The sequence below is a fragment of the Pontibacter mucosus genome (assembly GCF_003054055.1).
In the GTDB taxonomy this organism is placed as follows: Bacteria; Bacteroidota; Bacteroidia; order Cytophagales; family Hymenobacteraceae; genus Pontibacter; species Pontibacter mucosus.
The window spans coordinates 171,256-218,472 of the sequence record NZ_QBKI01000009.1 but is presented as its reverse complement, the minus strand read 5'-3'; the positions used below and the strand labels follow the sequence as shown (position 1 = coordinate 218,472).

The 47,217-nt window shown below is 54.0% G+C and carries 49 protein-coding genes (1 of these 49 only partly in view); 30 read left to right on the top strand and 19 right to left on the bottom strand.

Going from position 1 to position 47,217, the window contains the following annotated elements:
* From C8N40_RS17530 to C8N40_RS17515, 4 genes are all read left to right on the top strand, one after another.
* Window positions 1-192: GMC oxidoreductase (locus C8N40_RS17530; RefSeq protein WP_146173591.1), on the top strand; the 192-nt coding region annotated here is incomplete at its 5' end.
* A 98-nt stretch (window positions 193-290) separates the two neighbouring features.
* The gene (locus C8N40_RS17525; RefSeq protein WP_108213116.1) at window positions 291-2,417 is read left to right on the top strand and encodes a bifunctional aldolase/short-chain dehydrogenase; all 2,127 of its coding nucleotides are present in this window, start codon (window positions 291-293) and stop codon (window positions 2,415-2,417) included.
* A gap of 150 nt (window positions 2,418-2,567) precedes the next feature.
* Window positions 2,568-3,842 carry a sugar isomerase gene (locus C8N40_RS17520; RefSeq protein WP_108213105.1) on the top strand — a complete coding sequence of 425 codons (1,275 nt, stop codon included), beginning with the start codon at window positions 2,568-2,570 and terminating at the stop codon, window positions 3,840-3,842.
* A gap of 2 nt (window positions 3,843-3,844) precedes the next feature.
* Window positions 3,845-5,233, top strand: a complete 1,389-nt coding sequence (locus C8N40_RS17515; RefSeq protein ID WP_108213104.1) for an FGGY-family carbohydrate kinase — start codon at window positions 3,845-3,847, stop codon at window positions 5,231-5,233.
* 616 nt (window positions 5,234-5,849) lie between these two features.
* Here C8N40_RS17515 and C8N40_RS17505 read toward each other — a convergent pair.
* From C8N40_RS17505 to C8N40_RS17430, 16 genes are all read right to left on the bottom strand, one after another.
* Window positions 5,850-6,629, bottom strand: coding sequence for a hypothetical protein (locus C8N40_RS17505; RefSeq protein WP_108213102.1), 780 nt, complete (start codon window positions 6,627-6,629; stop codon window positions 5,850-5,852).
* Between the two features lie 45 nt (window positions 6,630-6,674).
* Entirely contained in the window at window positions 6,675-7,499 is an 825-nt protein-coding gene (gene traN / locus C8N40_RS17500; protein WP_108213101.1) for a conjugative transposon protein TraN, read from the bottom strand.
* 37 nt (window positions 7,500-7,536) lie between these two features.
* The gene (gene traM / locus C8N40_RS17495) at window positions 7,537-8,790 is read right to left on the bottom strand and encodes a conjugative transposon protein TraM (protein WP_108213100.1); all 1,254 of its coding nucleotides are present in this window, start codon (window positions 8,788-8,790) and stop codon (window positions 7,537-7,539) included.
* A 55-nt stretch (window positions 8,791-8,845) separates the two neighbouring features.
* The gene (traK, locus tag C8N40_RS17490; protein WP_108213099.1) at window positions 8,846-9,463 is read right to left on the bottom strand and encodes a conjugative transposon protein TraK; all 618 of its coding nucleotides are present in this window, start codon (window positions 9,461-9,463) and stop codon (window positions 8,846-8,848) included.
* An 11-nt stretch (window positions 9,464-9,474) separates the two neighbouring features.
* Window positions 9,475-10,701: a conjugative transposon protein TraJ gene (traJ, locus tag C8N40_RS17485; RefSeq protein ID WP_108213098.1), complete on the bottom strand. Its 1,227-nt coding sequence runs from the start codon at window positions 10,699-10,701 to the stop codon at window positions 9,475-9,477.
* Window positions 10,702-10,716: 15 nt separating this feature from the next.
* Window positions 10,717-11,361, bottom strand: coding sequence for a TerB family tellurite resistance protein (locus C8N40_RS17480; protein WP_211318135.1), 645 nt, complete (start codon window positions 11,359-11,361; stop codon window positions 10,717-10,719).
* A gap of 8 nt (window positions 11,362-11,369) precedes the next feature.
* Window positions 11,370-11,999 (bottom strand): hypothetical protein, encoded by a 630-nt coding sequence (locus C8N40_RS17475; protein ID WP_108213097.1) that lies wholly within the window; start codon window positions 11,997-11,999, stop codon window positions 11,370-11,372.
* Between the two features lies 1 nt (window position 12,000).
* Entirely contained in the window at window positions 12,001-12,690 is a 690-nt protein-coding gene (locus C8N40_RS17470) for a conjugal transfer protein TraI (protein WP_108213096.1), read from the bottom strand.
* A gap of 12 nt (window positions 12,691-12,702) precedes the next feature.
* Entirely contained in the window at window positions 12,703-15,180 is a 2,478-nt protein-coding gene (locus C8N40_RS17465) for a TraG family conjugative transposon ATPase (protein WP_108213095.1), read from the bottom strand.
* Window positions 15,164-15,511: a DUF4133 domain-containing protein gene (locus C8N40_RS17460; RefSeq protein ID WP_108213094.1), complete on the bottom strand. Its 348-nt coding sequence runs from the start codon at window positions 15,509-15,511 to the stop codon at window positions 15,164-15,166. Before C8N40_RS17460 ends, C8N40_RS17465 begins: the two co-directional genes overlap by 17 nt.
* Before the next feature lie 10 nt (window positions 15,512-15,521).
* On the bottom strand, window positions 15,522-15,866 hold the full coding sequence (locus C8N40_RS17455) for a DUF4134 domain-containing protein (RefSeq protein WP_108213093.1): 345 nt from the start codon (window positions 15,864-15,866) through the stop codon (window positions 15,522-15,524).
* 51 nt (window positions 15,867-15,917) lie between these two features.
* Window positions 15,918-16,412 carry a hypothetical protein gene (locus C8N40_RS17450; protein WP_108213092.1) on the bottom strand — a complete coding sequence of 165 codons (495 nt, stop codon included), beginning with the start codon at window positions 16,410-16,412 and terminating at the stop codon, window positions 15,918-15,920.
* Window positions 16,413-16,631: 219 nt separating this feature from the next.
* Window positions 16,632-17,480 (bottom strand): RteC domain-containing protein, encoded by an 849-nt coding sequence (locus C8N40_RS17445; RefSeq protein ID WP_108213091.1) that lies wholly within the window; start codon window positions 17,478-17,480, stop codon window positions 16,632-16,634.
* A gap of 231 nt (window positions 17,481-17,711) precedes the next feature.
* Window positions 17,712-19,646, bottom strand: a complete 1,935-nt coding sequence (gene mobC / locus C8N40_RS17440) for a conjugal transfer protein MobC (protein WP_108213090.1) — start codon at window positions 19,644-19,646, stop codon at window positions 17,712-17,714.
* A 9-nt stretch (window positions 19,647-19,655) separates the two neighbouring features.
* The gene (locus C8N40_RS17435) at window positions 19,656-20,924 is read right to left on the bottom strand and encodes a relaxase/mobilization nuclease domain-containing protein (protein ID WP_108213089.1); all 1,269 of its coding nucleotides are present in this window, start codon (window positions 20,922-20,924) and stop codon (window positions 19,656-19,658) included.
* The gene (locus C8N40_RS17430) at window positions 20,918-21,316 is read right to left on the bottom strand and encodes a plasmid mobilization protein (RefSeq protein WP_108213088.1); all 399 of its coding nucleotides are present in this window, start codon (window positions 21,314-21,316) and stop codon (window positions 20,918-20,920) included. Before C8N40_RS17430 ends, C8N40_RS17435 begins: the two co-directional genes overlap by 7 nt.
* Window positions 21,317-21,681: 365 nt before the next feature.
* On the opposite strand from C8N40_RS17430, the gene C8N40_RS17425 reads away from it, so the two are divergent.
* The 20 genes from C8N40_RS17425 (at window position 21,682) to C8N40_RS22765 (ending at window position 34,443) form a co-directional block, all read left to right on the top strand.
* Window positions 21,682-21,954, top strand: a complete 273-nt coding sequence (locus C8N40_RS17425) for a helix-turn-helix domain-containing protein (protein ID WP_108213087.1) — start codon at window positions 21,682-21,684, stop codon at window positions 21,952-21,954.
* On the top strand, window positions 21,951-22,727 hold the full coding sequence (locus tag C8N40_RS17420; RefSeq protein ID WP_108213086.1) for a transcriptional regulator: 777 nt from the start codon (window positions 21,951-21,953) through the stop codon (window positions 22,725-22,727). Before C8N40_RS17425 ends, C8N40_RS17420 begins: the two co-directional genes overlap by 4 nt.
* The gene (locus C8N40_RS17415) at window positions 22,711-23,346 is read left to right on the top strand and encodes a P-loop NTPase family protein (RefSeq protein ID WP_108213085.1); all 636 of its coding nucleotides are present in this window, start codon (window positions 22,711-22,713) and stop codon (window positions 23,344-23,346) included. Before C8N40_RS17420 ends, C8N40_RS17415 begins: the two co-directional genes overlap by 17 nt.
* Window positions 23,347-23,669: 323 nt before the next feature.
* Window positions 23,670-24,521 (top strand): methylated-DNA--[protein]-cysteine S-methyltransferase, encoded by an 852-nt coding sequence (locus C8N40_RS17410; RefSeq protein ID WP_108213084.1) that lies wholly within the window; start codon window positions 23,670-23,672, stop codon window positions 24,519-24,521.
* Window positions 24,522-24,585: 64 nt separating this feature from the next.
* Window positions 24,586-25,308 (top strand): alpha/beta fold hydrolase, encoded by a 723-nt coding sequence (locus C8N40_RS17405; RefSeq protein WP_108213083.1) that lies wholly within the window; start codon window positions 24,586-24,588, stop codon window positions 25,306-25,308.
* Window position 25,309: 1 nt separating this feature from the next.
* Entirely contained in the window at window positions 25,310-26,011 is a 702-nt protein-coding gene (locus C8N40_RS17400) for a 2OG-Fe(II) oxygenase (RefSeq protein ID WP_108213082.1), read from the top strand.
* Between the two features lie 3 nt (window positions 26,012-26,014).
* Window positions 26,015-26,260, top strand: a complete 246-nt coding sequence (locus C8N40_RS23340; RefSeq protein ID WP_108213081.1) for an Ada metal-binding domain-containing protein — start codon at window positions 26,015-26,017, stop codon at window positions 26,258-26,260.
* 4 nt (window positions 26,261-26,264) lie between these two features.
* Entirely contained in the window at window positions 26,265-26,855 is a 591-nt protein-coding gene (locus C8N40_RS17390) for an alpha-ketoglutarate-dependent dioxygenase AlkB family protein (protein ID WP_342749991.1), read from the top strand.
* 293 nt (window positions 26,856-27,148) lie between these two features.
* On the top strand, window positions 27,149-27,544 hold the full coding sequence (locus C8N40_RS23165) for a DUF6597 domain-containing transcriptional factor (RefSeq protein WP_245905168.1): 396 nt from the start codon (window positions 27,149-27,151) through the stop codon (window positions 27,542-27,544).
* Window positions 27,545-27,555: 11 nt separating this feature from the next.
* A complete protein-coding gene (locus C8N40_RS23160) occupies window positions 27,556-27,882 on the top strand; it encodes a helix-turn-helix transcriptional regulator (protein ID WP_245905167.1) in 327 nt (108 codons plus the stop codon).
* A gap of 73 nt (window positions 27,883-27,955) precedes the next feature.
* Window positions 27,956-28,489: a dihydrofolate reductase family protein gene (locus C8N40_RS17380; RefSeq protein WP_108213079.1), complete on the top strand. Its 534-nt coding sequence runs from the start codon at window positions 27,956-27,958 to the stop codon at window positions 28,487-28,489.
* A 451-nt stretch (window positions 28,490-28,940) separates the two neighbouring features.
* Entirely contained in the window at window positions 28,941-29,570 is a 630-nt protein-coding gene (gene catB / locus C8N40_RS17375) for a type B chloramphenicol O-acetyltransferase (RefSeq protein WP_108213078.1), read from the top strand.
* A 574-nt stretch (window positions 29,571-30,144) separates the two neighbouring features.
* On the top strand, window positions 30,145-30,288 hold the full coding sequence (locus C8N40_RS22770) for a hypothetical protein (protein WP_170114141.1): 144 nt from the start codon (window positions 30,145-30,147) through the stop codon (window positions 30,286-30,288).
* 10 nt (window positions 30,289-30,298) lie between these two features.
* Complete coding sequence (locus C8N40_RS17370) at window positions 30,299-30,811, top strand: GNAT family N-acetyltransferase (RefSeq protein ID WP_108213077.1); 513 nt, start codon at window positions 30,299-30,301, stop codon at window positions 30,809-30,811.
* Window positions 30,808-31,215, top strand: coding sequence for a hypothetical protein (locus tag C8N40_RS17365; protein WP_108213076.1), 408 nt, complete (start codon window positions 30,808-30,810; stop codon window positions 31,213-31,215). The genes C8N40_RS17370 and C8N40_RS17365 overlap by 4 nt, the downstream gene beginning before the upstream one ends.
* A gap of 82 nt (window positions 31,216-31,297) precedes the next feature.
* Window positions 31,298-31,462, top strand: a complete 165-nt coding sequence (locus C8N40_RS23390; RefSeq protein ID WP_342749990.1) for an HTH domain-containing protein — start codon at window positions 31,298-31,300, stop codon at window positions 31,460-31,462.
* Between the two features lie 53 nt (window positions 31,463-31,515).
* Complete coding sequence (locus C8N40_RS17360; RefSeq protein ID WP_342749989.1) at window positions 31,516-31,986, top strand: helix-turn-helix transcriptional regulator; 471 nt, start codon at window positions 31,516-31,518, stop codon at window positions 31,984-31,986.
* A gap of 79 nt (window positions 31,987-32,065) precedes the next feature.
* Window positions 32,066-32,941, top strand: a complete 876-nt coding sequence (locus C8N40_RS17355) for an NmrA family NAD(P)-binding protein (RefSeq protein ID WP_108213075.1) — start codon at window positions 32,066-32,068, stop codon at window positions 32,939-32,941.
* A gap of 422 nt (window positions 32,942-33,363) precedes the next feature.
* Window positions 33,364-34,023, top strand: a complete 660-nt coding sequence (locus C8N40_RS17345) for a cyclase family protein (RefSeq protein WP_245905166.1) — start codon at window positions 33,364-33,366, stop codon at window positions 34,021-34,023.
* 252 nt (window positions 34,024-34,275) lie between these two features.
* Window positions 34,276-34,443, top strand: coding sequence for a hypothetical protein (locus tag C8N40_RS22765; protein WP_170114140.1), 168 nt, complete (start codon window positions 34,276-34,278; stop codon window positions 34,441-34,443).
* Between the two features lie 291 nt (window positions 34,444-34,734).
* On the opposite strand, the gene C8N40_RS17340 is transcribed toward C8N40_RS22765, so the two are convergent.
* Both C8N40_RS17340 and C8N40_RS17335 read right to left on the bottom strand, forming a co-directional pair.
* The gene (locus C8N40_RS17340) at window positions 34,735-35,682 is read right to left on the bottom strand and encodes an ArdC family protein (protein ID WP_108213073.1); all 948 of its coding nucleotides are present in this window, start codon (window positions 35,680-35,682) and stop codon (window positions 34,735-34,737) included.
* Window positions 35,683-35,753: 71 nt separating this feature from the next.
* Entirely contained in the window at window positions 35,754-36,224 is a 471-nt protein-coding gene (locus C8N40_RS17335) for a JAB domain-containing protein (protein WP_108213114.1), read from the bottom strand.
* Between the two features lie 448 nt (window positions 36,225-36,672).
* On the opposite strand from C8N40_RS17335, the gene C8N40_RS17330 reads away from it, so the two are divergent.
* The 6 genes from C8N40_RS17330 to C8N40_RS17305 all read left to right on the top strand — a co-directional run bounded on the left by C8N40_RS17330 (window position 36,673) and on the right by C8N40_RS17305 (window position 46,069).
* The gene (locus tag C8N40_RS17330) at window positions 36,673-37,260 is read left to right on the top strand and encodes an RNA polymerase sigma-70 factor (RefSeq protein ID WP_211318134.1); all 588 of its coding nucleotides are present in this window, start codon (window positions 36,673-36,675) and stop codon (window positions 37,258-37,260) included.
* 160 nt (window positions 37,261-37,420) lie between these two features.
* Entirely contained in the window at window positions 37,421-38,593 is a 1,173-nt protein-coding gene (locus C8N40_RS17325) for a FecR family protein (RefSeq protein WP_108213071.1), read from the top strand.
* A gap of 200 nt (window positions 38,594-38,793) precedes the next feature.
* Complete coding sequence (locus tag C8N40_RS17320) at window positions 38,794-42,234, top strand: TonB-dependent receptor (RefSeq protein WP_211318133.1); 3,441 nt, start codon at window positions 38,794-38,796, stop codon at window positions 42,232-42,234.
* A gap of 11 nt (window positions 42,235-42,245) precedes the next feature.
* Window positions 42,246-44,066 carry a RagB/SusD family nutrient uptake outer membrane protein gene (locus tag C8N40_RS17315; RefSeq protein WP_108213069.1) on the top strand — a complete coding sequence of 607 codons (1,821 nt, stop codon included), beginning with the start codon at window positions 42,246-42,248 and terminating at the stop codon, window positions 44,064-44,066.
* Between the two features lie 29 nt (window positions 44,067-44,095).
* Window positions 44,096-44,485 carry a BACON domain-containing protein gene (locus tag C8N40_RS17310; RefSeq protein ID WP_108213068.1) on the top strand — a complete coding sequence of 130 codons (390 nt, stop codon included), beginning with the start codon at window positions 44,096-44,098 and terminating at the stop codon, window positions 44,483-44,485.
* Window positions 44,486-44,527: 42 nt separating this feature from the next.
* Window positions 44,528-46,069, top strand: coding sequence for a sulfatase family protein (locus tag C8N40_RS17305; RefSeq protein WP_108213067.1), 1,542 nt, complete (start codon window positions 44,528-44,530; stop codon window positions 46,067-46,069).
* 464 nt (window positions 46,070-46,533) lie between these two features.
* On the opposite strand, the gene C8N40_RS17300 is transcribed toward C8N40_RS17305, so the two are convergent.
* Window positions 46,534-47,217, bottom strand: the 3' portion of a protein-coding gene (locus C8N40_RS17300; RefSeq protein ID WP_108213066.1) for a LytR/AlgR family response regulator transcription factor. Its footprint extends 42 nt past the window's final position; 684 of the gene's 726 nt are visible here — the last part of the coding sequence; the start codon falls outside the window, past its right edge — the gene reads right to left on this strand; it ends in the stop codon at window positions 46,534-46,536.

Genomic DNA, 47,217 nt, shown 5'->3' with positions numbered 1-47,217 from the left:
CGGATGGGCCACGACCCGAAGACCTCGCTGCTGAACAAGTATAACCAGCTGCACGCCTGCAAGAACGTGTTCGTGACGGATGGCGCCTGCATGACTTCCACTTCCACCCAGAACCCCTCGCTCACCTACATGGCCCTGACGGCCCGCGCCGCCGACTATGCCGTGAGCGAGATGAAGAAGGGAAATCTGTAAAAATGAGCTAAAACAGGCTTCACAAAAGAATGCCGCCCGAAAGGTTAAGCAGGCATGACTGCCATCCAGGGAAGCCAAACGATACATATATGAAGCATATGTCTGAACTAACTGCGAACACCTCTTTTGAGCATGTAAGCTATCTATGGGATGAGGAAGCTGCGGCCCGCCTGGCCGGGGATGAGGTAGCTCTGCTGATCTACCGGTCCAACTTGCTGGGCGCAGACCTGCGGCTGACGAACTATGGTGGGGGGAATACCTCCTGCAAGGCCATGGCCCGGGACCCTTTAACAGGGGAGGAGTCGGAGGTGATGTGGGTAAAGGGCTCCGGCGGAGACCTGGGCACCCTGACGCGCAGCGGCCTGGCGGCACTGTACGTGGACCGGCTCAGAAGCCTGAGGAAGGTGTACCCTGGAAAGGCGCATGAAGACGAGATGGTAGCGCTCTTTAACCACTGCCTTTTCGATCTGGAGTCAAAGGCGCCCTCGATTGACACGCCTTTGCATGGGCTTCTTCCATTCAGGCATATCGACCACCTGCACCCTGATGCGGCTATTGCCATCGCGGCCTCCAGAGACGGTAAAACCATCACTGAGGAACTGTTTAGGGGAAGTATCGGATGGGTAGATTGGCAGCGACCGGGGTTTGACCTGGGGGTAAGGCTGCGCCAGTGCCTGGAGGAGAACCCGGGCATCAGGGGCATCATGCTGGGTTCGCATGGCCTGTTTACCTGGGGTGATACGGCCTATGAAAGTTATATCAACACGCTGGAGGTCGTTGAGCGCTGTGCCGCCTACCTGGAGCGGCACAGCGCTCAGGGAAAACCTGTTTTCGGGGGAGCCAGGATACAGAGCCTGGCGGAAGCAGACAGAAGAAAACAGGCGGCGGCGCTTGCCCCTGTGCTGCGCGGACTGTGCTCCAGTGAGCGTCACATGGTCGGCCATTTTACCGATGATCCCCGCGTGCTGGAATTCATTAATTCCAACGACCTGGAGAGGCTGGCCCCGATGGGTACCAGCTGCCCGGACCATTTCCTGCGCACCAAGATCAGTCCCCTGGTCCTGGACCTTAAGCCAGGTGAGGATTTGTCGGACTTCAGGGTGGTGCAAGAGAAGCTCAAGCCGGCCTTTGAGGGATACCGCCGGATGTACACCAACTATTATGAAAAGCACAGGCATCCGGACAGCCCGCCCATCCGTGACCGGAACCCGGTGATTATACTTTACCCGGGCGTGGGACTTTTTGCCTTTGCCAAAGACAAACAGACGGCTCGTGTCGCCTCTGAGTTTTACATCAATGCCATCAATGTCATGAGAGGGGCAGAGGCTATTTCAACATACACCTCGCTGCCGCGGCAGGAAGCTTTTGACATCGAATATTGGCTACTGGAGGAGGCCAAGCTGCAGCGCATGCCAAAGCCAAAGCCGCTCTCCGGAAAAATAGCCTTGGTAACAGGCAGTGCTGGTGGCATTGGGAAAGCTATTGCCAGGAAATTTGTGGAGGAGGGGGCCGTGGTCATCCTCAACGATATGAACGAGGCGCGCCTGCAAGGGGCAGGGGAGGAGTTCAGGTCAGCCTATGGCAAGGATGCCTATACTACGGTTGTGCTGGACGTAACCAGGCGGGAGCAAATACAGGAGACCTTCCAAACAGCTGCACTGGCGTTTGGAGGGGTCGATATCCTCGTGAACAACGCCGGCCTTTCCATATCGAAGCCTCTGGAAGATCACACCGAGAAAGATTGGGACCTGCTGTACGAAGTGCTGGTAAAGGGACAGTTCCTGGTAACGCAGGCCGCCGTGGACGTCATGCGCAGACAGGCAACCGGAGGCGATGTGCTCAACATTGTGAGTAAGAACGCGCTGGTGTCTGGTCCGAACAACACGGGCTATGGCTCTGCGAAGGCCGCACAGCTGCACCTGAGCAGACTGAATGCTGCTGAGTTGGGAGGCGATGGCATACGCGTAAACGTGGTGAACCCGGATGCGGTGATCAGCGAAAGTAACATCTGGGCTGGCGGCTGGGCCGAGGGCCGCGCCAAAGCCTATGGCATCACGGTAGAGGAACTGCCTGCTTTCTACGCCAAGCGCACCCTGCTCGGGCAGGTCATACTACCCGAGGACATTGCCAACGCCTGTTTTGCCTTTGTGGGCGGTTTGCTCAGCAAATCCACAGGCAATGTGCTTAATGTAGACGGCGGGGTGGCGATGGCTTTCGTGCGGTGAATTTTGCAGGCTGCATGCGGGGTCTGTACCTGAACGGCACAATGCCGGCTGCCTCACCTAATCCTGGCGGACCCACTGGAAATGCGATAGGGTGGCCATTGGGATTCACTCCTTTGATATGATGTTTTACCTAGCTTAACCGAATCAACCATGCAGATTGAAAAGTACCGGATAGAGGAGTTCAACCACCTCCACAGTGCAGCGCATGAGCGGAAGTTTGCCTTTGCCGCCTCCTCCGTAAAGGACCCGGAGAGTATTCTTCAGAAGCTGATAGACTTCCAGATTGCCATACCGAGCTGGGCCCTGGGTACGGGAGCTACGCGCTTCGGACGGTTTTCTGGAGGGGGCGAGCCGCGTAGTCTGGAGGAAAAGATTGAGGATATCGGCCTGCTGCATGCCCTGAACCGCTCCAGCGGCGCCATCTCCCTGCATATTCCCTGGGATATACCGCAGGATTACGCAGCTATCAAGGCCCTGGCGGCGCAACATGGGCTAAGGTTCGATGCCATGAACTCGAATACTTTCCAGGATCAGCCCGGCCAGGCAGGCAGTTACAAGTTTGGTTCCATGCAGCATGTGGACAAGTCGGTAAGGCGCCAGGCAGTGGAGCATAACATAGACGTGATCAAGCACGGCATGGCACTCGGCTCTAACTCCCTTACGGTGTGGCTGGCGGACGGCTCCTGCTTCCCGGGGCAACTGAACTTCCGGAAAGCCTTCAGGAACACCCTGGAGAGCCTGGAGGAAGTGTACGCGGCCTTACCCGAAAACTGGAAGATGTACGTGGAATATAAGGCTTTTGAGCCGAATTTCTACTCCACCACCATCGGCGACTGGGGCCAATCCTACCTGCTGGCCAGCAAACTGGGACCGAAGGCCTACACTCTGGTGGACCTGGGACATCATCTGCCCAATGCCAATATCGAACAGATAGTGGCGCTGCTGCTGATGGAGGGTAAGCTGGGCGGCTTTCACTTTAACGACTCCAAGTATGCCGATGATGACCTGACCACCGGCAGCATTAAGCCCTATCAGCTGTTCCTTATCTTTAATGAGCTGGTCGAGGGCATGGATGCCCGGGGCATGGAACATGCCACCAGCCTGGGCTGGATGATTGACGCAGCCCACAATGTGAAAGATCCTTTAGAAGACTTACTGCAGTCCGTGGAGGCTATTATGCTGGCCTATACGCAGGCCCTGCTCGTGAACCGGGAGGGCTTGGCGGAGGCGCAGCAGGAAAATGATGTGGTGCGCTGCCAGGAGATCCTGCAGGAGGCCTTCCGGACCGATGTGCGTCCGCTTGTGGCGGAGGCGCGCCTGCGCGCAGGAGGCGCCCTGGCTCCCTTGGGCTTTTACCGTAAATCAAGGGTCAGGGATCAGCTCGTGCAGGAACGGGGGCTTAAAACGGTAGCCTCTGGTTTATAGCGATGCAACAGACACCAGTAATTGCTGTTTTCGATGTAGGCAAAACCAACAAAAAACTGTTTCTCTTCAATGAGCACTACAAGATTGTGCACGAGAAATCGGCACGCTTTCTGGAGACAGTGGATGAGGACGGGGACGCCTGCGAGAACCTGGAAAGCCTGCGGTTAGGCATGTTCGATTCACTCAGGGAAGTTTTCAGCAGGCAGGAGTTCGCGGTAAAGGCCGTGAACTTTTCTACCTATGGGGCGAGCTTTGTGTATGTGGATGAGGATGGGGCACCGCTGTCCCCGTTGTATAATTACCTGAAACCTTATCCCGAGCAGCTCAAGAGGCAGTTCTATAACACTTATGGGGGAGATGAGCAGTTCTCCAGGCAGACAGCATCTCCTGTGCTGGGAAGCCTGAACTCGGGCATGCAGCTCTATCGCCTGAAATATGAGAAGCCGGAGCTTTTCCATAAGATAAAATACGCCCTGCACCTGCCGCAGTACCTGAGTTACCTTATTTCAGGGAGAGCCTTTTCGGAAATCACAAGTATTGGCTGCCACACTAACCTTTGGGACTTCACGAAGGGCGGCTACCACGAATGGGTGAGCAAGGAGGGTATCCTGGAAAAGCTGGCGCCCTTGGTTTCGCCAGACAGCGTGGTGCCAGTGGCTTTCCAGGGCCATAGCTACGCGGTAGGGGTTGGCCTGCACGACAGCTCAGCTGCCCTGATTCCATACCTGGTGAATTTTCAGGAGCCTTTTGTGCTCCTCTCTACCGGAACCTGGTGTATCAGTTTAAACCCTTTCAATACTACTCCCCTGACGGCAGAGGAGCTGCAAAACGACTGCCTCTGCTACCTGCAGTACAAAGGCAAGCCTGTGAAGGCATCCAGGTTCTTTGGGGGCTACGAGCACGAGCAGCAGGTAAAGCGCATCGCGGCGCATTTCAACCAGAATACCGCCCGCTACAAAGCGGTAGCCTTTGAACCGGAGATGATCAGTAAACTACAGCGGGAGGCATTCTCCGTCGCCAGGCGGGGTGAGCCTCAAGGACACGTGTCATTGTTTGGGCGGCGGGACCTGTCCTCATTCGCCTGCGATGTAGAGGCTTATCACCAGCTTATCCTTGACCTGGTGACGCAGCAGGTGGCCTCTACGCAACTGGTGCTGGAGGGGGCTGTCGTGAAGCGGGTTTTTGTGGACGGCGGGTTTAGCAAGAACCCCATTTACATGAACCTGCTGGCCTCCTTTTACCCTGAGAAAGAAGTGTTCGCTGCTTCCATGGCACAGGCAACGGCCATCGGCACGGCGCTGACCATTCACCGGCACTGGAACACAAAACAAATGCCCCGCGACATCATTGCACTAAAATACTATGCCGTAACGCATGACACCAGTATATGAAGATCGGCCTATTTATTCCCTGCTATTAGAACAATTGTACCCGAAGACAGCCATTGCTACCCTTCGTTTGTTTGAAAAGCTGGGCCGGAGGTGGTATAGTAGAAAGTCTACGGTGATGCTAGAGAAAGGGAGCGGCTCGTAAGTAGCCTTGGCGGTGGCCAGGGCAGCCATACGCTGCTTGGATATGACTTTCTTGTTGATATGGGGCGACGTAGGCAAATGTCCAGATAGAGTTCCGTGCCACCTCATACGTTGTGGCCGTGCTAAACCTGCCTTCCAGTTTAGGCATGGTAAGCATGGCAATAACACATTCTGGCTGTGGTAAGTACTGAATCTGTCCCATGGGCTAAGTGTTTATGCCTGTACGTATTTATACGTATCCTCTTATCTATACCTATCCCAAGCTGTATGCTTACAAGCCCTACTTCCAGAAAGCCTTCAAGGCAATGCATCCCCTTGCTTGAGGGCAGGCCTCTACAGGATACCTGTGTAAAAGGCCCGAAGAAACGCCCGGAAAGATTACCCTTATGATCAGCGTAGCTCCAGCACCTGAATGCTGGAGCTACGTTTCCTGAAGGCAGAACAGGGCCAGCAAGCCGCTGGTGACAGCGTATGGCTACACCGACATGCCCTTCCTGCGGGACTGCCGCTTGTCTGCCTCCTCCTTTAGCTTCTCAGCGGGCGCTTCTTCCCGCTGCTTTGTGTCCATTTGCTGCCGGGGTTCCTGGCGCTGGATAGTCTCCCGCATCACCTGGTGTCGCTGCTCGTTGTAGACGTTGATGGTTTTGAACTGGGGGCTGGCCTCGATGAAGCGTCTGACCTCATAGCCCTCCTCCAGCGCCGTCACAGGGTGCTGGTTGCCCTTGCGCAGGGAGTAGAGCAGCAGCTCCTTTTGCTGCGGGTCCTGCAGCTCCCTGATATGGAACCGCTGCAGGGTCTTCTCCAGGTCATAGCCGTAGTTGTCATGGTACTGCTTGACCTTGTAGTTGCCGGAGGGTTCCCGGTTCTTAAGGTCCAGCTGTACCCAGGCCTTGTAGGGCTGGTTCTCTGCGTTGAGCAGCTCTTTGTACACCGCTCGCCCCTGCAGCAGGTTATAAGCTTCCTTGGTGGTGATGCCGCCGTTCCGGTTGATGTAGAAGGTATGGCTCCTGTCCTGCTCCGGGTCAGGTGAGCGCAGGGTCGCCTCATACTTGTTAAAAAAGTATCTGTCTGTCTGGTCTGACCGGCGAAAGTGCAGGGTGTGGTCCACCGTGCCGTTGTGGTAGCTCAGCTGCAGCTGTAACTGAAACTGCGGGGCCTGCGCCCGGAGCTGCTGCTCCAAATCGCCGTAGAGCTGCTCCCCAAAGCCGGTGTACTTGAGTTCGTCTTTCAGGTAATCAAGGTTTTTCGTGTTCATGGGATAAGTTTTTAGGGGTTATAAACAGGTACTCAGGTTCAGGTATCAGTTGAAAACCAGGGGGCAGGCCCGCTGCAGGTGTCTGTCGCGCAGCCGGAGGGTCAGGTGCCGGGAGCCCTTGCCTTCGTAGAGTTCGATGACCTGTTCTTTCCCCGTACCGAGGGGAAACCGTTCCAGGGCAAACCACAGGATCCTGGAAGCCCCGGCTTCCACCACGGCATCCCGCATGCCCTTGTCGTAATAGGGCAGCAGCTCGACTTCCTGGGTGGCCGTGCGCCTGGCCTGCTGCCTGTCCCGGGTGGCAAAGCGCGCGGCCTCCAGCTCGTAAGGCAGGGCGGAGGTGTTGTGGAGCACCAGCCGGTAGATCAGGGTATTCCCTGTGGTATAGATTCCTTCCAGGGCGACGTGGATGCCGCCCGCCTTGTCCTTGATGCCGCGGTAAAGCCGGGTGTCGTCAGGCAGCTGGCGGAAGATACTTTCCAGCTGGGCTTCATTCAGCCTGCCGCCAGGCAGCAGCACAGTGGCCTGGGCTGCCTGCAGGAGGGGCAGGGGAACCAGGGTGGCAGGGGGAACAGCAGCGTAGCGCACGAGAAGACTATAAAGCTTGCCGTCTGCGGTGATGACCGTCAGGTTCGTGGCAGGGAAATTTTCCCGCGCGGCTTTGAGCTGGAGCACGTTGGTTGCCTGTTTGGGAACCTGCGCCAGGATATCGCCACTGCCCCGGTCCACGCTCAGAACAGGGTAGGGGAAGACCAGGCTGGTGGTCTGTCGGTCACTTAGCTCCAGCAGGGGCTGCACGCCCTGTTGGGCATAGGTATGCAAGTGCAGCAAGAGCAGGCACAGGAAGAAAAGCGGGCTTGTATTTTTCATGGTATGAGCTGGTTTTGATGGAAAAACGGAGGGGTGTTCATCGGTTTTGGAGGAGCAGGCGGTGGCCAGCCTTCAGCGTCACTTTCACCTGCCGGGTCTGGCGGCTGATCATGTCCCGGGCGGCGGCAATGCCGGCGCCTGTGGCCTGAGCCCCCAGGGATGGGGAAAGGGAGGGCAGCTGCAGGCTTTGCTGCAGGGCACGACCTGCACCCTGCCGGGCCGCTTCCCGGGCGTGAGCCCCCGGAATAAAGATGCCTTCCTGCCCGTCCAGATCATAGGCTGTCAAGGCAACGGTCAGCGTTGTCTTGTCAAATAGCACGGAGTTTATTTCGATGGTGAGCCGTTCCCCGCGGAGGCGGCAGGTGCCGTAGAGCAGGCTACCCCGGGGCACAAGGCGGCCCTCCAGCTGCAGGTCTTCCACCAGGCGCAGCCTGACCAGGGCGCCTGCGGTGAGGGTTTGGGTGGTGGGGATCACCGCCTCCACAGTATTAGCGCTTACCTGATGAAGTGGCGGTGAGGCCTGCATAGTGTGAAACCCGGCTGCCGGGGCCTCGGAAGCTCCCAGCAGCGTGATGGCTGCCTGCCGGGAGCCTGCCACTGCCAGGGCGGGCGGCGGTTCCTGTGGCGCTTGCTCCGCTGCCTGTCCCTTCAGGCGCTCGGGGTGCTGTATATCGAGGATGCGCTCTAGCAGGGCCTCCATTTGCTGCATTTCCGGGTTTGGGGCGCCGGGGCTGGCCATGCGCTGCATCATCGCCTCCAGCCTGTCGACGTCCTGGCTGAAGCGGGCGTTGGGTTGGATGGGCTGCATGACGGGCGGAATGGCTTTGGGGGCTGGTGCGGCGCCGGCTGCCAAAGCCGAGAGTTGGGCGAGGCGCTGGTCGATTGCTTCTTCCTTTGAAGCCGGGGAAAGATTGCCTGCGTCTTCTGCCGCGCCTTCAGGCGATGCAGCGGGGAGGGAAAGCAGGTCGGGTGCAGCCACGGCAACTGCCTCCGGGGGGACTATTCCTGGCTCTGGCATTACCTGTTCTTCGAGCGTAGTTACTTGTTTGGGGAGGCTGCGCCGGGCCTGCTCGTAGAGGCTGAGTTTGTCCTGTCCTTTCCCGTGCTTGAACTGCGGGTCCGGGAGCGACAGGCTGAGGCCGCCGATCCCGGTAGCGTCAGGAAGCCGAAAGGGGGTGCCCTGGCCGCCCCCGAGCGCCCAGAAGGCCATGGTCAGGAAAGGCAGCACGAGCAGGGGCAGGACAAGGAAGAATTTCCGTTGGCGAAGCTTGGCATCTGATGGTGAGTTCATGGGCTGTATGGTTTAAGATGGAAGATAAGTGTCGGAGATGATGGGCCGGCGCATGTCAGCGGGCCCTGGTATGCAGGTGTTTGTTCTCCAGGGTGGTCCAGCGTTCTATCAGGAAGCCGTGGGGGTTATTGTCTGAGCGGGACACCGGGCGCAGGAAGCCTTCCGTGATAAGGTTGCGCGTCATCACGGAGGTGGTGCGCACGAGCTTCTGGTGGGCGTAGCAGCGAAAGCGGAGGGGTGCCTGCCCCATGTCTACCTGCACGCTGTCAATCGTTATCTCCTGGCTGATATTGCCTGTGATCAGGTTGGAAAAGTAGCCGCTCTCCCGCAGGTTGTCATAGGCCTGTTTGGCCGAGTGGTCTGCCAGGTACAGGGCCCTGGCCATGGTTGCCTCTATGGCTTTGTCATCGGGGGAGAGCGTAAAAAAATACTGGTGGAAGGTGCGTACGTGCTCCCGGGCCTCCACCGGGAGGTTCTCCCGGCTTCCGGAGGCGAAAGCCTCGAGGGCTTTGCCCCCCGCCAGAATGTAGATGCGCTCCTGCGCGGCCCGTACCTGCCGGAAGCTGTAGTAAATGGCTATGCTGCTGACCGCGGCGCAGCTTAGCACCAGCGCCAGGCTGAAAGCGCGGATGTAGCGGAAGGCGGAATCGATGTGCTGAAATTTCCTGAACATGGTGAAAGGGATTAAGGGGTGGTTTTTCCGGAAAGACGCTCGTGCTGGTAGCTGCCGGGGCCGTCGCTGCCCGGCTGGCCGGTTTCTGTCTGGTGGGGGGCACTGCTGAAGCTGGCCATGCCGTGGACAAGCTGGCTTGCCCCGGCCCCGAGCGTGGTGGCCGCGTAGCTGGCCCCCATGCCACCGACGGAGACTGTCGTGTGGCTGGCGCTGCTAAGCAGGTTGGTGACCTTGTAGAGCAGGGCGTTGCCGCCGCCGGCATGGACGATGTAATTGGCCACGTTGGGTACGGTCAGATAGCCCACAATGCCGATGAGCAGGAAAATGAGGTAGGCCGTGTCGGTGGCGCTGAAGAAAGTGTCCCCGCTTGCCTCCACCTGGCTGATGTCGAGCAGCAGCATGTGCTCCTGTATCTTGCCGATGATGGCACCGAAGAGGTTGGCCACCGGGAGCCAGAGGAAGACATTGATGTAGCGGGCGATCCAGACGGTGAGGGTGTGGTGCAGCCCGTCAAACACGGAGAGGCCGAACACCAGGGGCCCGAGCACGGAGAGCACCACCAGGTAGAAGGTACGGATGGTGTTGATGCACAGGGCGGCTGCCTGGAAGAGCACCTCGAGTACCTCGGACATCCACTGCTTGATGGAGTGGCGGAAGCTAAACGATGCCCGGGCCATGGCAAATTTCATGTCGTTGCCGATGCTTTCCAGCAGGCCTTCCCCTTCCCCGAGCGGGTCCTCCGGGTGGGTATAGCGGTACCACTCGTCCCGGTCACCCGCACCGTCGAGCCCCACATACATGTGCCAGGCATCCGATTGCCGGATAGCGGCCTGCTTTTGCTCCAGGAGGCGGGCAATAGCCTTGTCGGAGTCTTCTACCATGGCGCCGGTGGCGGAGACGGTGGGCTGCAGCACCCCGTTGAGCAGGGCCAGCACGGCCGGGAAAAGCAGAATCGCCAGGCCCAGGGCAAAGGGGCGGAGCAGGGGGTAGAAATCCACCGCCTCGGCATCGGCCAGGTGGCGCCAGACGCGGGAGGCGATGTACCACAGGGCGGCGAAGCCGGCCAGGCCGCGCCCTACGCCGATGAGCTGCTCGCACAGGGGAAGCATCTGCTCGTGGAGTTGGGCCAGCACCTGGTGCAGGCCCTGCATCTGTCCGGCCAGGCCCTGCGCCCGGGCGGCCGCTGGCCAGAGGAGGCACAGTACCAGCAGAAAGGAAAGGGAGAGGTGTTTTTTCATGGACCTTGATGCGGGTTAGGGGTTTGAGGGAAAGAGCAGTCGTAAGGTCTGCAGGTCGTTTTGTTCCCTGGCCCGTAGGAGGGCTAGGCGGGTAGCCTGCTGGTTGAAGTGCCGCAGGAAACCAAGTTTATCGGCTGTGGCTTCATAAAGGCGGTCGATAGCCGCCAGCCGCTCAGCCTCGGCCATGCGCAGCTCCCCGGCCGTGAGCACGAGCGCCAGCTCCTCCAGGTGGCGGAGGCTCTCCTCCCCAAGCTGGTCGTAGACGGAGGCCAGGTAGGCCAATTCCCCGGGCGTGAACGTGCCGGCTTCCCGGAAGCGGCGGTGGGCGCTGCGGTACTCCTGCACCAGGCGTTGCTGCAGGGCAATAGTTTCTGCCACGCGCCGGTACTGGCGCACGGCCGGGCTTACCTCAAGCAGGCTTTCCAGAAAGGCGTGGTGCAGGCTGAAGCTTCCTTCCGAGATATCCCGGACGGTGCCGTAGCCCCGGTGGAGGATGTCGTAGCCCTGCTTCATGTCCGAGAGGATGCTCTTGAGCTGGCGGAGCTTTTCTGCGTTGAGCAGCAGCTGCTGTATCTCCTCTGCCTGGGCCAGCGACCGCTGTGGGGCGGCAAGGTTCAGGGAGAGGAGCAGCAGAATTAGGAGGGGAAATTGTCTCATCATCTTGTCAATTAATGTAAACCGTGGAGTTGGTGCAGGCGCACAGCCTCAGCTGACTGCTTCTCGCGCAGCCGGGAGAGTTGCTGCAGGTCGGACAGGAAGCCCAGGGCGAAGGTCACCGCTGCGCGCATGCTGGTTTGAATGCTTTGGAGCCTTTTCAGGCGGGCCGCATCGTTTAGTTCCTGCTCACCTGCCGTTATAGTGTTGCGGAGCGCCTCCCGATCCGAGCGTAGCTGAGTCAGCACGGCCAAGCGGACCGCTTCGAGGTGCGCCTGCTCAGTGTCATGTAACAGAGGCAGGGAACGTGCCCGGTTGAAGGCCTTTTCCAGTGTCACTTGCCAGGCTTCCATCTCCTGGATCTGCTCAAGCCGGGCAAGGGCGGGATTCACGGTGCTAGTGGAGGAAAAGAAGTCCTGGTGCAGGCCAAGGTCGCCCTGCTTGATCGTGTGCACGGCATGGAGTCCCTGCTGGACGAGGGCATAGCCCTGCCGCAGGGTGCCGGAGTAAGCCTGTAAGGCGGCGATCTGCTGCACCAGGTATTTCTTTTGTGTCTTTTTCTGGCGGAACCACTCGTCAAAGGTCTGCGCCTGGAGCGTGCCTCCTGCCAGCAGGAGCAGGGGAAGGAGAAGGAGCTGCCTCATGTCAGTAGCCTGTAGGAATGCCGTAGAGTCGTTGCATGGCCTCCAGGTCTCCCTGCTCCTGGGCGCGCTGCAGGCACAGCTGGAGCTGCCGGGCGTTGAAGCGCCGCAGGTCGCTGTAGTTTTGCCGGATGCCCGCTGCCGCCTCCTCCAGGCGTGCCAGGCGCTCCCCGTCGCTCATCCGGGTGGCAAAGGGGCTGGTCACCAGCAGGGCCTGGTCCAGGTGCTGGATGCTCTCAGAGAGGATGCCCGCGTAAACGCGGTAGAGGTAGTCCATTTCTGCCGGGGAGAGCTGGCCGTCCTGCCGGAACAGGCCGTAGGCCCGCCTGTACTCGGAGACCAGGGCTCCCTGCAGGGCAATGATCTCCCGGACCTGGTGGTAGGTGGCGATGGCTGCCTTTACCTTCCAGAGCTCCTCGTAGTAGTCGGCGTACAGCTGCCGCTGCCGCTCGGTCCACTCCGAGATTTCGGTGAGCCGGAGCTCAGAGAGCTTGTTCTCGAGAACCTTCTGGGCGTTCTGCAGCCAGATCGTCTCATTCTGAATGCGCTGCACCTGCAGGTCCACGGCTACAATGACCTTTTTAACACCGGCCTTGATGGCCTCGGTGACAGGATCCTGGGCATAGGCCGGGGGCAGTGCGACGGCGGTGCTGAGCAGCAGGGTTAGTAAGAGAGCGTGATAGGTTGCTTTCATGGTTGGGGTGGGTTAATGTTTCTGAAGGCGTCTCTCTTCGGCCAGGGCAGCGATGCCGCTGGCGATATCGCCGCCATACCTGGCGGCGTAGGCACGTACCTGCAGCTTCTCCGATGCCTCGGTGGTGTAGGCCAGGTACTCTTCCGTGGACACCTCGGTGCGGTAGACCTTGGAGTGGCTTCCGCCGAGGCTGATGAAGACTTCTTTATAGAGCCGGTTCGGGTCGTTATTCCGGTTGACGGAGAGCACCAGCGCCTTGTCCTTCTCGTTCAGGCCCAGCAGTTGTTGAATCTTGTCAAAATGGTGCAGGTACTTGCGCTGATCTAAAAGGATCTTACAGTCGGAGTTGTTGATGATGGCCTCTTTCACCACCGGGGAGGAGATGATGTCCTCCACCTCCTGGGTGACGACGATGGCCTCCCCGTAGAACTTGCGCACGGTCTTGAACAGGTACTTGATGTACTCGGCCATGTCTTCGCGGGCAATGGCCTTCCAGGCCTCTTCAATGAGGATGACCTTCCGGACGTTCTCGAGCTGGCGCATCTTGGACAGGAATACTTCCATGATGATGATGATCACTACCGGGAGGAGAATAGGGTGGTCCTTGATGTTGTCGAGCTCAAAGACGATGAAGCGCTGGGAGAGCAGGTCCAGGTTTTCCCGGGCGTTGAGCAGGTAATCGTACTGGCCTCCCTGGTAGAAGGGGCGCAGCACGTAGAGGAAGTTGCCCAGGTCAAAGTCCTTCTCCTTTACGCCGTCTTCCTGGAGCTGCTCCCGGAAGGTGTCGCGCACGAACTCATAGAAGGTGTCAAAGCAGGGGAACAGGGAAGGGTGCGCCGCCAGGTGCAGGTAATACTGATCTAGCGCGTTGGAGATTGCCACGTACTCGGCACGCGTGGTGGTCTCGTTGTCCTTTTTCCAGAGCGCCTTGAGCAGCGTCTTGATGCTTTCGCCCTTCTCCGTGTCCGGTTTGGCCGCCTCCCCCAGGTAAAAGGGGTTGAAGCGGAGGGGGGTACGGGCATCATAGGTAAAATAATAGCCATCGACCAGCTCGCAGAGACCCTTGTAGGAGTGGCCCACATCCACCAGCACAATGTGTGCCTCCTGTTCATAGTAAGAGCGCACCAGGTGGTTGGTGAAGAAGGATTTCCCGCTGCCCGAAGGACCCAGGATAAACTTGTTGCGGTTGGAGCAGATGCCCCGCTTCATGGGTTCATCCGAAATGTCCACATGCACGGGCTTACCTGAAAGCCGGTCCCCCAAGCGCAGGCCTACCTTGCTGTCGGAGGAGCGGTAATCGGTTTCCAGGTTAAGAAAGCAGCAGGCCTGCTCGGCAAAGGTGTCAAAGGTCTCGTTCATGGGGAAGTCCCCGGCATTACCGGGCAGGCCTGCCCAGAAGAGCTGCGGGGCCCCGTCCGTCTCCAGCTTGGGGGTGGCGTCAAGCTGGGTGATCGCGGAGGATACCTTGTTTCGCAGCTCCGCATGCCCGGCCGGCTCGTCCGTCCAGGCAAGCACGTTGATGTGGGCCTTCACCGGCAGGCGCTGCTGGCCCACGGCTTCCTGGAGAAAAGCCTGGGTGGCCTCACAGGCCTGGGCGTTGCGGCGCGAGTAGGAGGCCAGGGACTGCAGCCGCAGACGCTTGCTTTCCAGGTGCTCGAGGGCTTTTGGGGCATCACCGACAAAAATATACTGGTTGAGCAGGTGGTTACAGGCCAGGAGCTGTCCCAGCGGGGTGGCAAAACCGGTGCTGCAGGTGGACTTGTCCGTGGAGTAGCTGTCGTACCTGACCCGGGAGCCGCACAGGGGCGGCAGGTCAGCCGCATCGGCCAGGGTGAAGAGCTGGCAGTGCTTGTTCCCGATGCGGATGCCGTCCCGCAGGTGGATGTCCTGCAGCAGGGGGGCGCTGTCTGCCGGTAGCAGGCCGCAATACCGCTCCAGCAGGCCCGCCTTTTCCGGGGTGCCGGTAAGCTCGGCATCTGACAGGCGGCGGAGGGAGACAAGGCCGCTGTCCTCCAGCACGCGCACCAGCTGCCCGGCCTTGTCCAGGAAGTCCTGGTAGAGCTGGGGGCGAAGGGTTTGCTGCGGGGCCAGGGAGTGGCGGAGCAGGCCCGAGAGCAGGGAGCTGGACGGCTTCACATCCTCGGGAAGCTTGGTGAGCAGCACGTAGCAGTGGTGCTCGAGGAAAGTCCGCCCCTGAAAGAAGCGCTCGCTGGCCTGTGACAGGAAGCTCTGCTTCGGATTGGAAAAGTCGGCCTGGTAGGCGCGCTCCACAAACCAGTCCTGCTTGTGGAACACGCTGTGGCGGGGCAGGAGGCGAATCGCTTTGACCAGGGTTTGGTGCAGGGCCTCGTAGTCCTGGTTGGACAGGGTAAAGATCTCCGGCAGGGTCAGCTCGAAGGCCAGCGTGATGTCGCCCCGGCGGGAGAGGATGCAGCCCTGTTCTATTCCATAGACCGGCAGCAGGCGCTCCAGATCAACGGCTGTGGCCATGGCGGGTCTCCTTTCTGTGCAGGTGGAGGAAGAGGTTGCGAGACCGGAGGCGCAGCGCGGCAGGAATGCGCCGGCGGGCCAGGCGCTTGCTCAGCCCGTACTCCCCATAGGTCTTGTCCAGGTGGTACACGCCGGCGATAAGGCCGCTGCCCAGGAGCAGGACCACCACCAGGCAGGCGAAGAGGGATGTTCCCGCCAGGTAAAGCAGGGTAAAGAGCAGGAGCAGGGCCACCAGCCCCACGGCCAGGTAGGTGATGTATTGGCCGCGCAGCCCCTTGAACTCAATGGGGCGGTTGATGCCTTTGTTGATGCGGTAGACACTCGTCGCCATCGTCCTGCCCTTAAACGCCAAAGAATGACTTGAGCACGGTGGCCACGATTACCAGGAAGATGCAGCTGCCGAACCAGGCGGCCGCAACCTTGCCCGTGTCAGGCTCGCCGGCATTCCACTTCTGGTAGACTTTCACGGCGCCCACCAGGCCCACGATGGCCCCGATAGCGTACATGAGGCTGGTGCCGGTGTCGAAATAGCCGCTGATCATGTCGGTGGCCTGCTGGATGCCGGCCTGTCCGTCGCCTGTCTGGGCATGTGCCGCCAGCGCGGAAAGCAGGAGCAGTGCGAGGGCCAGCAGGCCACCAGAGGTGCCCTTGGAAGGGCGGGGGCAGAGGGATAGGATGGTTTTCATAAGTTGAATAGATATGTTAAATATGATACATGTTCCGGTAAGTAAGGGCGGCTAGCCCCGTTCGGTCAGATCGGCAGCCGTGAGGGGGAAGGAGAGCTTGCCGGCCCCCTGCTCCAGCAGGAAGCGCTGCACGGCCTGGCTTCCGGCCTCCGTGGGCATGTGGCGCTCGTCGAGCAGGCGCAGGAGTGAGAGGAACTCCGCTTTGTCCATGCGCTCCTCGGCGGCACTCTCCAGAAGGGAAGCCACCTCCTCCAGGATGGCTGCGGCTTCCGGAGGGTAGTCCTGCTGCCCGGCACCAGCGGCCGGCGCAACCTGCAGGTCGCCCGCCGTGAAGAGGGGAGGGACCGCTTCAGCGGAAGCGGCCCCCATCATGGACGCCTGCGGAGGAGATTGCCGTGGGGCTGGCAGGCCTGTCCGAAGATAGGTGCGGGTAAGCAGTCGCTTGATATTTTGTCTGTAGAAGAGCAGCGCGATGGCCAGGTAGTAGAGCAGGAGTGCCGCGGCGGCAACAAGGAAAAACTGGGACCAGGGGATGTCTGAAAGCATGGCTGTTGCATTTATGCCCGGCGCCCCGTGCGGCGGGCTTGGTACGGCTAAATTGGGGAGTCTCCCAGCCCCTTCTTCACAAGGCCTCCCTTACTTGGGATATATTTTTAGAAAATATTTTTGCTCCCCCTACTACAAACTACTACCACCGGTGTGTGCATGTGGGAAAGTCCGCAGGGCCTTTTCCATATGTGCACGCCCTTAGCATCGGTCTGGGGATCAGGCTTCGTCCAGGGCGTCCATGCGGTGGAGGAGGCGTTCGCGCATGAGGTCCAGGAACTTGGTGCGGCTGTCTTTCTTGCGCTGGCGCACTTCCTGGAAGGTGCGGTAGACGTTTCCCAGTTTCACCCCGAAGAAGGTTTCCAGCTGCTGGGTGATCTCGCTCAAATCCACTGTGCCATTGTTGATCTGTCCCGACTCATACAGGCCGTAGGCTAGCTCGATGAGAAAGACTTTGGAGCCTGTCCAGGTCATGGGCTGCGAAGTATGCCAGGGACTGGGCTCGAGCTGCCCCTGCTCCAGTCGCTGAATGGCCTGAATCAGGTATTCGCCCAGCCGGCGGTTAGCCTCCAGGCGCGCCACAATGTAATCGTAGTGGGTGCTGAAGCGGGTGTCCGTGTCCACGGACGATGTGCTGTCATGGTAGGGCGGGTCCGCTTTCCCCCGCACAAAGAGGCGGCTGTCCAGGTAGGTGGCCCCGGAGAGCAGGTACTGGTAAAGTTGCACGTGGTGGTCGTAGAAGATGCGGATGAGCAGCAGCTCGTTCTCGTAGTGGCGTCGCAGGTCCTGCAGGCTGCCCAGCGGTCTCTTGAGTTCGATTAAGCCTACGCGGGCATGGTAGATGAGCAGGCTGGTAAACCGGGGCTTGACCTGCTTGAAGAACTGGATCTCCTCCTGCTCGTCAGGAAAGTCATGGTGGATGATCTGCTGCTTGAGGGTGGCGATGGCCTCCCGGATGAGTTGCAGGAGCTTTTCCTGGCGCTGTGCCGGGGAGGGGAAGGGCTGCGCCTCAGCTTCGCGGAGCTGTTGGGTCAGCTCCTCGTAGAGTTGGTTGGCTTGCTGTATCATATAGTTTGGCTGTTTAGGTTTCCCGGGAGCAGGCACCGGGAGGCGGCGGAACGCGGAGCCACCCGGCTTGAGGAGGAGGCCGGAGCACCTGCAGGCGGGCTCGGTTAGCCTCCAGGGTAGGGGTATGGAATCCCCGCCAGGAGGTTGCCAGACTTTGATGAATAAGCACAATAAGCGCTGTGGTAAATGTATAAGTGGCTGATAGGCAGTGTTTTATTGTGCGAACATATGTTAAGGATGTGATGAACCTTTGGTAAGGATAGAGGCGATCATGTTCTGTACCTCCTCTTTTATCTGCCGGTATTGCCACTGCACGGCGTCCGGGGTCACCTGCCGGATCTCAGGGATCGGGCGGTAGAGCTTTTCCTCCCGGGCGATGGCCTGGTGATCATTTTCGATGAAGCCATGGAAGGCCTTGAGTGTAATGGGGCAGGCCGGTTCATCGGCCACCGTGCCCACAAACTCCCCGGAGGAGAGGGAAGCAATGGTGGCGGGCGGCACGGCGGCATCGAGCTGTGTGGAGCGGCTCAGGGAGGTGTCACTGCTGTTGACCGAGAGGCTTTGCCGCTGCTGCACAATCTTCCCGAAGCGCTCGGACAACTGGCGGGCGGTCTCCCCGGAGACCTGCCCGCTGATGATGTTGCCGACGATGTTCATCACCACCTCGGCCTGCTCGCGGCCATAGTCCTTCTTGAGCTGGCTGTAATCCTGCACGGCCAGGGTGGTGGCGACCCTGTTGGAGCGGGCCGTGGCGATCAGGCTGTCAATGCCGTTGAAGTAAATGGTGGGGAACTCGTCAAACACCAGGCTGCTGGGAAGGCGTCCCTTCTGGTTGACCAGCTTGATGGCCCGCGACACATACAGGGAAAGCACCGCGCCGTAGACCTGCTGCTTTTGTGGGTTGCCGGCCAGGCAGATGATTTTCGGGGCCTGGGTGTTGTTCAAATCCAGCGTGAAATCGTTGCCCGAGAGCACGTAGTAAAGCTGGGGGGAGACCAGGCGCGCCATGCTTATCTTGGCGCTGGCCACCTGTCCCTCGAGCTGTTCCATGGCCTCATGCTCAAAGGCCGAGATGAAGGGGTTGATGAGCACCTCTATCTCAGGCTCGGTGCGCAGCACGGCAAAGAGCTCGGCATAGTCGGCCTGCATGAGCTCAATCACATGGGGCAGGGTGCAATAGCGCCCCTGCTGGTAGCGCCGCAGAAACCAGATGATGGCTGTGACGAAGTTGATGGGTGATTCCACGAAGAAGTCCCCCTGCTTTTTTATCCATTCCCGGTTAAGCCCCAGCATGATGGTGCGGGAGGCTTCGGTGGCGTCGGTGATATCGGTCATGGCGGCAGGGTCCAGGGGGTTGCAGCGGTGGGTGCGGGTCAGGTCGTCGAAGTTGATGAGGTAGAACTTTCGCTTGTCGTCCTTCTGGCGGAGCAGGGCGTTGTAAGCGATGCGGGTCAGGTCGTCGTACTTGAAGTCGTAAAGGAAGAGGGCAAAGCCTTTGGCGATGTGCTGCGTGATCACGTGGCGTATGACAAAGTAAGACTTGCCCGCCCCGGGGGTGCCGATCACGAGCAGGGCCCGGAAAGGGTTGACGATGTTGATCCAGCTGCGGCGGCTCTTGCCCCGGAGGGTGTAGCGGGCCGGCAGGTTCACCGAGTAGGCGTTCTCCAGGAGGCGCTCCTCCTGCGGGAAAGACTGGTTGTCGCGGTTGAAGATGTCAGGTGACAGGCGCTGCCGCAGCAGGCGTGTCAGGCGCGTGCCTCCCGCCAGCAGGAGCAGGTAGCCCAGCAGGGTCGTGCTCAGATAGGCGGCAGCCAGAAAAGAGGCGCTGCCCAGCAGCAGGTGGCTTGAGCCATAAAGCAGCAGACCGGGCAGGAGCAGCGCCAGGGTATGGCGGAGCTTGAGGCGTTCGTCCTTTCTGCCCCTGGCACCTAACAGGGAGACTAGCAGCAGGAGCCCTGCGGCGGCCTTGGCGCGCCAGGGCTCCTGGAAGAGGGCCAGCTGGGCAAAATTCCAGGCCACCCGGTCCGCGAGGGGGACAGTCAGCCCCCAGTCTTGGAAGGCGGCATGGCAGGCGATGTAGGCGTGCAGGAGCAGCACTGCCAGGCTCAGCAGCCGCGTAAAGTCAAGGACCTGGCGCAGGCCCTGTATGTTTTCGCCGGTGTTCATGGGATTGATTTACAGTCCAGGTCTTCGTCGCTTTCTTCTTTTCCTTCTCTTGCTTAGCTCATAGGGCAGGTAGGCTGGCTCGGGGCTGGCCTGAAGCAGCTCCTGCAGCAGGGAAGGGGCCGAAAGCCCCTGGCCCGGCGGGGACTCCTGGCTCGCGGTTGATACCGGGCCGGGAGCCGGGGAAGGTCGCGCCTCCTGCCTGGGGGCGGGTATGGGAGGGGTGGTTGCCTTTAGCCGGTCCAGGAGTGCCTGGGCACTGTAGGCCTTGCCCAGCTCGCTGCCGTTGAACACTGCCCGTTGCCCGTGGTCCAGGAAGGTCACGCCATACACCCGGCCGCCGGCTCCCTCCCGGAAGAGCACCTGTATCTGTGCCCGCTCCAGGCAGGCCGCAAGCGAGGTCCTGTCGTGCGGGCGGTAAGCTTGCAGGGCTTCCGCCACCCGTTGCCGGAGTTTGTTGCGCAGGGGTTTGCGCAGTTGCTTGTGCTGGGCGAAGCGTCTTTCCAGGGTCGCCAACGTAGGTTTGCCGGGCAGGCTGCTGGCTTTCAGCGGCACGCCCACCGGCTGTCCGCTATCGTCCAGGAGGCGGTAGTGCAGGCCCCCGCGCCGGTGCATTTGCGTCTGCTCCCCACCCCGGTCTGCCCGCACCCGGAAGCTACCCAGCACAGCGTTCAGCTCCGCCAGACTGGTGTAACTGTAGGTGCGGGTCACCACGCTGACGATATGGGCGATGCTGCGCCTTGTCTCAGACTTACCGTAACGGGCCCGCGAGAGCGGCAGCCGCAGGAGGGCCTCAAGGGGAGTTTCCTGCTGTCCCTCTGCCTGCGTCAGGCCATAGCGAAGCTCCAGCGCTTTGCGGGCCGGTTCCGAGCGGTACCTGCCCAGGTTGTGCAGGGGGATCCTGCTGCCGTCCGGCTGCAGGTTGGTCGTGACGATGTGCAGGTGGGGGTGGGCTGCATCCGTGTGCCGGTAGACCAGGTAAGGCTGGCCCCCGAAGTCCAGGCGGGCCATGTACTCGGTCGCAATGGCCTGCAGGGTCTGGCCGGGCAGGTTTTCCCCCATGGCAAAGTTGAGGGAGATGTGTACGCAGTTGGTGCGCACCCGTGGGTTTTTCTCTGTCAGGCGCGCGAAGCGCTGCAGCTTGTCCTCCCACCTTAGCGTCTCTGGCTCCTGCAGGAAACGGTGGGCGAGCAGGAGCTCGGCTTTTCCCTCCAGCACCTTTTGCTCGTTGTAGCGCAGGGCGCCGCGGATGCTTTTGCCTGTGATAATGCGCGCTACCATCGCCGGGCCAGCTGGGAGATGAGCGCGAGCAGCGTGTTGACCTTTTTCCCTACCTGCCGGTACTGCTCCAGGGCCTGGTGGGCCAGGAACACCCGCTTGTGGGCCTGCGTGGAGGCATTGAAGTGGCGCGTGATCTGGTTGATGTTCACCCCGATGGCCCGCAGTTCCTCCCGCACGCCGGCCAGCTCCTCAACCACCCCGTCCAGGGAGCTGTCCTTGTGGAAAAGGACAATCCGTTTGCCCTCCAGGATGCGTCGGAGCACCTCTCCGACGGAGCGGCAGTCGCTCTGCTGTGCCAATTGCTCCAGTTCTTCGTACTTCCGCTGCCGTACCCGGAAAAGGATGGGATGGGAGAGTAGCTCCGCAGCGTCTGCTTTTTTCTTTCTGCCCATGGTTTATGCTGTTTGAAGGAAAGAAAGACCCCGAGTTCCGAGGGGTTGAAAACGCTTTTGGTATACAAAAGTACATCTGGCTCGCTGCACCAGACCGCAGCGCTTTCTCCTTGCCGCAGGGGCAATAAAACCTTTCAGGCATCGGAGTGAATGGCGGGTTTCAGGAGGATGGGGGAAAGGAAGGAAGGTGATCATGGCTGCTGTTTTTTTGAGCTAAGATGACCTGTCAGAGGACGGGGAGTTCACAAGCCCGGCCGGAGGGGGGACAGATAATACACCAGAAATATATCCCCCCTTGGGTGCTGCTTGTGAACAGGGGTGCGGCGGATGGCGCACCTTCGGGACCTAACCAAAAGCACACTGTTATGTCCGTAGAACTTATCACCAAGGAAGACCTGCAGCAGTTTCGCAGGCAGTTGCTCGAAGACCTGCAACATATGCTGGGCAAGCCGCAGCGCCAGGCGCTCCTGCCTGTGCTCAAATCCGCCGAGGTGCGACGGATGCTGCAGATCTCCCCATCCACCCTGCAGAAGCTGCGGGTGGATGGTACTCTGGCTTCGGTCAAGGTAGGCGGCACGCTGTATTACCGCACCGAGGATATTAACCGGCTCTTGCAGGGAAAGGAGGGCCGGTCATGAACTACATTCTGCACCTGAATGGCTTTTTTGGGAGAGTTTCCGGCGACTACCGTCTCAACCCCACGCACATCAGCCTGTACATGGCCCTCTTCCAGCAGTGGAACGTGCACCGTTTCCGTAACCCTATTTCCATTGCCCGGGAGGAGGTGATGGCCACCTCACATATCCATTCGCGCGTCACCTACCACAAGTGCCTGCGGGAGCTGCATGCCTGGGGATACCTGCAGTATGTGCCCTCCTTCAACCACTACCGCGGCAGCCTGGTCTATATGCTCAGCCTGGCTGTGGAGGAGCAAGTCCAGAAGAAGCCTGCTTTTATTTGTACCGGAGGTGAACAGGAGCTGGACGCGGACTGTCGTGGAGCTGGACGGGACCTGGAACCTTCCTTAAACAGTGGAAACTCTTTAAACAGCCTAAACAGCTTAAACGGGGGAGAAACCGCCCGCGCGCATGAAGGCGGTTCAAACGGGGAGGCGGCGGCAGGCAGCGAAAGAAAAGAAAAAGGTTGCGCCGAAAAAGAAAAGAAAGCCGCGTCAGCCATCACGCCCCCAACGCTGGAGGAGGTGCGGCACTTTTTCAGGGTATGCGGCTACCCGGATCTGGAGAGCCAGCGCTTCTTCCACCACTACCGCGCCAACGGGTGGATGGTGGGCCGCCAGCCGATGCAGGACTGGCAGGCGGCAGCCCACAAGTGGGCCTGCAACATGTACAGTCAGCAGGAGGCGCATGTCCCGGAGTTAAAAGGGGAGAGGAACTATGCAGAGCCGCTCTGAGCCGGATGCCGGCACGTTTGAGAAGTGGATGGCCCTGGTGCTCCCCTGGCTGGAGAGACAGGGCAAGCGGCTGTACGGGGCACATTTCCGGCTCTATGAGGAGGACCATTTGCTCTTGGGGCGGCTGCTGGCCTATGCCAGCGGGAACCGGGAGGCAGCCAGCGCCAAGGGTCTGAGCCTGCGCAAAGGTGTGCTGCTCACCGGTCCGGTGGGCTGCGGCAAGACCAGCCTGATGACCCTGCTGCGGCTGCTACTGCCGGCCGAGGATCGCTACAGGGTGCTTTCGTGCCGGCAGGTAAGCTTTGCCTTTCAGCAGGTGGGGTATGGGGTGATCGGGCGGTATAGCACGGGCCCTGGCAATAAACCGGCTGTCTACTGCTTTGATGACCTGGGCACCGAGCCGGTGCAGCGGCACTATGGGAGCAGCTGCCAGGTCATGGGAGAAGTGCTGCTGAGCCGCTATGACCTGTTTGTCTCCAGCGGGCTCAAAACCCATCTGACCACCAACCTGACCAGCGCGGAGATAGAGCAGGCCTATGGGCTCAGGGTCCGATCCAGGATGCGGGAAATGTTTAACCTGGTAAGCTTTCCGGGCAGCGCGGAAGACAAGCGGCGGTAGGACCCACAGGTACCTTTTTGGCTGGCCGAAGCCGAACAGGAAATTTCTCAGCTGGAGAAGGCTGCTGATGCATAAATAAACCTTTATAACAGTCAATCACAGGGTTTTGCTTTATTCGCTACATAAAAGCAGTGCTGGTGGAGTTGATATGCAGGCGAATCTTGAGTTTTAAGGATCTCAGACGGAGTGAAACGAGTACGGGTTGTATGATCTGATAACTAATTGCTTGTATAGAAGAGAGATAGTTCAGGCAAAATTCAGCAAGTTTCGGATTTTATCATAGCAATACAGTTTTGACATTTGCTATATAAAATTCAGTAGCAATGAACGAACAGCAGCAACTCAATTACGATCGCATTGCCGAAGCAATAGCGTATATTAAGGGGAACTTTAAAGAACAACCACACCTTGACGAGGTCGCCTCGAAAGTGCATCTGAGCCCGTTTCATTTTCAACGCCTTTTCAGCGAGTGGGCGGGCACAACACCAAAAAAGTTTTTGCAGTACATCAGCATTGAACACGCTAAGAAGTTACTGCAGGACCAGCAAGCCACACTTTTTGACGTCGCTTTTGAAACAGGGCTCTCTAGCACTGGGCGACTACACGACCTTTTCATCAACGTAGAGGGCATGACACCCGCCGAATACAAAAACGGCGGTAAAAAACTTATGATCAATTATAGTTTTGCCGAAAGCCCTTTCGGAGACTTGCTCGTGGCTTCCACACCAAAAGGCGTTTGCTACATGGCTTTTGACGATAATGCACCCAGTGCACTAAACAATTTAAGGCAGAAATTTCCAAACGCGGCTTTTCATCAGAAATTAGACATGCTGCAGCAAAACGCCCTCTCCATTTTTCAACATGACTGGAGCAATCTGCCCGAAATCAAATTGCATTTAAAAGGAACAGAGTTTCAACTGAAAGTATGGGAAACCCTTCTGAAAATCCCCATGGGCCAGCTCTCTACTTACAGCCATATTGCGAAGAAGATAGGAAGTCCTAATGCCTCAAGAGCAGTTGGAACGGCAATTGGCAGCAATCCTGTGGCTTTTCTGATTCCCTGCCACCGGGTCATTCAAAACTCGGGTAACATTGGTGGCTATATGTGGGGGAACATAAGGAAAACTGCCATCATAGGCTGGGAAAGTTCGAGGACTAAGGTTTTAGAAACATAGCAAGTTTCGGGTGTCCTGCCGCAGCAAGCTTCCCCATCTTTGACACCTAACTTAATTATGAAGTATGAAGACATTTGTTTTAGTGCATGGTTCATGGCACGGTTCATGGAACTGGCACAAAGTAGTTCCCATCTTGGAAAGCAAGGGGCATAAAGCACTTGCGATCAACCTCCCAGGTATGGGAAAGGACAAAACCCCAATTGAAAGCGTGAGAATGTCCACTACAGTGGAAAGTGTTTGCAGCTTACTGGATACAATGGATGAAAAAGTAATACTGGTGGGGCATTCCAAAAACGGGATTATGATTTCACAGATAGCAGAATACAGGCCGGCTAAAATTGAAAAACTCATTTACTTAGCTGCTTATCTGGTTCCTGATGGTAAAACACAAAGAGAGTATTCTGTTCAGGATACACAGTGCTGCCTTAAACCCTATATTGATTTTGACCCGACCCTTAACGCCACCACATTAAGACCTGAAATTTACAGAGAAGGCCTGTATCATGATTGTGAGGACTACATCATAGACCTGGCAAAGCATTTACTGAGTCATGAGCCCTTTGAGTCAGCAACTGTTCCACTCAAGCTTACAGATGAAAAGTTTGGCAGTGTTCCGAGGTTCTACATTGAGTGTACAGAAGATAGGGCAGTCACCCCCTTTATTCAGCAAATGATGTATCAGGAAACCCCGTGCCAAAAAGTGTATCAAATGAATACGAGTCACTCCCCATTTTTTAGCAGGCCGGACGCTCTTTGTGATATATTTTTGGAAATCAGCTTGCTATAAGATGAGAAACATTGGTTTGATAGACTGGGATTTCGCTACAAGGCAAATGCACAACAAAGGATTTGTCATTATTCCAGGTTTTTTAGAGAGTAGTGAATGTGAGAATTTAAAATCAAACTATGATAGTCCTGATGCCTACAGGAAAAAGGTTGTGATGGCACGCCACCGTTTTGGATTGGGTGAGTACAAGTATTTTGACTACCCGTTACCCAGCCTCCTACAGCATATACGAACAGGCCTTTACCCGTACCTTGCACCAATTGCAAATGCCTGGTTCAGTGCATTGAGAATTGACAGGCAGTTCCCTGCCACACACAAGGAACTGTTGCAGCAATGCCGGGCCTATCATCAGGAAAAGGCAACCGTTCTAATACTAAAATACAGTGAAGGCGGCTACAATACGCTGCATCAGGACTTGTACGGCGATGTTTATTTTCCCATACAGACAGTTTTATTCTTGAACGAACCTGAAGAAGATTTCACGGGCGGAGAATTTGTGCTGACCCAGCAGATTCCGAGGGCTCAGTCCAAAGCCATTGTCTTAAAACCCAGAAAAGGGGATATGCTCATTTTTACTACCAACTTTAAGCCGGAAAGAGGAACCAAAGGCTACTATCGGGTAAATATGAAACATGGTGTAAGTGAGATTCACAGTGGAGAGCGGTACACCTTAGGCATTATTTTTCACGATGCTTTGAGCTAGGATATGATTCGACACACCAACCTATTCAATGGGGAACTGAGAAGCAGTATCAGGCAGGCAAGGATCCAGTTTGGCGGTAACCGTAAACTGAAGATTTATGGAAAGTTGACCTGTAGCTTGGGCAAAAAAATGAGAAAAGAGAACAGGGTTTTCTTTCTAACAGAAAACGACGCTGTTGAGAACGGTTATCGCCCTTGCGGACATTGCATGAGAGCGGCATACAAAAAGTGGAAGGATGAGCTTGTTTAAGGACATGATTGATAAAACAAAAAACTGGTTGCCCAAAGATGGAACGGTCCACTATTACGGCATAGTATTCCAGCACCAGGATGCCGTCCATTACTTAGAAAGGCTACTCAGCACGATTGCGTGGAGGAATGATGAAGCAGTTATGTTTGGAAAAAAAATAGTCACCAAAAGAAAAGTTGCATGGTATGGGGAGAAACCATTTGAATACACTTACTCTAACACTACTAAATATGCGCTGCCATGGACGAAGGAACTTTTGGAGTTAAAAACCATAGTGGAGCAAGAGACAGGTGAGACATTTAACTCCTGTTTACTTAATCTGTACCACACCGGGGAAGAAGGAATGGCGTGGCACAGCGATGCAGAGACAGATTTAAAGAAAGACGGAGCCATTGCCTCTTTAAGCTTCGGGGCGGAGAGAAAATTTGCTTTCAAGCACAAAACCACAAAAGAAAAAATAGAACTGCTTCTAGAACATGGAAGCCTTTTGGTGATGAAAGATACGACTCAGACTTTCTGGTTACATCGACTTCCGCCGACCAGGCTCATCAACAAGCCAAGAGTAAACCTGACCTTCAGGACGATTAGTCATTAAACAGATTATAGTTAAACCGTGTGTCAGCAGAGCCGCCAGGAACAGGAACTCTCTGCAAACACTTTTATAAGGAATTACAGGACATTTTAGCTGCCTTTGTGCTCAGCTGCAATTATTGAGCGCAAGGGCTATAACCAGCACCACCGGCCCCACCAGGCGCTGAATTTCAGGGTGTCAGTAGAATTACCGGGAGAAATTGTAATTTGAAAAACAACTACACAATGGCTTAAATATTTGGGAAGCTTGCATAGCTAAACGTTGGCAGCCATGGTAAACCGACACTCCGTAGACCCATGAAATATAAAGAAACAAAACCTTGTACTTCATTAGAACCATATATTCATTCCTTTTGGCAGTTAAAAGGCAACGACAGTGATAACCAGTGGGAGCGAAACTTCCCTGACGGATGTCCCGGTTTGGTGGTCAATCTAGGGGATACTTGTATCACCGACAATGGTGCAGCTGTAATGGATTTTGGCAAAACGTATGTAGTGGGGGCAATGACTTCTTATAAGGACAGTTTGATCAACTCCAACACCCACCTGATTGGAGTATGCCTGAAACCAGGAGCTTTCTCCAATTTCTACAACTATGCACCTCAAAATGAACTGACGAACAAAACCATTCGGCTCGAAAGCGCTCATGCATTTGACATAGGCAATGTCCTTAAAACCCGGTATACTACCTGAATGTTTTTTTTATGGACCGATTACAAAATAGGAGCGGCGTGTTACAAGCGGTTATTGACGATATTCACCAGTCGAACGGCCAGCTAAGCATAAGCAAACTTGCCGAGAGAAATTCCATATCTATAAGACAGTTGGAGCGAAATTTCAAAACGCATGTAGGCATAACGCCAAAAGAGTACTCGAACATAGTCCGCTTTCAAAATGCGTTGGCTGCAATCAAGAGCCCAGATATGAAACGGAGTTTATTGGATATAGCATTTGAGTATGGCTATTACGACCATTCACATCTGACCAACGAGATAAAACGCAATACCGGACTTTCCCCCTCACAACTTTGATCTGTCGTTTTTTTCCAAAGTAGAAATGGGTGCGCCATTTTATTATTGCAGAAAAATCAACAGATAAACTACTATGAGAAAATTATCACTCTTCATCGCGACAAGTTTGGACGGGTACATTGCCAAACCAAATGATGACCTCAGCTTTTTGAAATTAGTCGAAAAAGAAGGCGAGGATTATGGTTATGCAGAATTTACCTCAAACATTGACACCATTATTATTGGTAGAAAAACGTATGATTGGGTTCATAGAGAAATAGGCACTTCGCATTATGACAATGGCGAAAGAGATGTGTATGTTATTACCCGAACGGAAAGACCAAGTGTTGGCAGAATAAAGTTCTACACCGGCGATTTAACGGAACTGGTGCAACAACTAAAGAGCGAAAACGGGAAAAACATCTATTGTGACGGTGGGGCGGAAGTTATCAACGAATTTTTGAAAAGCGACCTGATTGACGAATTGATCATTTCGATTGTTCCCGTATTGTTAGGGGCTGGAACAAGACTGTTCAAAGATGGCAGACCGGAACAAACACTTGAATTTGTGACTGCTAAAACCTTTGATACAGGATTAACGCAGTTACACTACAGGCGAAATAAATAACGAATCGCCAACATGGGGTATAAAACGTAGGGCGAATAGAGGTTCCGACTCGTTTTCGGTTCTTAGCAAAAGAAGTCACGACGGGCAGGTGCCTAGCTCTGAAATGCCCTGCGTTTTATACCCTCCTTATTGCCAGCGGTGATTGAACAGCAGGACACGCCCAGGTACAAACCGGAGAAGTGTCCATTCTGAATTACCCAATCCGAACGTACTTTCACATTTTAAGAGACGCTTCCCTTCCACGATTTCTAAAATTTACAACCTAATAAAGCGGCAGTGATTAGTGGGTTGTGATTCAGTTGCTTGTATCACCGTCTTTATAAAAATAGCAGGTTAGCATATTGAATTAAATAAAATTCAGGCCTTCTATCCATTACATGCGGGCATGGTAAAGTAGTACAGTATTACTGGTTTCAGATGCTGTGTATTGTTTAATTTAACATGTGATGAAATGAATAACTTTTTTGAAAGCCCTTTTAGAGGGAAGATAATTAATGAGCATATCACCAATCCTAACATCATAGCTGGTAAATATTCTTATTATTCAGGTTACTATCACGGCCATTCTTTTGATGATTGCACTCGATATCTTTTCCCTGACAGAACCGGTGTAGATAAACTAATCATTGGAAGTTATTGCTCTATAGGAAGTGGAGCAAGTTTTATCATGGCAGGAAATCAGGGGCATCGTTATGACTGGATTTCGAGTTTCCCTTTTTTCTATATGTCAGAAGTCGAATGCTTTCGAGACAGCAAGGATGGCTTTCAAAATGCCGGTGACACGATTGTGGGGAATGATGTCTGGATAGGTAGTGAAGCCATGATTATGCCTGGCGTTAAAATTGGAGACGGAGCGGTGATCGGAAGCAGAGCGTTGGTTACCAAAGATGTAGAACCGTATGCCATCGTAGGCGGAAATCCTGCTAAGATCATTAAGAAACGTTTTGAGGAAGAACATATCCAAATGCTTTTAGAGATGAAGTGGTGGGATTGGGATGAAGAAATTTTAAAGGAAGCAATACCTATTTTATGTTCCAGTAACATTGGTCTCCTGTATCTGTTCTTTAAAAGGAAATTTTAAACCAAAAGGGCCTCGTAAATCAGAGGTCATTTTTGATAAGTCGCACAAGATGAATAAACGACAAACTCATTACTTTCTTGATTTCTCCTCTGCTTCTACTTTCTTTCTAGTTGTTTTAATTTCACCTGTTTTAACAAAAGTGTCGCTTTTATTCAAACCAACAACGAGCGGGAGCTGAAGCCCACCTTGAGAACTTTTAATACAAGGGATAATTATCTAAATGAATGACCAAAGTGTTGACATACAGTGAAAAAGAATTACAGGGTGCTAGATTCGCTGTTAATTCAACAATCAGCAAATGTGAAAAGTAATTACAAAACATAAAGGATAATTCACCACAAAAGACGCTGCAAACAAACAGAATCAAAGCTTATAAGATATCAGCTGACTTGATAGACAGAGAACTTCTGGAGTTACAGAATAATCGGAAACACTAAATGGCGCCCTCTAACAGGGCCTATGTGCAAGCAGGGATTTCGTTATTCGGAGGACAGGAAGGGGCTAATTCTAAGACTCAGTTCTTCGGACGTTTGAGACTAAGAATCTCCGCCTGCAAAAAGCTGCAAAAACCTTCATGATTGAAGGAGTATTCAAACATATAAAAGGTGAAGGTTGCGCTTTGCCAAAACGGGGTGTGCTTTCAACAGGTAAAGCACTAAATATTAGCTTCAAAGAGAACCTGGCGATGAAATTAACTATGTTACCTCTAAGCCACTAACTGTTAAAGGATGAAAACAGAAAGACTGATTTTAAGGGAACGAACAAAACAAGTTCAAAAGGATCTACTGCGTCTGCCCGTGAAAGAGCAGCTTGGTTTTTTGGGGTTGGACACGGAGGAGCAACTTAATGCTGAATTAATAAGAAGCAACAAGCGTCTGGGCAACCTTGAAATGAAATGGCTTAAGTGGGAATTGATAGAGAAGGAGTCACAAAAAGTGATTGGAAGCTGTGGCTTTCATAATTGGTACGAAGAACATGAAAGGGCAGAATTAGGCTATTCTTTACATGAGAACTTTAGAGGTAGAGGGTTTATGCATGAAGCACTCACATGTGTTATTGAACATGGCTTCAAAGTAATGAAGTTGAATAGAATAGAAGCTTTCGTTGGTCCATCTAATCTACCTTCCATCAGAGTTATTGAGAAGCTGGGATTTACCCGGGAAGGTCTTCTAAAAGAGCATTACAAAATAAATGACCATATCTATGATTCCATAGTTTACTCCTTGCTGAGATCCAAATGAAAACAGTACACCTGGACAAAGATTTGAAGTTGTTTTATGTGGAAGCAACTTCTTTTCCAGCCGGAGTCAAAGAAGCTTTCTTAAAACTTGAGCATATGCTGCCAACAAGAAAAGGAAGAAGATTCTTTGGCATTTATCAGGAAAGAGAGAAGGGTATAACCTATAAGGCTGCTGTATTAGAGCAGTTTGAAAATGAAGCGGCACAATATAACTGTGCGTATTTTCTTATAGAAAAAGGAAGCTACGTTACCGAATCAATTGAGGACTGGCAAACAAAGATTGAATGCATTGAGGAAACTTTCAACGCCTTATTTAAGGTAGAAAACGTGCATGCTCAGAGTTCCTCTATTGAATACTATAAATCGCTTAACGAACTCGTTTGTATGGTTAAGCTTAACGATTGATAGTACTACCCCTGGCCTCAGGCACTACCCAAACGCCGGCAGGTCTGCAATTGATAACTTGTATCCTGACAAAAATTGAGAAATGGCTGAGAACTACAAAAAACGGATTTCAAGACTGACTGCCATTCTTACCCAGTTGCAGACCCGGCGGCTTTTGACTGCCTCCGAACTTGCCGAGAAATATGCTGTAAGCACCCGTACCATTTACAGGGACATAAAAGCACTGGAACAGGCGTTCCCATTGTAATGGAGGAGGGGAAGGGATATGCCATTTCGGAGTATTACAGACTTCCGCCTGTCATGCTTAGCGAAAGTGAAGCCAATGCATTGGTTACAGCAGAGCAGCTGGTTCAGCAAAATAGTGACGACTCCTTTGTCAAAGCCTATTCGGGAGCCATCGCAAAAGTCAAAGCCGTTTTAAAGCACAGCCTTCAAGATAAAGCCAATTTGCTTTCTGAAAGGATACGGATCTTCCAGAAAGCAGAAAACAAAAGAACAAGCAGCAATCTAGCTGCTCTGCAATTTGCCTTAACCAACTTCTGCCTAACCACGATAAAGTACACGAACGAAGCTAACCTAGCCTCGGACAGAACGGTGGAGCCTTTTGCTTTGGTAAGCACTCAGGGAAATTGGTTGCTGTTGGCTTGGTGTCGTTTACGCCATGAGTTCAGATTTTTCCGCCTGGACAGGATGCAGAAAGTGGAGGTACTCACTGAATCATTTACGCCTCATGAAATGACCCTTCAGGAATACTTCGACAGGCATTACTGATTTTTTTCCCCACCCCTGACATACTGTTGTCGCAAGGCCACTTTAGTTTAGCGGCATCATCAACCTTAAGACAAAGTGTATGAACATCATCGTGGGTGCAACAGGACAAGTCGGCTCCTATCTTATCAGCGAACTTAAAAGTAGCGGTTATCCTGTGAGGGCAGTGGTCAGAGAACCAACCGAGCTGAAAGCCAAAACTATCGAAGCCAAAGCAGCAAATCTGTTCGATGCTGAACAACTTACAAAAGCATTCAAAGGCGGAACTACCGTCTTCGTTCTAACCCCTGAGAGCCCAGCATCAAGCGACATAATCGGGGAGACCAAACAAATTGTGGCTAATTATAGAAAGGCCATCCAGGAAGCCAGGATACGGAGGGTGGTAGGATTATCCTGTATTGGGGCGCATGTTGAAGGCAGCACGGGCAACATCCTGATGTCCCGTATCCTGGAGCAGGGTTTTGAGGGCTTGGAGGTAGAACAAGTGTTTGTCAGGCCCTCCTATTATTTCAGCAATTGGCTGGGTTATCTGGAAACGGCTCAGACGTATGGGGTATTGCCTTCGTTTTTCCCCGATGACCTACACCTCGACATGAACTCCCCGGTTGACCTGGCAAAGTTCATTGCCCATGTGATGTCGACCATCACATCGTCAGAGAGCAAAAAGATATACGAACTGACAGGCCCCCAGAAATACAGTGCGCGTGACGTAGCCCGTGTATTTTCAGCATTGCTACATAAAAATGTAGCTGTTCAATCCATTCCAAATGCTCAGTGGAAAGAAACGCTCCTGTCAGTCGGTTTTACGGAGAACACGGCACGCAATCTTATGGATATGACGCAGGCCGTTATTTATCATAAAACTGTGCCTGAGCGACCAGGGGACGCCCTAAAACTTCCAACGACTTTGGAAGTGTATATGGAAGAACAACTGAAAATTCAAAGCATGACCCGTTAATCTTGCCTATAGCCGATGGCGGAGAAAGTACTTCATCAGTGGGTAGCGGCTCCTGGCCAGGATAGCGGTTGGCTACCAGAGGAGTATATGAAAGCCCGCGCAGTCTACATGGGAGGGCTGTTGGCAGCACCTGTTGTAAATTACCACACGAAATTGCTGGCAATTATTTATGGAAAGACTAATGAATTCAGAGAGTATATTGCTTAGACCAGCGGAACCAGCTGACAGGTAAAAAATATTTGATTGGCTGACTAACTCCAATTTAACGGCAGAGATGCCTGGGTTTCCTACTTATCCTGAGAACCTGCCCCCCTACCTGGAATGAGTTCGAAAGTGGTAACTGCGTCACAGCAAAGCTAAGTACGCTGGCGGGCATTGTAAACGAACGACACAGCATCACAGAACATTTAAATAATTGAGAATTGGACAAAAGAGTAAAATTTGACTTCGGAATATATTTTACGAACGGTGGAAGCATAAAAGGTGAAGACTTTCGTCTTGACATACTGGGCGACGATATCCCTGATAAAGAGCTTTCGGACTTTATTGTCGAAGATTTAAGACTTCTGATGGTAGGAGAAACTAAAATCCTGAATAAAGAAATATTGACCGAGCCTCATAAAAGAAAACCCATTAATGAGAAAATAGGGAATGGCGTATTTATTGATTTGAGTCACACGATCGAACATGGACTTGTAACTTATAAAGGGTTACCAGCACCGCTCATTTGCGATTATTTAGGCAGAGAAAACTCAAAACAATACTATACTGAGGGGACTGAATTTCACATTGGTAAAACTGAAATGGTAACAAACACAGGAACTTATATTGACTGCCCATTTCATAAATTTGAGAATGGAAAGGACCTTTCAGAAGTTGGATTAGATTGTTTTACAGACCTTAATGCAATCGTAATTCGTGTTCCGTATTCAGAGACTTTAGAAATAACGGAAGAACACTTTAAAAACCACGAGATCAGAAACAGAGCGGTTCTAATTCACACAGGCTGGGACAGTAATTGGAATACAGAAAAATATTACGAAAACCATCCTTATTTGACAGAAGGTGCAGCGAAATTTTAAAAGACTGTAATGTTAAATTAGTCGGGATTGACTCACATAACATTGACAGTACTTTAGGAAAAACAAGACCTGTTCAGACGACTCTGCTGGGAGCAGAGATTTTAATTGTTGAGCACCTGTGTAATCTTGATTTATTGCCCAATAATGGCTTTACTTTCAGTGCTGTTCCGCCTAAATTCAAAGGAGTTGGGACATTCCCAGTAAGAGCAATGGCTAAACTGCCAAAAAGTGTTTAGCGGAACAAATGTCATCATGCTTCAAACAGCAGATGGGATGTATACTGAAGTGGAGAGCCTGAGTTATTACAAAGGATATCCGAAGACGGCCTCAACGGAGTTCGCCAACCTGGGCACTAGGACTGCCAGTAATTACTATGCTTTCCGTTTTGCGGGGCAGATAGACGGAACTCAGATATTCTAAGGCAATACGGCTGCGCCCACGGTACTCTGTTATCTGTTAATTGTGTGTCGTTAGTGTCACGTCCTTTTTTCCAGGAAACAGCTACGTCATAGGGGATTGCCGGGAGAGGGGACAACAGTACAGCCGGGGAACTGCTCTTTTCAGAGGGCTCCCCGGCTGTTATTTTTGATGACTATACTACAGACAAGGGAATCAGGATTTATTGAAGCGAATGTCTGTAGCTTTCCAAGCGTATTTGCAGCTACTCTTGCTTCTGAATTGTTGGTACCAGAGTGCTCCATTTCCTTAGCCTCAGGCAGCCCCTTTTTCCCCAGGCGGTGCCTTGCTCGCAGACGCAGCTTCCAGGCCCAGGATATAGCTGGCGGCCCTGAAGGCCTTACCGGCGGCGTAGAGGAGCATCGTCTTGTCATCGCGGAGCCTGCTGACCCAGCCCTGCAGGTAGGCTACCGAGTTGTGGAAGACCTGCTCCTGGATGCCGGTGTAGGCGCAGAGGAAGCTGGCCCCCATCTCGGCCACGAGCTCTTCTTTGCTGTAGGCCTCGTCCCCGAAGCGGCCGGCCTGCTCCCCCTCTGAGAAGCGGTTGAGGCGGGAGGGGTGGCCGGTGGCGTGCACCAGCTCGTGGAAGAGCGTGGCGTGGAAGGCCTCGGGGGAGGCAAAGCGCCTGAGCTCGGGCACCCGCACCATGTCCAGGGCCGGGGCGTACCAGGCCTGCCCGCCTCCGAAGCGGATGCAGGGGCGCGGGGCAGGGAAGCCCTCCACCACTTGCTGGCAGGAGGCGATGCACTGGTGGGCGCTTCTGTCGGGGATCTCGGGCAGGCTAAAGTCCACCCCCACCACCTGGTCGATGTTGAACACAGTCCACAGGAAGGGGACAAGCTTTCGGGAGGTGCTTTCCTCCGGTGTTGCGGAAGCGTCCGGCTGGTTTTCCTCCCCGGCCTTGGCGCCGTACACTTTCCAGTAGACGACGGGCATGCCCTGCTGCCCCTTGCGCACGTGCCCGCCCAGCTCCCGGGCCTGGCGGTAGGTGAGGAAGTACGGGGCCGTGAAGCCGCGCCTTTCGGTGAGGAAGTGGAGGTAGAGGGCGTTGAAGCCCTCATAAGCACGGCCGGAGAAGTAGTTTTTGGGCAGGCCATAGGAGCCCCAGGGCTGTTGCCAGATGGCCTTTCCTTTCAGGAGTTCGGCGATGACCTGGTCTGTCACCTGGCTGGCGAGCTGGTGGAGTTTCTGGTAAGCGTTCATAATGGATGTTTTAAGTGGTGGACGAAATGTTTCTGGAAGTGCGATGGCTTCCTGTTAAAAGAGACGAGGGGCTACAGGAGCCCCTCGTCTGCTAAAGAGTAATAGCCCTCGCTGGTGAGGATGAGGTGGTCGAGCACGGCGATGTCGAGCAGCTCGCCTCCGGCCTTTGTCTTCTTGGTCAGCTGCAGGTCCGCCTGGCTGGGGGTGAGGTTGCCCGAGGGGTGGTTGTGGGAGAGGATGACGGCCGAGGCGCAGGCCTTGAGGGCGGCCACGAAGACGAGCTTGGGGTCTGCCACGGTGCCCGAGACCCCGCCGGTGGAGAGCTCGTAGACGCCCAGCACGCGGTTGGCCCGGTTTAAGAGCAGCACCTTGAACTGCTCGACGAACTCGAGCTTGCTTTTGTCCCAGCCCTCTTTCAGCACCTGGTAGGAATCAGCCGAGCAGGTGACCTGCGGGCGCTCTGAGGGCTTGACGCGGTTGCGGTAGGAGAGCTTGACTTCGGCTACTCTTGGCAGGGCGGAGGTGTTAACGGTCTTTTCCATAATCATCTGGTTTTAGAGTGAGAAGAATTGATTATGGTGCCCCCGCCGCCTTCGGAGCCGGACTGAAGGCAAGGTGGAGCCAAAGAAAATGCGGAGGGTCCGCCCAGGGGTGGATACCCATTTTGTTTGGACGACCTTGGCGTAGCGGACCTGTGTCTGGACCGCAAGGCTACCTTTGTACCGGAATGAATGACGATGGACTTTTGTGTCGGAGTGGCTTAGGGGATAGGATGTGGGGACTGCCTGCCGCTCCTTGAGGTGAGTCACAAAAGTTAGGCAGTAGGCCCTGGGAACTTGTAGGAACGTGCTTCGTCTTGGCGCCGCATGCCTTCCGGGCGCGCAGCCAGCGAGAGCGCCCAATCCTTCCGCGACCCTGTATACACTTTTATTGGGAAAGCATTGAATGTTGCATATTAATTTCTTATTATTAAATCTTACTATATATGCAATGCACAGCGATGGTATTCAATTGTGGCCCGATGAGAAGCTGCTCGAACTTATTCGTGCAGATGACTGTGCTGCCTTCGATGTGCTATATGCAAAGTACTGGTCCAAGCTGTACATGGCTGCCTTTAACATCCTCCGGGATAGGCAAGCCGCAGAGGATATTGTGCAGGAGGTATTGGTAAGCCTATGGCTCAGGAGGGATAGCCTGGAAATTGGCTCCCTGAGCACGTACCTGTACGCCTCTGTTCGCTACCAAGTATTTAAAGTAATTCGGTTAGGTAAGATCAGGGAGAGCTTATTCCTTGAAGTGAAGGAACTCAGTGTCGGTAACCAGGGCGAAAACGCATTGATACAACAAGATATCAGCAACCTGCTCGACGAGGGGGTAAGCAGCCTGCCCGAAAAGTGCCGGCAGGTTTTTCTTCTGAGCCGAATGGAGCACCTGACTACGAAGGAAATCGCGCAACGCCTCGGCCTTGCCCCCAAGACTGTTGAGAACCAGTTAACCATTGCCTTCCGCCGGCTGCGTGCAGTACTGGGGGACTTCATCCTGCGGACAGTCATTGTCTTGGTCGGCTGGTGGCTTTGAACGGCTTTCTCCTTTCTTCCTCCCATTCCTCCTCTGAATAATTATCCCTTTTGACAGCCAACGTGTGTGCAGTTCTCTTCCTGCTATAAATAGTATAAAAAAATTTCATTTCGCTTTGGGGGTGCGCCTCCACTTGTGGTACATATAATAAACATCCAAGATGGATAAGGAAAAATTCTTAGAATTAGTGGACAGGTACCTTGCCGGGAAAGCAAGCGCGGAGGAGGAGAGGCTGTTGTTCCGTCTTTACGAGAAGTTTCAGGAAAGGGGAGAGGGGTGGGATTCCGCTCAGATGGGAGAGGAGTCCGAAGTACGGGAGAGGATACATGGCAGGATATCAGAGGAGATAAAGCGCCGACAGAGAAAGCAAGTGTTCTCTCCACTGCGTCTGGGCGTGGCCGCTACTTTACTCATAGCGTTCCTGTCCACAGTTCTGATGCTTTATGTTCGGCAAAGCAAGGACATGCCGGTTGTGGCACAAGTAGCCGCGCCGGATACGGTACGTGATACTTCCCCAGATGGTAGCAAGGCAACCTTGACACTTGCCGATGGCTCTGAAATCATCCTGGATGATGCTGCAGAGGGCGAATTGGCCAAGCAACCGGGAGTGAGGATCAGCAAGGCGGCAGACGGGCAGCTGGTTTATGCGGTTGTTGGGCCTGCTTCAGGCAACGTCGTAACGGAGGCAAATGCCTATAATGCCATCAAAACACCTAAGGGTGGCCAGTATCAGGTGGTGCTGCCGGATGGGAGTAAGGTGTGGCTGAATGCAGCCTCCTCGCTCCGCTACCCTGCCAGGTTCACGGGGTTACAGCGCAGAGTTGAGTTGACAGGGGAAGCTTACTTTGAAGTGGAAAAAAATGCGGATATGCCTTTTGTGGTAGAGAGCAGGGGGCAGGTGGTAGAGGTACTAGGCACGCACTTCAATATTGATGCCTATGCAGATGAGGCCTTCATCAGCACGACCTTGCTCGAAGGGGCTGTCAGGGTGTCGGCTGACAGGGCAAGCAGCCCGCAATTGCTGGCCCCTGGGCAGCAGGCGCTTGTCAGCCAGGCCAGCAGCGCTGTTTTGGTGCGGCAAGTGGACATTGACGAGGCGGTAGCCTGGAAGAGCGGCTACTTCATGTTTAATGATGAGGATCTGGAGAGTATCATGCGCGAGCTGGCCCGTTGGTATGATGTGCAGGTAGAGTACCAGGGGGACGTGGGGAGCATCAAGTTCGGCGGCGTGGTGTCTCGCTCCAAAACCATCACCCAGACCCTCCGGGTACTGGAGCTGGCAAGTAATGTCAGGTTTAAGGTAGAGGGGAAGAAGGTAATCGTTATGCCTTGAGTTTAGCTAGCTTTATTAATGGTCAGGCTGCCAAAAAAGCCGGAGGCGCTCGCAACACCTCCGGCCTGTGAAAGGGCTGTCTCACCGGATAAGTTTTCTTGTATCACTATCACAATGTTAACCCTAACTGCAAATGTATGAAACTTTACACATTTAGCTCACGCAGGCTTCCCTGCGCGAGGAGCAGCGCGATGAAAATCATGAGGCTGACATGCCTTCTCCTGCTGACGGCGCTGCTTCAGGTGAGTGCAGCCAGTACCGCCCAGCCGATTACCCTGTCTGAAGATGGCGCCCCCTTGGAAAAGGTGCTCAAGGAGATCAGGCGGCAGAGCGGCTACGATTTCCTTTATAATGCCTCGCTACTGCGAAAGGCGAAGCCGGTGAGCGTGCATGTGCGGAGTGTAAGCCTGCAAGAGGCCCTGCAGCATGCCTTTGCAGGGCAGCCCCTGGGCTACACCATCGAGCATAAAACCGTGGTGGTAAAGGAAGTGGTGAGTGTTCAGCCCGTCAGGGTTACGCCGCCCATAGATGTAAGGGGTAAGGTAGTGGATGAGAAGGGCCAGCCGCTACCGGGCGCCACGGTTCAGGTTAAGGGCACTAGCAAAGGAACAGCCACCGATATAGAAGGGGTATTTGTTCTGCAGAACGTTGCCGATGATGCCGTTCTGGAGATTTCTTTCCTGGGCTATGTCAAGAAGGAGGTGAAAGCCGCTCCTGATCTGGGCAGTATTCAATTAGAGGTGAATACATCCAGTTTGGAGGAGGTGGTGGTAGTGGGCTACGGCACACAGAAGAAAGTGAACCTGACCGGATCTGTCTCTGTGGTTTCGGCCTCTGACTTAGAAGCCAGGCCCGTTGTAAATGCAACCCAAAGCCTGCAGGGCCTGGTACCTGGCCTAAACGTGAACGTTGGAGGCAATACGAAGCCAGGGCAGAGCTATAATCTAAATGTAAGGGGCATGGGCAATATAAGTGGGGGCGATAACCCCTATGTTTTAGTAGATGGGTTGGAAATGTCGCTGGCTGATGTCAACCCCAATGATATTGAATCCATTTCCGTCTTAAAAGATGCATCCGCATCGGCTATCTATGGGTCCCGGGCAGCATATGGTGTTATTCTGGTTACCACCAAGAAAGGAGGTGCAGAAAGGACAACGCTATCTTATTCCAATAATGTAGGTTTCACCACGCCTGTCAAGCTCCCTGATATGGCCAATTCCTTAGAATTTGCCAACTATTTTAACGCAGCCACCTTCAATGCGCTAGGAACAAGACAGTATTCCGAGGAAAAATTGAAGCTGCTGGAACAGTATATTACTAATCCGGCGGGTATGTCCATTTTCCCAGAGGTGAACAGTAACACGTACGCAAACTGGGAAAACAGCTCAAACGGTGTGGCTAACACCAACTGGTTTGCTTTACACTATAAGCCATATGCGGTGAAGCAGAGCCACAACCTGAGCATGAGTGGGGGGAACAAGGCAACCCAGTTCTTTGTGTCAGGCGGCTATTACTCTGAAGGGGGAAATCTGCGCTACGCAGACATTAACTATAAGCGGTATAACTTAAATGCTACCGTAACGTCGCAGCTCTTAAGTTGGGCTAAAATCAAAGCCAACACGAAATACACCCGGTCGATGTATACCAGCCCTTTTGCCGGGTTTGAGAATATGTTCTTTCACAACCTTGCCCGTATGCGGCCAAACGTTTCCCCCTATGATTTAAATGGGAATTGGTCGGAGCAGTCAATGGTTCCTTATCTGCAGTCCGGCTCAGAAACCAAGGAGGATAACACAAACCTGGCCATACTTACCGGGCTAGAGCTGGAGCCGATAGAGGATTGGAAGATCACCCTTGATTTAAACTTAAGGGAATCAACAGCGGAGCAAACAAACCTGAAGCTTCCCGGGACTATTTATGGGATTGATGGGACCCCGATTACCGTTAACAGGTCTGAGTATAACATCCCGTTAAAAGGCAGTTACGGGCGTAACATGCTCAACTCCCGCTATATCTCCCCCAATGTTTACTCTTCCTATAGCCTTACGATAAATGAGAATCACGGTATAGACCTGTTAGTGGGCTTTCAACAGGAGCTCAATGAGTTCAAAAGCCTTTCCGCTACTGCACAGGACCTGATAAGTAACAGCCGCCCCGGCATCTCCCTGGTGACGGGTAACCAGGTAATCAGTGAGTCAAGAACGCACTGGGCAACCAGGGGAGGGTTCGGACGCATATCATACAATTACCGAAGCAAGTACTTACTCGAATTAAACGGCCGCTATGACGGCTCTTCCAGGTTTGCAGCTGATTCCAGATGGGGCTTTTTCCCCTCTGTTTCTGCAGGATATAATCTAGACCAGGAGAGGTTTTTCGCTGAGAACCTTACTTGGTTGAGCCAGCTGAAAATTCGTGGCTCCTATGGTTTCTTGGGTAACCAGTCAGGAGCGGGCCTGTATGCCTATGCAGAGAACATGGGAATAACAGTGCCTGGAATTGGGAGTGGAGGCCGCTGGTTTTATGGCAACGGAAGAGAGGCGTACATAACTGTTCCGGGCACCTTCAATCCCTTTATAACATGGGAGAAGGTGGAAAACGCTAACATAGGTGTAGACTTTGCCTTCTTCAACAATCAACTGGCCGGTAGCTTTGATGTGTATCAGCGCAATACCAGAGACATGTTAGGCCCTTCCCTTGACATCGCGGACCTGTATGGAGCCACCCCGCCGCTGAGCAATAATGCGGACCTGCGTACACGGGGCTGGGAGCTTACCTTAAACTGGCGTGGTCAGATTAGCGATAAGGTTTCCTTTACGCTCGGTGGATTACTGGCTGATAATAAATCTGTGGTAACCAAGTACCAGAACCCGAACAATAATGATCCAAGCAGTTCATGGTATGTAGGAAAAGAGGCCGGTGAGATTTGGGGCTTCCGGTCTCCGGGGCTTGTTCAGAGCGTGGAACAGGCAGATGCCTTTAATCGACTGGACCATTCCTATTTGTCAGCGCAGCCCTGGAAACCGGGGGACGTCCTTTATCAGGATCTGAATGGTGACGGAAAGATAAACCGGGGCGCCAATAGCTTAGGAGACATGGGAGACCTGACGATAATCGGAAACAGTAGCCCTCGTTACTCTTATTCTGTGAACGGCTCGGTTACCTGGAACAGGCTATCCATGAGCATGCTGTGGCAGGGTATAGGCAAGCGGGATTTTGCCCCGGCCATGGGGGATGCATACTTCTGGGGGGCAGGCTCATTAGCGCAGGTAACAGTTTTCAAGCAGCACCTTGATTACTGGAGCCCTGAGAACCCCGGCGCCTATTACCCTAATCCTTACGCATCTCCGGTAGGGTCCATCAATTCTTTTGTAGGAAAGACGCAGCAGGTATCGGATAGGTACTTGCAGGATGCCTCATACCTGCGCCTCAAGAACCTGACCTTGAGTTACAGCCTGCCAGACCAATGGGTCGAAAAGGTGAGAATGAGCAGGGCCAGTGTGTTCCTGTCAGGGGAAAACATGTTAACCTTCACCAGACTGGCCAAGATGTTTGACCCCGAGACGCTTGTAGGCGGAGCGGCACCGGGTAAAATATACCCATTAAACAAAATCTACTCTTTTGGACTCAACATTAGTTTCTAAAGCAGATCAATATGAAATATATAAAACTAATCTGTCTTGCTTTTTGCATGCTTGCCATGGCCTCATGCGAAAAGGACTTTCTTGACCGGGAACCGCTCGATGTTCTTTCAACTTCAGGAGGTTTGGCCACAACTAATGAATTAAGGCTTTATGTCAATCAATTTTACGAGAGTTTTCCCGGTCATCCCGGAGTAACGGGTAACGCGGGCATTGCCTTTTCAGATGCAACCAGTGATAACATGATAATAACGGCTGTTGATAACCGGTTAAATGGCAATTTGGCTCTCAGTAATGCCACCCGCATACAGGAATATAACAGTGTGCGATCGATCAACTACTTTTTAGCCAACTATAAAAATGCAAGCGGGGATCAGGCCGCAAAAGATCAGTATTTGGGCGAGGCTAAGTTTTTCAGGGCCTGGTTTTACTTCAACATGGTGAAAAAGTATGGAGATGTAACATGGGTAAACACGGTCCTGCCGGCTGACAGGGAGATGACCGAACTGAGCAGGGATTCGCGTGTTGTAGTCGTAGACTCCATATTAGCAGACCTCGATCACGCCATCGCCTTATTGCCTGTCATGGGTACGAACGCAGGCATGCGGGTCCATCGGGATGTGGCACTAGCCTTTAAATCCAGGGTTGCCCTTTACGAAGGGACCTGGCAGAAATACCATAGGCAGGATAATGATCCCTTTTGGAGCAGGGAGATCACAGATGATAAAATCAAAAACTACCTGACGCAGGCAAAGTTAGCGGCTGAGGAGGTAATCAACGGTGGCCGCTGGTCTATCTACCAAACCGGCCGGCCGCTGGAAGACTATGGAAACTTATTCACGACGTTGGATTTGTCCTCAAACAACGAAGTCCTGCTGTGGCGAAAGTATGATGCAAATGAAAACATTGGGCATAGCATCAGTAAATACCTTTCAACAGGTGGAGGAGATATCGGTGTGACGCTCTCGCTCGTGGATGATTACCTAACAAGGGACGGAGAGCCGTTTATTGGTCAGGTTCGAACGGAGGCTCAAGCGGAGTATGGCAGGGAGCTACTGCCTGAGCTACGTGACCCACGCCTTTCGCAGACCGTAGCTGTTCCAGGCAAGCCCATCAAGCCCGGTGTCGCTGTTGCTCCTTTTCCGCCGATCAACCAAAGCGGGTTTAACCGGAGTCCAACGGGATACCCGCTCTACAAATACATAGAATATAATAGTGAGTCGGCTACATTCGACGACTTCAAGAGTGCTGTGCCAGCTATATTGTTCCGCTATGCAGAGGTGTTGCTGAATTACGCCGAAGCGCTTGCAGAATTGGGGGAGTCGCCTGACCTGGTTGCCCGTGCACTGGAGCCCCTGCGAGCTCGTGCTGGCATGCCGCCGGTAGACTTTGACAGGGAATATAACAGGCAGGCAGATTACCCTTTCAGGAACCTGGATAAAGTCATTCAGAGTGTGCGTCGTGAGAGACGGGTGGAGTTTGCGGCTGAAGGGATGAGGCTTGATGATATTTTCCGCTGGGCTGCTGCTGATGAGCTGATTGTGGGCAAGAGACCGCTGGGCGCCTTATTCGTCGGAAGCAACATAGCCGATGAAAACACCTCCACGGGCTTTTATAAGGATGCCCTACTGTATTTTGACACCCCCCCTGCAGGGAAATCCACTAACTTTTATCTGACGGGCAATGCGCAGAGTGACTGGCGTTACATTGACCCTTATCAGGAAGTGCTGCCCAATGGGTATGGTTTCAACCTGTCCAGAGATTATCTCTTACCCATTCAAGACAGGATGATTAGCCTGACGGACGGCAAATGGAATCAAAACCCAGGGTGGTAATTTAACGCATCATTTTAGCGAACGTGATCATGAAAAGAGCCAAAATAAATTATATCTCGCTCATACCTCTTCTGTTGCTGCTTTTCGTAGCCGCTTCCTGTGCAAAGGAGGATATGCCGGCAAAGCCGCAACCATCAGCTTTTACAGTTGAGCTTCAAAATAAACTGACGGCTTATCCCGCCTCGGGCGCCACTATTGAGCTTGTTATCAATGCAGGTTCAAACGGTTGGTGGATGGTTGTGCCTGAAGAATCCAAAGCGTGGTGCAAACCTGCCAAGTTTTATGGCTCAGGAAACCAAACCGTATTGGTTACACTGGCGCCCAACACAACTGGAGCAAGCCGGAAAGCGGAGATAACAATTAACCCAACTTTTAATCTTGAACCAGTTAGGTTAACGATAGAGCAGCTTCCCAATTAGTTAAAAGTAAAAAGGAGCAATTATTAAATCATGCGTATAGCCATGACCAAAAACGTACTCTTACTCCTGGCGGCTTTTGTGTGGAGCTTTGCGGCGCTGGCACAGCAGCCGGCCAAACGGCCCAACATCGTCATCATCGTGTCCGACGACCACGCGTTTCAGGCCATCAGCGCCTACGGGGGCAACCTGATGCAGACGCCCAACATCGATCGCATTGCCAAGGAAGGCGCCACCTTCAACAAAGCCTATGTGACCAATTCGATTTGCGGGCCGAGCCGCGCCGTTATCCTGACGGGCAAGTATAGCCACAAGAACGGCTTCAAGGACAACGAGAACTCCCACTTCGACGGCAGTCAGAACAGCTTCATCAAGGAACTGGGCAAAGGCGGCTACCAGACGGCCTGGGTAGGCAAGTGGCACCTGGAGAGCGACCCGCAGGGCTTCGACTACTGGAAAATCCTTCCGGGCCAGGGGCACTACTTCAACCCAGACTTTATCAACATGGACGGAAGCCGCGAGCGCATCGAAGGCTACGTGACCAGCATCACCGAGGACGTGGCCGAGGAGTGGCTCGACAGCCGCGACAAGAGCAAGCCCTTTGCCCTGGTGATTGGCCACAAGGCCACGCATCGCACCTGGATGCCGGACCTGGACGACATGGGCATGTTCGATGACAAAACCTTCCCGCTGCCGGCCAACTTCTACGACAACTATACTAACCGCGAGGCGGCCCGTGTGCAGGACATGACCATCGACAAAACCATGATCATGGGCTATGACCTGAAGATGTACCCGGACTACGATAACCTGAAAGAAGGCAACATCGTGCGCATGAATGCCGAGCAGCGGGCCCGGTTCACGGCCTACTACAAGCCCATTTACGATGACCTGATGGCGCGCAACCTGCAGGGCAAGCAGCTGGTGGAGTGGAAGTACCAGCGCTACATGCGCGATTACCTGGCCACGGCTGCCTCCCTGGACCGCAGTATCGGCCGCACGCTTGATTACCTGGACAAGAATGGCCTGGCCGAGAATACCATCGTGATTTACATGTCGGACCAGGGTTTTTACATGGGCGAGCACGGTTGGTTCGACAAGCGCTTTATGTACGAGGAGTCCTTCCGCACGCCGATGGTGATGCGCTACCCGGGCGTGGTAAAGCCGGGCACCACCTCGGAGCATTTTGTGATGAACCTTGACATTGCCCCGACCATGCTCGATGCCGCTGGGGTGGCCATCCCGAAAGACATGCAGGGCGAGTCGTTCCTGCCGCTGCTGACCAGTAAGAAAGCCAAAGGCCGCGAGGCGATGTATTACCATTACTATGAGAACGGCGAGCACTCCGTTTCACCGCACTTCGGCATTAAGACAGGCCGCTACAAGCTTATCCGCTTCTACAAAAGGGTAGAGGGCTGGGAGCTGTACGACCTGCAGAAGGACCCGAGCGAGATGAACAACCTCTACGGCAAGAAAGGCTACGAGAAAATCACCGCCAAACTCCAAAAGCAGCTGGAGGGCCTGCTCGACAAGTATGAGGACGACGGTGCCAAACAGTTGCTAGCCAAAGAGGGCGGGAATCTGTAAGATTACCCTGAAACTGTAAAGTTTAGCCAGAACAAAAAGTTTATAACCAGCCTGGGCCTTCAGTTCAGGCTGGTTATAAAACAAGTTTGATGGGAAGGCACAGGTTTGATAACCTGCTCATGCTAAATGCCTGGTATACCCCTGAAGAACCCTACTTGGTAGTCACCAGTAGACATCCCTTCCCGGCCCGGCCGAGGCCATGAGGTCGCTGGTTGCCTCCCGCGACGTTACGTACAGGAAGGCAGTGATAGCGGCGAGTGTGTTCTTGAATTTTAGTGCTTAATCGCTGCCTTTCCTCAGAAAGAAAAGCTGAACGGGTCAAGTTTTCCTGGGCGGAATACGCATGCGCCTATTTCCTGTCTGCGCGACCTGAGGTTTCGACCATACCTATAGCTCCGTTCACCAGGTGCTGGCCGGCTGTTATGAAGATGACCAGAACATTTGCTGTGGGGAGATGTACCGCCTCAGGGCAGTCGCCTGCTCTTCCACAGCCTGGCGTTTACCTCAGCCAGGAAGGCCTCGCGGTAGGTGGCGCCCAACGGAAGCGTGGCCTTGTTATCCAGTATGATCTGGTTCCCCTCTACGCCCTTCACAAAGGAAGCTTGCACGATAAAGGACTTGTGCACCCGCACAAAGCTTTCTTTAGGCAGGTAGTCCTCCATCTCCTTCATCGTCAGGTAGGTCATGTGTATGCCCTCCACGGTGTGGATGCGGATGTAATTCTGCATGGCCTCGATGTAGAGGACATCCTTCAGCGCAATGCGGGTGAATGTACCCTTAAAGTTACCCTTGATAAAAAAGCATTCTGCCTGCCACTGCCTGTTGCCGGACGGGGGCAAGTCCTGCAGGCGCTGGACTGCCTTGAGAAAACGCTCATAGATGATGGGTTTGAGCAGGTAGTCTACTGCGTTCTGATCAAACGCCTGCAGGGCGAACTCCTCATAGGCGGTGGTAAATATCACGCGGGAGAAGGGGTTCAGGAGTCCTGCCAGCTCGATGCCGGATAGCTGGGGCATGTCCACATCGACAAAAACCAGCTGCGGGCTGACCCGGCCGGAGCGAATGGTCTGCAGGGCAAGCAAGGGGTTTTCCTCGGACCCCACCAGGGACAGCCCCGGCGTTTGTTCCACGTAGCGTGCCAGTACCTG

Excerpts from the sequence above, each read along its gene's own strand:
- C8N40_RS17525 (WP_108213116.1), top strand. The coding sequence starts at position 291 with ATGTCTGAACTAACTGCGAACACCTCTTTTGAGCATGTAAGCTATCTA.
- C8N40_RS17520 (WP_108213105.1), top strand. The coding sequence starts at position 2,568 with ATGCAGATTGAAAAGTACCGGATAGAGGAGTTCAACCACCTCCACAGT.
- C8N40_RS17515 (WP_108213104.1), top strand. The coding sequence starts at position 3,845 with ATGCAACAGACACCAGTAATTGCTGTTTTCGATGTAGGCAAAACCAAC.
- C8N40_RS17505 (WP_108213102.1), bottom strand. The coding sequence starts at position 6,629 with ATGAACACGAAAAACCTTGATTACCTGAAAGACGAACTCAAGTACACC.
- traN (WP_108213101.1), bottom strand. The coding sequence starts at position 7,499 with ATGAAAAATACAAGCCCGCTTTTCTTCCTGTGCCTGCTCTTGCTGCAC.
- traM (WP_108213100.1), bottom strand. The coding sequence starts at position 8,790 with ATGAACTCACCATCAGATGCCAAGCTTCGCCAACGGAAATTCTTCCTT.
- traK (WP_108213099.1), bottom strand. The coding sequence starts at position 9,463 with ATGTTCAGGAAATTTCAGCACATCGATTCCGCCTTCCGCTACATCCGC.
- traJ (WP_108213098.1), bottom strand. The coding sequence starts at position 10,701 with ATGAAAAAACACCTCTCCCTTTCCTTTCTGCTGGTACTGTGCCTCCTC.
- C8N40_RS17480 (WP_211318135.1), bottom strand. The coding sequence starts at position 11,361 with ATGATGAGACAATTTCCCCTCCTAATTCTGCTGCTCCTCTCCCTGAAC.
- C8N40_RS17475 (WP_108213097.1), bottom strand. The coding sequence starts at position 11,999 with ATGAGGCAGCTCCTTCTCCTTCCCCTGCTCCTGCTGGCAGGAGGCACG.
- C8N40_RS17470 (WP_108213096.1), bottom strand. The coding sequence starts at position 12,690 with ATGAAAGCAACCTATCACGCTCTCTTACTAACCCTGCTGCTCAGCACC.
- C8N40_RS17465 (WP_108213095.1), bottom strand. The coding sequence starts at position 15,180 with ATGGCCACAGCCGTTGATCTGGAGCGCCTGCTGCCGGTCTATGGAATA.
- C8N40_RS17460 (WP_108213094.1), bottom strand. The coding sequence starts at position 15,511 with ATGGCGACGAGTGTCTACCGCATCAACAAAGGCATCAACCGCCCCATT.
- C8N40_RS17455 (WP_108213093.1), bottom strand. The coding sequence starts at position 15,866 with ATGAAAACCATCCTATCCCTCTGCCCCCGCCCTTCCAAGGGCACCTCT.
- C8N40_RS17450 (WP_108213092.1), bottom strand. The coding sequence starts at position 16,412 with ATGCTTTCAGACATCCCCTGGTCCCAGTTTTTCCTTGTTGCCGCCGCG.
- C8N40_RS17445 (WP_108213091.1), bottom strand. The coding sequence starts at position 17,480 with ATGATACAGCAAGCCAACCAACTCTACGAGGAGCTGACCCAACAGCTC.
- mobC (WP_108213090.1), bottom strand. The coding sequence starts at position 19,646 with ATGAACACCGGCGAAAACATACAGGGCCTGCGCCAGGTCCTTGACTTT.
- C8N40_RS17435 (WP_108213089.1), bottom strand. The coding sequence starts at position 20,924 with ATGGTAGCGCGCATTATCACAGGCAAAAGCATCCGCGGCGCCCTGCGC.
- C8N40_RS17430 (WP_108213088.1), bottom strand. The coding sequence starts at position 21,316 with ATGGGCAGAAAGAAAAAAGCAGACGCTGCGGAGCTACTCTCCCATCCC.
- C8N40_RS17425 (WP_108213087.1), top strand. The coding sequence starts at position 21,682 with ATGTCCGTAGAACTTATCACCAAGGAAGACCTGCAGCAGTTTCGCAGG.
- C8N40_RS17420 (WP_108213086.1), top strand. The coding sequence starts at position 21,951 with ATGAACTACATTCTGCACCTGAATGGCTTTTTTGGGAGAGTTTCCGGC.
- C8N40_RS17415 (WP_108213085.1), top strand. The coding sequence starts at position 22,711 with ATGCAGAGCCGCTCTGAGCCGGATGCCGGCACGTTTGAGAAGTGGATG.
- C8N40_RS17410 (WP_108213084.1), top strand. The coding sequence starts at position 23,670 with ATGAACGAACAGCAGCAACTCAATTACGATCGCATTGCCGAAGCAATA.
- C8N40_RS17405 (WP_108213083.1), top strand. The coding sequence starts at position 24,586 with ATGAAGACATTTGTTTTAGTGCATGGTTCATGGCACGGTTCATGGAAC.
- C8N40_RS17400 (WP_108213082.1), top strand. The coding sequence starts at position 25,310 with ATGAGAAACATTGGTTTGATAGACTGGGATTTCGCTACAAGGCAAATG.
- C8N40_RS23340 (WP_108213081.1), top strand. The coding sequence starts at position 26,015 with ATGATTCGACACACCAACCTATTCAATGGGGAACTGAGAAGCAGTATC.
- C8N40_RS17390 (WP_342749991.1), top strand. The coding sequence starts at position 26,265 with ATGATTGATAAAACAAAAAACTGGTTGCCCAAAGATGGAACGGTCCAC.
- C8N40_RS23165 (WP_245905168.1), top strand. The coding sequence starts at position 27,149 with ATGAAATATAAAGAAACAAAACCTTGTACTTCATTAGAACCATATATT.
- C8N40_RS23160 (WP_245905167.1), top strand. The coding sequence starts at position 27,556 with ATGGACCGATTACAAAATAGGAGCGGCGTGTTACAAGCGGTTATTGAC.
- C8N40_RS17380 (WP_108213079.1), top strand. The coding sequence starts at position 27,956 with ATGAGAAAATTATCACTCTTCATCGCGACAAGTTTGGACGGGTACATT.
- catB (WP_108213078.1), top strand. The coding sequence starts at position 28,941 with ATGAATAACTTTTTTGAAAGCCCTTTTAGAGGGAAGATAATTAATGAG.
- C8N40_RS22770 (WP_170114141.1), top strand. The coding sequence starts at position 30,145 with ATGATTGAAGGAGTATTCAAACATATAAAAGGTGAAGGTTGCGCTTTG.
- C8N40_RS17370 (WP_108213077.1), top strand. The coding sequence starts at position 30,299 with ATGAAAACAGAAAGACTGATTTTAAGGGAACGAACAAAACAAGTTCAA.
- C8N40_RS17365 (WP_108213076.1), top strand. The coding sequence starts at position 30,808 with ATGAAAACAGTACACCTGGACAAAGATTTGAAGTTGTTTTATGTGGAA.
- C8N40_RS23390 (WP_342749990.1), top strand. The coding sequence starts at position 31,298 with ATGGCTGAGAACTACAAAAAACGGATTTCAAGACTGACTGCCATTCTT.
- C8N40_RS17360 (WP_342749989.1), top strand. The coding sequence starts at position 31,516 with ATGCTTAGCGAAAGTGAAGCCAATGCATTGGTTACAGCAGAGCAGCTG.
- C8N40_RS17355 (WP_108213075.1), top strand. The coding sequence starts at position 32,066 with ATGAACATCATCGTGGGTGCAACAGGACAAGTCGGCTCCTATCTTATC.
- C8N40_RS22765 (WP_170114140.1), top strand. The coding sequence starts at position 34,276 with ATGCTTCAAACAGCAGATGGGATGTATACTGAAGTGGAGAGCCTGAGT.
- C8N40_RS17340 (WP_108213073.1), bottom strand. The coding sequence starts at position 35,682 with ATGAACGCTTACCAGAAACTCCACCAGCTCGCCAGCCAGGTGACAGAC.
- C8N40_RS17335 (WP_108213114.1), bottom strand. The coding sequence starts at position 36,224 with ATGGAAAAGACCGTTAACACCTCCGCCCTGCCAAGAGTAGCCGAAGTC.
- C8N40_RS17330 (WP_211318134.1), top strand. The coding sequence starts at position 36,673 with ATGCACAGCGATGGTATTCAATTGTGGCCCGATGAGAAGCTGCTCGAA.
- C8N40_RS17325 (WP_108213071.1), top strand. The coding sequence starts at position 37,421 with ATGGATAAGGAAAAATTCTTAGAATTAGTGGACAGGTACCTTGCCGGG.
- C8N40_RS17320 (WP_211318133.1), top strand. The coding sequence starts at position 38,794 with ATGAGGCTGACATGCCTTCTCCTGCTGACGGCGCTGCTTCAGGTGAGT.
- C8N40_RS17315 (WP_108213069.1), top strand. The coding sequence starts at position 42,246 with ATGAAATATATAAAACTAATCTGTCTTGCTTTTTGCATGCTTGCCATG.
- C8N40_RS17310 (WP_108213068.1), top strand. The coding sequence starts at position 44,096 with ATGAAAAGAGCCAAAATAAATTATATCTCGCTCATACCTCTTCTGTTG.
- C8N40_RS17305 (WP_108213067.1), top strand. The coding sequence starts at position 44,528 with ATGACCAAAAACGTACTCTTACTCCTGGCGGCTTTTGTGTGGAGCTTT.